This is a genomic window from Streptomyces sp. NPDC001515 (genome assembly GCF_053597115.1).
Window position 1 is genome coordinate 1 of record NZ_JBSFHN010000034.1, and the last position, 57,671, is coordinate 57,671.

At 73.5% G+C, this 57,671-nt stretch carries 45 protein-coding genes (1 of these 45 running past the window's edge); 25 read left to right on the top strand and 20 right to left on the bottom strand.

All coding sequences use genetic code 11. The features are described 5' to 3' along the window. Nucleotides 1-128: 128 nt before the first annotated feature. Nucleotides 129-1,025 carry a DUF4231 domain-containing protein gene (locus ACWCXC_RS29410; protein ID WP_450685463.1) on the bottom strand — a complete coding sequence of 299 codons (897 nt, stop codon included), beginning with the start codon at nucleotides 1,023-1,025 and terminating at the stop codon, nucleotides 129-131. A 256-nt stretch (nucleotides 1,026-1,281) separates the two neighbouring features. On the opposite strand from ACWCXC_RS29410, the gene fxsA reads away from it, so the two are divergent. From fxsA to fxsT, 4 genes are all read left to right on the top strand, one after another. Further along, nucleotides 1,282-1,449 carry an FxSxx-COOH cyclophane-containing RiPP peptide gene (fxsA, locus tag ACWCXC_RS29415; RefSeq protein WP_383649889.1) on the top strand — a complete coding sequence of 56 codons (168 nt, stop codon included), beginning with the start codon at nucleotides 1,282-1,284 and terminating at the stop codon, nucleotides 1,447-1,449. 76 nt (nucleotides 1,450-1,525) lie between these two features. Further along, nucleotides 1,526-3,769 (top strand): radical SAM/SPASM protein FxsBH, inactivated beta-hydroxylase extension form, encoded by a 2,244-nt coding sequence (fxsBH, locus tag ACWCXC_RS29420; RefSeq protein ID WP_450685462.1) that lies wholly within the window; start codon nucleotides 1,526-1,528, stop codon nucleotides 3,767-3,769. A 211-nt stretch (nucleotides 3,770-3,980) separates the two neighbouring features. Beyond that, nucleotides 3,981-5,339 carry an FxsC protein gene (gene fsxC, locus ACWCXC_RS29425; RefSeq protein WP_450685473.1) on the top strand — a complete coding sequence of 453 codons (1,359 nt, stop codon included), beginning with the start codon at nucleotides 3,981-3,983 and terminating at the stop codon, nucleotides 5,337-5,339. Next, complete coding sequence (gene fxsT / locus ACWCXC_RS29430; RefSeq protein ID WP_450685461.1) at nucleotides 5,323-9,258, top strand: FxSxx-COOH system tetratricopeptide repeat protein; 3,936 nt, start codon at nucleotides 5,323-5,325, stop codon at nucleotides 9,256-9,258. Before fsxC ends, fxsT begins: the two co-directional genes overlap by 17 nt. 45 nt (nucleotides 9,259-9,303) lie before the next feature. On the opposite strand, the gene ACWCXC_RS29435 is transcribed toward fxsT, so the two are convergent. After that, nucleotides 9,304-10,170: an alpha/beta fold hydrolase gene (locus ACWCXC_RS29435; protein ID WP_450683507.1), complete on the bottom strand. Its 867-nt coding sequence runs from the start codon at nucleotides 10,168-10,170 to the stop codon at nucleotides 9,304-9,306. A gap of 231 nt (nucleotides 10,171-10,401) precedes the next feature. Further along, on the bottom strand, nucleotides 10,402-11,457 hold the full coding sequence (locus ACWCXC_RS29440) for a DUF3533 domain-containing protein (RefSeq protein ID WP_450891024.1): 1,056 nt from the start codon (nucleotides 11,455-11,457) through the stop codon (nucleotides 10,402-10,404). Between the two features lie 157 nt (nucleotides 11,458-11,614). Between ACWCXC_RS29440 and ACWCXC_RS29445 the strand changes: the two genes are divergently transcribed. The 4 genes from ACWCXC_RS29445 (at nucleotide 11,615) to ACWCXC_RS29460 (ending at nucleotide 18,814) form a co-directional block, all read left to right on the top strand. Then, on the top strand, nucleotides 11,615-15,166 hold the full coding sequence (locus ACWCXC_RS29445) for a DNA polymerase III subunit alpha (RefSeq protein WP_450683505.1): 3,552 nt from the start codon (nucleotides 11,615-11,617) through the stop codon (nucleotides 15,164-15,166). Then, nucleotides 15,163-16,161, top strand: coding sequence for a DNA polymerase Y family protein (locus tag ACWCXC_RS29450; protein WP_450683504.1), 999 nt, complete (start codon nucleotides 15,163-15,165; stop codon nucleotides 16,159-16,161). The genes ACWCXC_RS29445 and ACWCXC_RS29450 overlap by 4 nt, the downstream gene beginning before the upstream one ends. A 211-nt stretch (nucleotides 16,162-16,372) precedes the next feature. Next, entirely contained in the window at nucleotides 16,373-17,245 is an 873-nt protein-coding gene (locus tag ACWCXC_RS29455; protein ID WP_450683503.1) for an esterase/lipase family protein, read from the top strand. A gap of 90 nt (nucleotides 17,246-17,335) precedes the next feature. After that, nucleotides 17,336-18,814, top strand: coding sequence for a methyltransferase domain-containing protein (locus ACWCXC_RS29460; RefSeq protein WP_450683502.1), 1,479 nt, complete (start codon nucleotides 17,336-17,338; stop codon nucleotides 18,812-18,814). Nucleotides 18,815-18,896: 82 nt separating this feature from the next. Here ACWCXC_RS29460 and ACWCXC_RS29465 read toward each other — a convergent pair whose 3' ends face one another. Together ACWCXC_RS29465 and ACWCXC_RS29470 are read right to left on the bottom strand one after the other, a co-directional pair. Next, the gene (locus tag ACWCXC_RS29465) at nucleotides 18,897-19,418 is read right to left on the bottom strand and encodes a DUF402 domain-containing protein (RefSeq protein ID WP_450683501.1); all 522 of its coding nucleotides are present in this window, start codon (nucleotides 19,416-19,418) and stop codon (nucleotides 18,897-18,899) included. Next, a complete protein-coding gene (locus ACWCXC_RS29470) occupies nucleotides 19,399-20,319 on the bottom strand; it encodes an N-acetyltransferase family protein (RefSeq protein ID WP_450891025.1) in 921 nt (306 codons plus the stop codon). The genes ACWCXC_RS29465 and ACWCXC_RS29470 overlap by 20 nt, the downstream gene beginning before the upstream one ends. 70 nt (nucleotides 20,320-20,389) lie before the next feature. Between ACWCXC_RS29470 and ACWCXC_RS29475 the strand changes: the two genes are divergently transcribed. Next, nucleotides 20,390-20,764, top strand: coding sequence for a GntR family transcriptional regulator (locus ACWCXC_RS29475; protein WP_450683499.1), 375 nt, complete (start codon nucleotides 20,390-20,392; stop codon nucleotides 20,762-20,764). Here the strand turns inward: ACWCXC_RS29475 and ACWCXC_RS29480 are convergent. From ACWCXC_RS29480 to ACWCXC_RS29510, 7 genes are all read right to left on the bottom strand, one after another. Further along, a complete protein-coding gene (locus tag ACWCXC_RS29480; protein WP_450683498.1) occupies nucleotides 20,752-21,249 on the bottom strand; it encodes a S24/S26 family peptidase in 498 nt (165 codons plus the stop codon). The genes ACWCXC_RS29475 and ACWCXC_RS29480 overlap by 13 nt on opposite strands. After that, entirely contained in the window at nucleotides 21,246-21,917 is a 672-nt protein-coding gene (locus tag ACWCXC_RS29485; RefSeq protein ID WP_450683497.1) for an ABC transporter ATP-binding protein, read from the bottom strand. The genes ACWCXC_RS29480 and ACWCXC_RS29485 overlap by 4 nt, the downstream gene beginning before the upstream one ends. Beyond that, nucleotides 21,914-23,785, bottom strand: a complete 1,872-nt coding sequence (locus ACWCXC_RS29490) for an ABC transporter ATP-binding protein (protein ID WP_450891026.1) — start codon at nucleotides 23,783-23,785, stop codon at nucleotides 21,914-21,916. Before ACWCXC_RS29490 ends, ACWCXC_RS29485 begins: the two co-directional genes overlap by 4 nt. Further along, on the bottom strand, nucleotides 23,782-24,321 hold the full coding sequence (locus tag ACWCXC_RS29495) for a peroxiredoxin family protein (protein WP_450683494.1): 540 nt from the start codon (nucleotides 24,319-24,321) through the stop codon (nucleotides 23,782-23,784). Before ACWCXC_RS29495 ends, ACWCXC_RS29490 begins: the two co-directional genes overlap by 4 nt. A gap of 13 nt (nucleotides 24,322-24,334) precedes the next feature. Then, on the bottom strand, nucleotides 24,335-24,868 hold the full coding sequence (locus ACWCXC_RS29500; protein WP_450683493.1) for a MauE/DoxX family redox-associated membrane protein: 534 nt from the start codon (nucleotides 24,866-24,868) through the stop codon (nucleotides 24,335-24,337). Nucleotides 24,869-24,873: 5 nt separating this feature from the next. Continuing rightward, entirely contained in the window at nucleotides 24,874-27,528 is a 2,655-nt protein-coding gene (locus ACWCXC_RS29505) for an FtsX-like permease family protein (RefSeq protein WP_450891027.1), read from the bottom strand. An 88-nt stretch (nucleotides 27,529-27,616) separates the two neighbouring features. Further along, the gene (locus tag ACWCXC_RS29510; protein WP_383649940.1) at nucleotides 27,617-27,841 is read right to left on the bottom strand and encodes a hypothetical protein; all 225 of its coding nucleotides are present in this window, start codon (nucleotides 27,839-27,841) and stop codon (nucleotides 27,617-27,619) included. 500 nt (nucleotides 27,842-28,341) lie between these two features. On the opposite strand from ACWCXC_RS29510, the gene ACWCXC_RS29515 reads away from it, so the two are divergent. The 3 genes from ACWCXC_RS29515 to ACWCXC_RS29525 all read left to right on the top strand — a co-directional run bounded on the left by ACWCXC_RS29515 (nucleotide 28,342) and on the right by ACWCXC_RS29525 (nucleotide 30,349). Further along, nucleotides 28,342-29,151, top strand: a complete 810-nt coding sequence (locus tag ACWCXC_RS29515; RefSeq protein ID WP_450891028.1) for an SGNH/GDSL hydrolase family protein — start codon at nucleotides 28,342-28,344, stop codon at nucleotides 29,149-29,151. Nucleotides 29,152-29,337: 186 nt separating this feature from the next. Continuing rightward, nucleotides 29,338-29,601: a hypothetical protein gene (locus ACWCXC_RS29520; RefSeq protein WP_450683490.1), complete on the top strand. Its 264-nt coding sequence runs from the start codon at nucleotides 29,338-29,340 to the stop codon at nucleotides 29,599-29,601. A 139-nt stretch (nucleotides 29,602-29,740) separates the two neighbouring features. After that, nucleotides 29,741-30,349 (top strand): TetR/AcrR family transcriptional regulator, encoded by a 609-nt coding sequence (locus ACWCXC_RS29525; protein ID WP_450683489.1) that lies wholly within the window; start codon nucleotides 29,741-29,743, stop codon nucleotides 30,347-30,349. A 610-nt stretch (nucleotides 30,350-30,959) separates the two neighbouring features. On the opposite strand, the gene ACWCXC_RS29530 is transcribed toward ACWCXC_RS29525, so the two are convergent. From ACWCXC_RS29530 to hmgA, 3 genes are all read right to left on the bottom strand, one after another. After that, entirely contained in the window at nucleotides 30,960-32,177 is a 1,218-nt protein-coding gene (locus tag ACWCXC_RS29530) for a type ISP restriction/modification enzyme (protein ID WP_450683488.1), read from the bottom strand. A gap of 107 nt (nucleotides 32,178-32,284) precedes the next feature. Then, a complete protein-coding gene (locus tag ACWCXC_RS29535; protein WP_450891029.1) occupies nucleotides 32,285-33,070 on the bottom strand; it encodes a GntR family transcriptional regulator in 786 nt (261 codons plus the stop codon). Between the two features lie 68 nt (nucleotides 33,071-33,138). Then, the gene (gene hmgA / locus ACWCXC_RS29540; protein ID WP_450683486.1) at nucleotides 33,139-34,458 is read right to left on the bottom strand and encodes a homogentisate 1,2-dioxygenase; all 1,320 of its coding nucleotides are present in this window, start codon (nucleotides 34,456-34,458) and stop codon (nucleotides 33,139-33,141) included. Nucleotides 34,459-34,608: 150 nt separating this feature from the next. Here hmgA and ACWCXC_RS29545 point away from each other — a divergent pair, with 150 nt between their 5' ends. The 6 genes from ACWCXC_RS29545 (at nucleotide 34,609) to ACWCXC_RS29570 (ending at nucleotide 43,567) form a co-directional block, all read left to right on the top strand. Then, nucleotides 34,609-36,882 (top strand): right-handed parallel beta-helix repeat-containing protein, encoded by a 2,274-nt coding sequence (locus ACWCXC_RS29545; protein ID WP_450683485.1) that lies wholly within the window; start codon nucleotides 34,609-34,611, stop codon nucleotides 36,880-36,882. Further along, a complete protein-coding gene (locus ACWCXC_RS29550; RefSeq protein ID WP_450891030.1) occupies nucleotides 36,879-37,709 on the top strand; it encodes a hypothetical protein in 831 nt (276 codons plus the stop codon). The genes ACWCXC_RS29545 and ACWCXC_RS29550 overlap by 4 nt, the downstream gene beginning before the upstream one ends. Continuing rightward, on the top strand, nucleotides 37,706-39,013 hold the full coding sequence (locus ACWCXC_RS29555) for a hypothetical protein (RefSeq protein ID WP_450891031.1): 1,308 nt from the start codon (nucleotides 37,706-37,708) through the stop codon (nucleotides 39,011-39,013). Before ACWCXC_RS29550 ends, ACWCXC_RS29555 begins: the two co-directional genes overlap by 4 nt. Before the next feature lie 41 nt (nucleotides 39,014-39,054). Next, nucleotides 39,055-39,675, top strand: coding sequence for a TetR family transcriptional regulator (locus ACWCXC_RS29560; RefSeq protein ID WP_450891032.1), 621 nt, complete (start codon nucleotides 39,055-39,057; stop codon nucleotides 39,673-39,675). A gap of 116 nt (nucleotides 39,676-39,791) precedes the next feature. Next, on the top strand, nucleotides 39,792-42,044 hold the full coding sequence (locus ACWCXC_RS29565) for a molybdopterin-dependent oxidoreductase (RefSeq protein ID WP_450891033.1): 2,253 nt from the start codon (nucleotides 39,792-39,794) through the stop codon (nucleotides 42,042-42,044). Between the two features lie 167 nt (nucleotides 42,045-42,211). Beyond that, entirely contained in the window at nucleotides 42,212-43,567 is a 1,356-nt protein-coding gene (locus ACWCXC_RS29570; RefSeq protein ID WP_450891034.1) for an ABC transporter ATP-binding protein, read from the top strand. 126 nt (nucleotides 43,568-43,693) lie between these two features. Here ACWCXC_RS29570 and ACWCXC_RS29575 read toward each other — a convergent pair whose 3' ends face one another. Beyond that, nucleotides 43,694-47,062 carry an ATP-binding protein gene (locus ACWCXC_RS29575; RefSeq protein ID WP_450891035.1) on the bottom strand — a complete coding sequence of 1,123 codons (3,369 nt, stop codon included), beginning with the start codon at nucleotides 47,060-47,062 and terminating at the stop codon, nucleotides 43,694-43,696. A gap of 363 nt (nucleotides 47,063-47,425) precedes the next feature. Between ACWCXC_RS29575 and ACWCXC_RS29580 the strand changes: the two genes are divergently transcribed. Together ACWCXC_RS29580 and ACWCXC_RS29585 are read left to right on the top strand one after the other, a co-directional pair. Further along, complete coding sequence (locus ACWCXC_RS29580) at nucleotides 47,426-48,820, top strand: aldehyde dehydrogenase family protein (protein ID WP_450891036.1); 1,395 nt, start codon at nucleotides 47,426-47,428, stop codon at nucleotides 48,818-48,820. Between the two features lie 44 nt (nucleotides 48,821-48,864). Further along, the gene (locus ACWCXC_RS29585; RefSeq protein ID WP_450683477.1) at nucleotides 48,865-49,944 is read left to right on the top strand and encodes a Zn-dependent alcohol dehydrogenase; all 1,080 of its coding nucleotides are present in this window, start codon (nucleotides 48,865-48,867) and stop codon (nucleotides 49,942-49,944) included. 9 nt (nucleotides 49,945-49,953) lie between these two features. Here the strand turns inward: ACWCXC_RS29585 and ppk2 are convergent, their stop codons facing one another. Both ppk2 and ACWCXC_RS29595 read right to left on the bottom strand, forming a co-directional pair. Next, nucleotides 49,954-50,838 (bottom strand): polyphosphate kinase 2, encoded by an 885-nt coding sequence (gene ppk2, locus ACWCXC_RS29590; protein WP_450683508.1) that lies wholly within the window; start codon nucleotides 50,836-50,838, stop codon nucleotides 49,954-49,956. Nucleotides 50,839-51,026: 188 nt separating this feature from the next. After that, the gene (locus ACWCXC_RS29595) at nucleotides 51,027-51,665 is read right to left on the bottom strand and encodes a TetR/AcrR family transcriptional regulator (protein WP_450683476.1); all 639 of its coding nucleotides are present in this window, start codon (nucleotides 51,663-51,665) and stop codon (nucleotides 51,027-51,029) included. Between the two features lie 64 nt (nucleotides 51,666-51,729). Here ACWCXC_RS29595 and ACWCXC_RS29600 point away from each other — a divergent pair, with 64 nt between their 5' ends. The 3 genes from ACWCXC_RS29600 to ACWCXC_RS29610 all read left to right on the top strand — a co-directional run bounded on the left by ACWCXC_RS29600 (nucleotide 51,730) and on the right by ACWCXC_RS29610 (nucleotide 53,971). Then, entirely contained in the window at nucleotides 51,730-52,881 is a 1,152-nt protein-coding gene (locus tag ACWCXC_RS29600) for an acyl-CoA dehydrogenase family protein (protein WP_385104347.1), read from the top strand. Between the two features lie 76 nt (nucleotides 52,882-52,957). Further along, nucleotides 52,958-53,248: a YiaA/YiaB family inner membrane protein gene (locus tag ACWCXC_RS29605; protein ID WP_383650001.1), complete on the top strand. Its 291-nt coding sequence runs from the start codon at nucleotides 52,958-52,960 to the stop codon at nucleotides 53,246-53,248. A gap of 102 nt (nucleotides 53,249-53,350) precedes the next feature. Further along, complete coding sequence (locus ACWCXC_RS29610; RefSeq protein ID WP_450683475.1) at nucleotides 53,351-53,971, top strand: TetR/AcrR family transcriptional regulator; 621 nt, start codon at nucleotides 53,351-53,353, stop codon at nucleotides 53,969-53,971. 69 nt (nucleotides 53,972-54,040) lie between these two features. On the opposite strand, the gene ACWCXC_RS29615 is transcribed toward ACWCXC_RS29610, so the two are convergent. Beyond that, entirely contained in the window at nucleotides 54,041-54,502 is a 462-nt protein-coding gene (locus ACWCXC_RS29615) for a MaoC family dehydratase (RefSeq protein ID WP_450683474.1), read from the bottom strand. A gap of 129 nt (nucleotides 54,503-54,631) precedes the next feature. Between ACWCXC_RS29615 and soxR the strand changes: the two genes are divergently transcribed. Beyond that, nucleotides 54,632-55,117 carry a redox-sensitive transcriptional activator SoxR gene (soxR, locus tag ACWCXC_RS29620; RefSeq protein ID WP_450683473.1) on the top strand — a complete coding sequence of 162 codons (486 nt, stop codon included), beginning with the start codon at nucleotides 54,632-54,634 and terminating at the stop codon, nucleotides 55,115-55,117. 18 nt (nucleotides 55,118-55,135) lie between these two features. Here soxR and ACWCXC_RS29625 read toward each other — a convergent pair whose 3' ends face one another. Then, nucleotides 55,136-55,747 (bottom strand): hypothetical protein, encoded by a 612-nt coding sequence (locus tag ACWCXC_RS29625; protein WP_450683472.1) that lies wholly within the window; start codon nucleotides 55,745-55,747, stop codon nucleotides 55,136-55,138. Nucleotides 55,748-55,968: 221 nt separating this feature from the next. Here ACWCXC_RS29625 and ACWCXC_RS29630 point away from each other — a divergent pair, with 221 nt between their 5' ends. Beyond that, nucleotides 55,969-57,671: the 5' portion of a penicillin acylase family protein gene (locus ACWCXC_RS29630; RefSeq protein ID WP_450891037.1), read on the top strand. It continues 1,144 nt past the right edge of the window; the window shows 1,703 of its 2,847 coding nt (coding positions 1-1,703); the start codon lies at nucleotides 55,969-55,971; its stop codon lies beyond the right edge, outside the window.

Below are 57,671 nucleotides of genomic sequence, written 5' to 3' on the forward strand. Positions count from 1 at the left end.
CGTCCACACAGCCCGCAAAACCGACACCGCCACGTCCCGGAACAAGAAGCCGACGACCCCACGACCTCGCCGCACAGGTTAAAGATCAAGCTAGAGCGTGTGGTGAGAGGAGCGCCGTCCGCCGCCCGTCACATCTGGTGGCGGGCCAGCCAGTCGGTGTGCTGCGGGGAGACGATGCGCTCGGTCTCGAAGACCGCGCGCGGCCACTGCCGTTCGGTGAGCGTCGTCTCCATCGCCACCTGCATGGACTCCAGGTCCTTCTCCACCAGCGAGTGGGCCGAGATCAGCGGGTGGTGGCGGCGCATCTCGACCCAGGCGAGACAGGAGGCCGCCGCGGCGGAGACCACCCCGGTCAGGGCGAAGGACTGGCCGGCCGAGAAGGCCCTGAACAGCGAGAGCAGCAGCGCGAGCGCCGTCAGCGCGGCGATCGTCGACGACCAGACGAGCGTGGCCCGCCGGGACACCTCCTGGCGCCTGCGGTACCACGTGCGCTGCTCGATGAGCCGGTCGCGCACATAGGTCTCCTTGCGCACCGTGAATGCCTTGTCCCGCAACGCGCGCATGGAATCGGTGATCAGTCCGCCGGAATCCGCCGTGAGATCCCGGGGATCGGCCCACCCCACCTTCCGCAGCTCCTGGAGCCCCTCCTCCAGCCGGTTGGCGAACACGGCCTCGGGGTGCTGGGTGCCCGTATCGAAAGGTGAGCCATGCACGGAGTAGCGCCAGCACATCGATTTGATGAACTCCGCCGCGGACCGATTCAGTTGCCAATGCGACTTTGCTTTCCGCCGCGACGCCAGATACGTCGTCACCAGCACCCCCGCGTACGCCAACACCGCCGCACAGTCCGTGAGTTGGAGCCCCCCTGCCACCTCCGCCCGCCACGGCAAGGCGGCCGGCACCGTGCCCGCGACCAGCAGAATCAACTGCCAACGGGTCGTATTCACCGCCTCCCGCTGACGCGAGACCGCAATGGCGTCCGTGTGGTGAAACAGCTCCGGCAGATCAGCGTTCCTGAAGACCATGCTCTGCAGTGGTCCGGGAATCGCCGTCATGTTCACTCCCGTCTGCGGTTATGTCGTCACCCAGATGGCGGAATCTTAAGTTCCACTTGATCGGGGCCGGTCCCGTGTGACGCTCTCGTTCCAAGTCGGCGTCCTCAGTTGCCAACCGAGGTCATGAGAGTAAAGTCGTGCCGCCGGACACGGCAATGGTGCAGGTACCAACGCTGGTTTCCTGTCCGGAACCATTCCATCGGAACGAATCCCCTCAAGGACGGCCGTGAAGACCATCGAATCCTCCCTCTCCTTCGCCGGTGCGAAGAAGAGCCGTGTGCCGCTCGCCGCGATCGACGCGCGTGGTGGCGAAGCCGCCAGGAAGCTCGGTCGGGTGCATGTCGCCTCCGCCGGCCGCCCCAGCCAGGCATCCACCTTCAACTCATCACTCTGACCACACCCGTATACGGAACACTCCACCCGTGCGGTCATCGTCCGGATCACCCTTCCGGGCTGGCTAGACTGGCGGAATGACAGGACCCCTGGTCCCTTTCCGTGAAGTGGTACTCAAGGTTCACAGCAGGTGCGATCTCGCCTGTGACCATTGCTATGTCTACGAACATGCAGATCAGAGCTGGCGAACCCGTCCGAAAACAATCTCTGACGAAGTCATCTGCAGGACTGCTCGGCGGCTGGCTGAGCACGCCAAGACACATGCACTGCCCTCCGTGTCAGTAATCCTGCACGGAGGGGAGCCTCTGCTGGCGGGCCCCGCCCGGCTGCGCACGGTGTGCGAGGAGCTGACCGCCGCCTTCGACGGCGTCGCCGCGCTGGATCTGCGGATCCACACCAACGGCCTGCAGCTCAGCCCGCGCTATCTCGATCTCTTCTGCGAGTACGACGTCAAGGTGGGGATCTCCCTCGACGGCGACCGCGCGGCCAATGACCGCCACCGGCGCTTCGCCGACGGGCGCAGCAGTCATCCGCTGGTCCTCAAGGCCGTCGAGCTGCTCCGGCAGGAGCGCTACCGCCATCTCTACCTCGGCCTGCTCTGCACGATCGACATCCGGAACGACCCGCACGCGGTGCTCGACGCGCTCACGGAGCTCGAACCACCGCTGATCGACTTCCTGCTTCCGCACGCCACCTGGGACGACCCGCCGCCGCGGCCGGACGGTTCGCCCACCGCCTACGCCGACTGGCTCCTCGCGGTGTACGACCGCTGGCAGGAGCGGGGGCGTCCGGTGCCGGTGCGGATCTTCTCCTCGGTCGCCTCGACGCTGAACGGCGGCCCCAGCCTGACCGAGTCGCTGGGCCTCGCCCCGACCGACCTCGTGGTGGTCGAGACCGACGGCCGGCTGGAGCAGGTGGACTCGCTGAAGAGCGCCTACGAGGGCGCGGCGGCGACCGGGTTCGACGTGTTCTCGCACCCCTTCGACGAGGTCGCCGCCCATCCCGGGGTGCGTGCCCGGCAGCTCGGTCTGGCGGGCGTCAGCGAGACGTGCCGCTCGTGCCCCGTCGTACGTTCGTGCGGGGGAGGGCTGTACACCCATCGGTACGCCTCCACGGAGGAGGGCGGCGGCTTCGACAACCCCTCGGTCTACTGCCAGGACCTCGCCGCCCTGGTGCGGGGAGTCGAGGCCCGCACACCGGTGTACGCGGTGGCCCCCGCCGTGACCGACCCCGCCGAACTGCTCGCGGCCCAGGAGGACCTGACCCGCACCCTGCTCGCCCGGCTCCACGCCGATCTGGACGGCAGGGGCGGCGAGCCCTGGGCGGCGGCCTGGGAGCTGGCGGGCGCGCTGGAAGGCACCCCCGAGGGCGCCGGGGCGCTGGACGCCGTGCTCGCCCACCCGTACGCGCGCACCCGGCTGCTCGACGCGCTGGACGCCCTGCACGAGGAGCGGCCGGACGCCGCGGCCGGGGCCGTGGACGGGGTGCGGGCCCTGCTGGCCGCCGCCGCCGTGCGCGCCGGTCTCGACGGCCTGCGGGTGCCGGTCTCCCTCCGCGACGGCGAGGTCGTCCTGCCCTCCGTCGGCCGGCTCGCGCTCGCCGGTCCGGACGGCGACGGCACCGTGCTGCTGCGCGCGGCCGGCGGCGGATTCCTGGCCGGCCCCGCCGTCGGCGGCCCCGAACGGCGGATCCGGCACACCGGGACGGCGGAGCCCGGCTGGCTGCCGGTGCGCGCGTTCGCCGCGCCCGGGGACCTTCCGGGCGGCGGCTTCGTGATCGACGACCTCGACCCGTACCGCGACTGCTTCGACGCACCCGCCGTCGCGCTCGACACGGCCTCCGCCGAGCGGCTGGGCGCCGCGCTCACGGCCGCCCGCGCCCTCGTCGAGGAGCGGGCCCCCGCCTTCGGCGCGGCCTGCGCCGACCTCCCGTTCGTCTTCACCCCGCTCGCCGGTACGCGGCCGGGCGAGCCCCGGATCGGCCGGCACGGATACGGCGCGCTGGGCATCGGCGCGGACGAGCGCGCGGACACCCTGGCACTCGCCCTGCTGCGCGGTGCCCGCCGGGCGCGGCTCCGCGCACTCGCGGACGTCACGGATCTTTACGCGGCGGACGGCTCCTGGGACCATCGAATGCCCTGGGGGGAGGAATTGGTTCCGTTTTCCCGGCTGTTGTCGGACACCTATGAGCGGATCGCGCTCGCCGCATTCGACGCGCACTACCGGGACGGGATCACCCAAGCGCTCGACACGTTGGAGGAGGCCGCCGAACTCACCATCGGGGGAAAGCATCTGCTGGCCCTGATGCGAAAAGAATTCTGAATCCTGCATTCCGGTTCGACGGGGGTGGCGCGGGGGAGGCGGACAACTGGGAGGAACGGCCGCAGACCCCTCGCGATACCGCGTGCGATGGCGGGCGTCGGGGAACGGATGACTGAAAAGTGGCGTTGAATGACCGAACGCCATGGGGGTGGAGCAAGGTCCGCTCCGGAATGATGAATTCGCTCGCATTCACTTCACTCCTCGGGTGCGGGTGCTCACACAGGACGGGGGTCGTGTGCACGGGACGACGCAGCAGCGAGCGGCGGACCATCGGCCGTACTTCTTCTTGAGTTACGCCCATACACCGGGGTACGGCGGTGGCACGGACCCCGACATGTGGGTCGAGCGGCTCTTCCAGGATCTCTGCGGCCATGTGATGGCCATGACCGATCTGCCGGCCGGCGCCCCCGCGGGTTTCATAGACCGCGAGATACGCTCCGGCGAGGGCTGGTCGGAACGGCTCGGAGAGGTGCTCGCCACCTGCCGGGTGTTCGTACCGCTGTTCTCGCCGCGTTACTTCGCCAGTGAGATGTGCGGCAAGGAGTGGTACGCGTTCGCCCAGCGTGCCATCCACCACCGGGCCCGCTCCAACCAGCCGGCCGAGGCGATCGTCCCGGCCCTCTGGGTGCCCGTGCCGCCCAGCCAACTTCCCGGACCCGCCGAACGATTACAGTTCAACCACCGTGATTTCGGGGACCGTTACGTCAGCGACGGCCTCTACGGACTGATCAAGCTCAAACTCTTCAACGAGGAGTACGAGCGCGCCGTCTACGAACTCGCCAAACGCATCGTCAGCGTCGCCGACACGGTACGGCTCGGCACGGGCCGGCCCGTCGACTACCGGCTCGCCCCCAGCGCCTTCGGCTCGGCCGGCAGCGGGGCGGGCGGCCCCCGCCCGATGCAGGTCACCATCGCCGCCGCCACCCGCCACGACCTGCCCGAGGGCCGCAACGCCGACTACTACGGCGACAACCCCCAGGACTGGAACCCCTACCACCCCGATGCCGCCCGGCCCCTGGCCTATGTCGCCGAGGACCTGGTGCGCTCCCTCAACTACCAGGCCACCATCGCCTCCTTCGACGAGGACCCCGGGCCGCCCGGCATCAAGCAGGGCCCCGCCACCCCGGAGATCCTGCTCGTCGACCGCTGGGCGCTCCGCGACGAGGAGCGGTGCCGCAGACTCGCCGCCTTCGACGCCGAGCACCGCCCCTGGGTGACGATGATCGTCCCCTGGAACCGCGACGACCACGAGAGCAGGGCGGCCGAGGCCGAACTGACCGCCAAGCTGGAGCGGACCATGCCCACCAAGATGCGCCAGGGCCGCGCCTACTGCCGGGCCGCCGCCAAAGGCGTACCGAGCATGGAGGCCTTCGGCCAGATCCTGCCGCAGGTGGTCGAGGTCGCCGCCCAGCAGTACCTCAGACACGCGGCCGTCTATCTGCCCGCCACCGGCGGCGGAGGCCCCAGCGAACGGACACGGCTGATGGGACCGATGGCGCAGACCCAGTACATCCCCGAGACACATGACGCTGCGACGGATGCGGAGGACACGGATGACGGCCGGTCGTGACGGGCGCATCGTCACCTTCTACTCGTACAAGGGCGGTACCGGGCGCACCATGGCCCTGGCCAACACCGCCTGGATCCTCGCCGCCAACGGCAAGCGGGTCCTGGCCGTCGACTGGGACCTGGAGGCGCCCGGACTCCACCGGTTCTTCCACCCGTTCCTCGACCCGTCGACGCTCGGCGCCACCACCGGCGTCATCGATCTGATCACCGAGTACGCCTGGGCCGCCACCAGCCCCGTGCAGCGCGCCGACGACTGGCACCGCGACTACGCGCGGATCCAGCCGCACGCCGTCTCGCTCACCCCCGAGGCGCTCGGCTGGGAGTTCCCCCAGGGCGGCACGCTCGACTTCGTCTCCGCCGGACGGCAGAACCGCGAGTACTCCGCGACCGTCTCCACCTTCGACTGGGACAACTTCTACGACCGGCTCGGCGGCGGCCACTTCTTCGACGCGCTGCGCGAGGACATGAAGGCCAACTACGACTACGTCCTCATCGACAGCCGTACCGGCCTCAGCGACATCGCCGACATCTGCACCGTCCACCTGCCCGACGTGCTGGTGGACTGCTTCACCCTCAGCGACCAGTCCATCGACGGCGCCGCCTCGGTCGCCCGGCAGATCTCCGAGCGGTACACCGGCCGCCCCATCTCCATCTTCCCCGTCCCGATGCGCATCGACGAGGGCGAGAAGGAGAAGGCGGACGCCGGCCGCGCGCTGGCCCGGCTGAAGTTCGACCGGCTGCCGCGCGATCTGTCGGGGGACGAACTCACCGCCTACTGGGGCGCGGTGGAGATTCCGTACCGCCCCTACTACGCCTACGAGGAGACCCTGGCCACCTTCGGGGACGAGGCCGGGCTCACCAACTCGCTGCTCTCCGCCTTCGAACGGCTCACCGCCGTCATCACCGACCAGCAGATCACGGCCATGCCGCAGGTCGGGGAAGAGGTGCGGCTGCGCATCCGCGACGCCTTCACCCGGCGCCGGCCCGCGCTGCCCGCCGACCTCTTCCTCAGCTATGTGGCGGAGAACCGGATGTGGGCCGACTGGATCGAGTCCGTCCTGACCCGGGCCGGATTCCGCGTCGTGCCCCGGGACGTCTCCGCCGACCGGGGGCCCGAGGACGCCTCGGCCCTCACCTCGGAGAACGCCGCCCGTACCGTGGTGCTGCTCTCCAGCGCCTACCTCAAGTCGCAGCGCGCGGTGAACCTCTGGGAGCGATCCGTCGCCGAGGACCCGGGCGGCGGGCGGCGCCATCTGCTGCCGCTCAGGGTCGGTGACGTCCGGCTCTCCGCGCCCTACATCGACCGCAACCCCGTCGATCTGTTCCGGCTCGACGAGGTGCACGCCACGGCCGCCCTGCTGCGCGCCCTGGACCGGCCGGTGCAGCTCACCGACGCCGTCTCGCCCGGACCGCGCTTCCCCGGCACCGTCCCCCGGATCTGGAACGCGCCGCCGCGCAACCCCGGCTTCACCGGCCGCTCCCTGGTCCTGGAGCGGATGCGCGACCAGCTCGGCGGCGGCATGGCCGTCGTGCTGCCGCAGCCGCAGACGCTGTACGGACTCGGCGGCGTCGGCAAGACCCAGGTCGCCCTGGAGTACGTCCACCGGTTCATGGCCGACTACGACCTGGTCTGGTGGATATCGTCCGAGCAGACCGACGACGTGGTCGCCGGTCTCGCCGAACTCGCCGTGCGGCTCGGCGCCCAGGGCGGCGACGACATGGCGGCCGCCTCCCAGGAGGCCGTCGACCTGCTGCGCCGAGGGGTCCCCTCGGACCGCTGGCTGCTGGTCTTCGACAACGCCGACGACCCCGAACGGCTCCGCCGCTACTTCCCGCAGGGCGGCTCCGGCCACATCCTGGTCACCTCCCGCAACCAGGCGTGGTCGCAGCACGGTGACGCGCTGCCGGTCGACGTCTTCCTGCGCGAGGAGTCCATCGAGCACCTCCAGCGCCGGGCGCCGGGGCTGAGCGACGAGGACGCCGCCCAGGTGGCCACCGCGGTGGGCGATCTGCCGCTCGCCGTCGAACAGGCCGCGGCGTGGATCGCGGAGACCGCCACGCCGATCGACACCTACCTGGAGATGCTGGCCCAGCAGGCCCCCGAGGTCCTGGCCCTCAACCAGCCGGCCGGCTACCCCGAGCCGGTCGCCGCGACCTGGAACATCTCCATCCAGCGCCTCAAGGAGCGTTCGCCCGCGGCGGTGCGGCTGCTCCAGCTCTGCGCCTTCTTCGCCCCCGAGCCGATCTCGGGGAACCTGCTGTACAGCAAGGAGATGATCGAGGCGCTGAAGCCGTACGACGCCTCGCTCCAGGAGAAGCTGGTGCTGGGCCGGGTCATCCGGGAGATCGGCCGGTTCGCCCTGGCCAAGGTCGACCAGGTCTCCAACTCCATCCAGGTGCACCGGCTGGTCCAGGCCGTCATCCGGGCCCAGCTCACCGAGGAGGAGCAGCGGGACGCCCGGCACGCGGTCCACCGGATCCTGGCGGGTGCCCGTCCCGATGACGACGAGCCGATCGACAACCCCGCCAACTGGCCGCAGTTCGCGACGATATGGCCGCACCTCGGCCCGTCCGACGCGCGCAACTGCAAGGAGCCCGAGGCCCGCAGGCTGCTGATCGACCGGGTGCGCTATCTGTGGAAGCGCGGTGACTTCAGGACGGCGAGCACGCTCTGCGAGGAACTGCGCGAGATCTGGCGCGAGACGCTGGGCGAGCGGGACATCCAGTACCTCTACCTCTGCTTCCACCTCTCCAACCTCTACCGCTCGCGAGGCCGGTACGTGGAGGCGAGGGATCTCGACGAGATCACCCTGGCCACCCAGCGCGACGTGCTCGGCCCGGAGCATCCGCACACGTACATGAGCACCAGCAGTCTGGCCACCGACCTCGGCACGCTCGGCGAGTACACCAGGGCGATCGAGCTGGCGACGGAGGCCACCGACGGGTTCAACCAGATCTTCCACGAGTCGCACCCCAGGGCGCTGGCCGCGGCGAACAACCTGGCCTTCACCCTGCGGTCCATCGGCCAGTACGCCAAGGCCCGCGAGATCGACCAGGACGTCTTCGACCGGCGGCGGGAGGTGCTGGGCGAGGAGCACCCGTACAGCCTCTCCTCGGCCATGAACCTCGCCCGCGACCTGCGGGACGTCGGCCGGTACGAGGACTCGGTCGGCATCCTCAGCCGGACCTACGACAGCTACAAGGCGACGCTCGGCCGGTCCTTCCCCGGCACGCTCAGCGCGGCCAAGAGCCTCGCGGTCTCCCTGCGCCGGGCCGGCCGGCTGGAGGACGCCCGCCGTCTGACGGTCGCGACCCGGGCCCGCTACCGGGCCAAGTACACCTCCGCCAACCCGGAGTCCCTGGCCTGCGACCTCAACCTGGCCGCGGACCTGTTCGCGGCGGGCGAGGCGGAGGAGGCGCGGGACACCGCGCAGGAGGTCGTCGACCAGTACATGAAGGTGCCGGGGGAGAAGCACCCGTACACCCTGGCGGCCCTGAACAATCTGGGGGTCTACCTTTCGGGCACCGGTGCGGCCGAGGAGTCGGAGATCGTGCTGACCCGGGTGGTCGCCTCGATGCGCGAGGTGTACGGACCGGAGCACCCCAACACGCTGTTCAGCGTGATGAACCTGGCCAACGCCACGGCGGAACGGGGAGATCTGGAACTGGTCCTGTCGACCGAGCGGCGGCTCACCACGCAGTTCCGGGACGCCCTGGGCGCGCACCACCCGGAGACGCTGGCCATGAAGTCGAACATGGCGGTCACGCTCGGCGCGATGGGGCGGGACGAGGAGGCGCTCCAGGTCAGGGCGGAGACGGTCGAGGAGCTGTCCCGGCAGCTCGGCGACGACCATCCGCTGACCCGGATCGCCCGGGACGACCGCAGGTTCCAGCGCGAACTGGAACCGCAGGCGGTATGAGGCGGGGAGCGCCCGGTACCGCCGGGCGCTCCCACGGCCGGGACCCTAGGTGTCCAGCAGCCAGGTGAGGATGCGGGGCAGGGCGTGCAGTGCGTCGAAGTGCGCGGCCGCCGGTTCCACCACGACCTTGGCGCCGGGAATGCGGCTCGCCAGCCAGCGGGTGTGCGAGACCGGTGAGAACACGTCCTTCTCGCCGTGCCACAGCAGCACCGGGCCGGTGATGGAGGCGGGGTCGAAGCCCCAGGGGTTGCTGAACGCGAGGGCGTCGTCGATCCATCCGTATGCCGAGGTCCGCAGCCCCTCGCTGTAGTTGCGCAGCAGCATCGTGCGCACCCCGGCGTCGTTGACCACCATCCGGTCGGAATCGGTCAGCTCCCGGCGCAGATCGTCGATCAGCCGCACCGGGTTGTGGCGGATCACCGCGGACCGTGAGATGAAGGACTGCGCGAGCCCGTCGGGGTCGGCGGTCGCCGCGGTGTAGGCCATCACATTGGAGGGGGCCATCCCCTCGAACCAGTCGAGCCCCTCGGCGTCCCGGGGTGCCAGCCCGACCAGGGCGGCGGTCCGGGTGACCCGGTCGGGCATCAGCGCCGCGCAGGCCAGGGCGTGCGAGGCCCCGCCCGACCGCCCCACCACCGCGAAGCGGTCGAGCCCGATGTGGTCGGCGATGGCGCGGACGTCCTGGACGGCGTCGGCCACGCAGCGTCCGGGCAATCGGTCGGAGTCGCCGTAGCCCGGCCGGTCGTAGGTGATCAGCTGTGTCTTGCGCTGGTAGAGCACCATGCCGCGCGGCGCCGGGCCGAGTCTGCTGCCGGGCATCCCGTGCAGCAGGAAGACCGGTCTGCCGCGGGGATCCCCCAGGCGCTCCACCACCAGTTGCCGTCCATCGGCCGCGCGCACGCGACTGCGCACTCCGTGCCTCCTCGCGAATCATGCGGACACGGCGCGTGTCCGGCTTTCCCCGCTCCACTAGATGATGACCCATCAAAGTCGTTACGGGGATGGCGCGTGGGGAGAAACCGGGAGGCCTTGAGGTAGTGCGTCGAGCCCGCGCGCGGGGTGTGCGGCGGGAATGTGCGCAGGGAATGTGGGGGGTGTGTATGCGGGGCGTGGCGGGGTTGTCCGGAGGGCGGTGCGGCGGCCTCAGGCCGCCGTGGATCCGCCGCCGAGCGTGCCCCCGGCCGCCCCCGTCGGCACCGGTGCGGGGGGCGGGTTTCTGCGCATGGCCGTCAGGAGGGTGACGAGTGTGCCGGCCACGGCCCATGCGGAGAGGACCAGGAGGGGGCCGGTGACGGCGTTGCCCTTGAAGTAGGCGATGGAGCGGGCTGTCCAGGTGCCGGCGCCCGGGGGGAGGGCGGGGCCGATGGCGCGCCAGAAGTCGGGGAGCATGGGGAGGGGGAAGGCGCCGCCGGCGCTCGGATTGCCCGCGATGACGACGATCAGGACGGCGAGGCCGATGCCGACGATGCCGGTGAGCGCTTCGAGGGCGAGGGTGATCATGCCGACGGCGAAAACGGTGAGCGCGCCCAGGCCGGAGAGGCCCCAGAAACTGCCCGGGAGGGCGCCGAGGATCGGGCCGATGATGAGCGCGCCGCCGATGCCGCCGGCGATCGCGTACAGCGCCATGACGCCGGTGCGGATGACCGCCCGCTGACGGTTGGCGGGGCGGGTGCCCGCGCTGATCGCCAGGATCGAGGCGCAGAGGTAGCCGCCCACGCACCAGCCCACGACGAGGTAGAAGGACGAGAGCCCGTCGAAGTCCTCGTTCGAGGCCGGGGCGACGTCCACGGTGCGCACGGTGCGGTGCTGGGAGAGTTCGGTCGCCTTGACGATCCTGTTCAGCGACTCGGCCAGTACCGTGCCGCCGCCGGAGGCGACCAGCAGGGTGTCGCGCGTGCCCCTGGGGTCGACGATCAGGGCGCCGTCGAGGTCGCGGTCGAGGATCTGCTGCCGGGCGGTGGCCGGGTCGGAGACCGTACGGGGGTCCAGGGGGCCGCCGGGGAGGTCCTTCAGCTCGGTGACGAGCTGGGCCGACGCCTGCGGGGGCGCCACGACGCCGAACGGGACGTCCGTGGGCTTCGGCTTGTGGAGCGCCCCGACGTACGAGGCGATGAACAGCAGCTGGAGCGCCAGTACGCCGATGACGAGCAGGGCGGCCCGGGGAGTGACGGCGTTCTTCACCTCGTCAGCGAAAGTCATGCCCCCACGGTCCGGGGTGCCCGGCGTTCCCGCAGGCGGGGCTGGGCCGAATGGCTGAGGTGGGGACGCCCGCTCCGGGTATCGTACGAATGTTCGAAACTTGGTTTATGGTGGAGAGCGAGGGGGTGGTGAGTACGGATTGGTTCAGGAGGTGCGGGTGCCCGGGTTCACGCATCTGCATACCGTTTCCGGGTTCTCCCCGCGCTACGGCGCCTCGCATCCGGGGCGGCTGGCGGAGCGCGCCGCCGAACGGGGGATGGACGCCCTCGCGCTGACCGACCGCGACACCCTGGCGGGCGCGGTCCGCTTCGCGAAGGCCTGCGAGCGGGAGGGGATCCGGCCGCTCTTCGGCGTGGAACTCGCGGTGGCACCGGACCCGCGCGTGAACGGCGGGGGAGCCCCGCGTGCGGTCGGCGGGCGACCGCCGGCCGCCGGGGGTGGAGCCGGCGGGCGGACGCCGCGACCGCGGACCCCGGCCCGCGGGGGTGCCTTTGTCGATGAATCGGCTCCCCGGGTCACCTTCCTCGCCCGTGACGGCGCCCTCGGCTGGGCCGAGCTGTGCCGGCTGGTCACCGCCGCCCACGCCGAGGTGCCCGACGGGGGCCGCCCCCTGCTCGACCGCTCCGCGCTGCCCGCCGTAGGGCTCACCGTGCTGCTCGGCCCCGCCTCCGAGGTGGGCCGGGCGCTGAGCGCCGGCCGCCCCGATCTGGCCGCCGCGCTGCTCGCCCCCTGGCGCGAGCTGTACGGCGACGCGCTGCGGCTGGAGGCCGTGCACCACGGCCGCGACGGCACCGGACCCGGTTCGCTGCGGCTCGCCGCCCGTACCGTCGGCTTCGCCGCCGAACACGGGGTGCGGGCCGTGCTGACCAACGCCGTCCGGTACGCCGACCCCGGGCAGGGCCCGGTCGCCGATGTGCTCGACTCCGCCCGCCGGCTGGTCCCGGTCGACCCGCGCCGCGCCCCGCTCGACAGCGGTGAGCGCTGGCTCAAGGACGCCCGCGCGATGGCGGAGACCGCCGAGCGGATCACCTCCGCCGCCGGTCTCGGTCCCGGTGCCGGGGCCGGGCTGATCGAGGAGACCCGGCGCACCGCCGACGCCTGTGCCGTCGACCCCCGGGCCGACCTCGGCATCGGCTCCGCCCACTTCCCCGAACCGCGCCTGGTCGGCGCGGACCGCCGTACCGCCCAGCGGGTCCTGGCCTCACGCGCCGCGGCGGGCATGGTGCTGCGCGGCTACGACCGCAGGCCCGCGTACTGGGAGCGGATGCACCACGAGCTGGACATCATCGCCCACCACGGGTTCGCCTCCTACTTCCTCACCGTCGCCCGGGTGGTCGACGACATCCGGGAGATGCGGGTGCGGGTGGCCGCCCGGGGCTCCGGGGCCGGTTCGCTGGTCAACCACCTCCTCGGCATCGCCCACGCCGACCCGGTCGAGCACGGACTGCTGATGGAGCGCTTCCTGTCCAAGCGCCGCTTCGTGCTCCCCGACATCGACATCGACGTCGAATCGGCCCGCCGCCTCGACGTCTACCGCGCGATCATCGGCCGCTTCGGCGCCGAGCGGGTCGCCACCGTCGCCATGCCCGAGACCTACCGGGTGCGCCACGCCATCCGGGACGTCGGCGCCGCGCTCTCCATGAACCCGGCCGAGACCGACCGGCTCGCCAAGGCGTTCCCGCACATCCGGGCCCGCGACGCCCTCGCGGCCATGGAGGAACTGCCCGAACTGCGCGAGGTGGCACGGGAGAAGGAGAAGTACGGACGGCTCTGGGAACTGGTGGAGGCGCTGGACGCGCTGCCGCGCGGGACCGCCATGCACCCGTGCGGGGTCCTGCTCTCGGACGCCTCGCTCCTGGCCCGCACCCCCGTCGTGCCCACCAGCGGCGAGGGCTTCCCCATGTCCCAGTTCGACAAGGAGGACGTGGAGGACCTCGGGCTGCTCAAGCTGGACGTGCTGGGCGTGCGGATGCAGTCCGCGATGGCGCACGCGGTCGCCGAGGTGAAACGGGTCTCGGGGCGCGAGGTGGACCTGGACGCCGTGGAACCGGGCGACCCCGAGACGTACCGGCTGATCAGGACCGCCGAGACGCTGGGCTGCTTCCAGATCGAGTCGCCCGGCCAGCGCGATCTGGTCGGCAGGCTCCAGCCCGCGGACTTCCACGACCTGGTCGTCGACATCTCGCTGTTCCGGCCGGGTCCGGTCGCCGCCGACATGGTGCGCCCGTTCATCGAGGCCCGGCACGGGCGGGCGCCGGTCCGCTACCCGCACCCGGACCTGGAGGGGCCGCTGCGCGAGACGTACGGAGTGGTGGTCTTCCACGAGCAGATCATCGAGATGGTCCACCTGATGACCGGCTGCGGCCGGGACGAGGCCGACCGGGTCAGGCGCGGGCTCTCCGACCCCGAGTCGCAGGGCCGGATCAGGGTCTGGTTCGCCCGGCACGCCGCGGCGCGGAAGTACAGCGCGGAGGTGATCGCCCGCGCCTGGGAGATCATCGAGGCGTTCGGCAGCTACGGCTTCTGCAAGGCGCACGCGGTCGCCTTCGCCGTACCGACGTACCAGTCGGCCTGGCTGAAGGCGCACCACCCGGCGGCCTTCTACGCCGGGCTGCTCACCCACGACCCCGGGATGTACCCGAAGCGGCTGCTGCTGGCGGACGCGCGGCGTCGCGGGGTGCCGGTGCTGCCGCTGGACGTGAACCGGTCGGCGGCCACTCATCGAATCGAACTGGTGTCTGATGAAGGGGGAGGGGAAGGGCGCTGGGGGCTGCGGCTCGCGCTCTCGGACGTCCACGGGATCAGTGCGGCCGAGGTCGCCCGGATCGAGGCCGGACAGCCGTACACCTCGCTGCTGGACTTCTGGCAGCGGGCCCGCCCCGGCCGCCCGGCCGCCGAACGGCTGGCCCAGGTCGGCGCGCTGGACGCGTTCGGCGCCAACCGCCGCGATCTGCTGCTGCACCTGTCCGAACTGCACCGCGCCCAGCGCGGGGCGGGCTCCGGCGCGCAGCTTCCGCTCGGCGGCGGCCACCGCACCGGCTCGCTCGGCCTGCCCGACCTCAACGAGGCGGAACGGCTCAGCGCCGAACTGGGCGTGCTGAGCATGGACGTCTCGCGCCATCTGATGGGCGATCACCGGGCGTTCCTGGAGGAGCTGGGCGTGGTCAGCGCCCAGCGGCTGCGCGAGGCGCGGCACGGGGAGACCGTGCTGGTCGCGGGCGCCAAGGCCGCCACCCAGACGCCGCCCGTCCGCTCCGGCCGCCGGGTCGTCTTCACCACCCTGGACGACGGTACGGGCCTGGTCGACCTGGCCTTCTTCGACGACAGCCACGCCGCCTGCGCCCACACCGTCTTCCACTCCTGGCTGCTGCTGGTGCGGGGCGTGGTGCAGCGGCGCGGGCCGCGCAGTCTGAGCGTGGTCGGCGCGGCCGCCTGGAATCTGGCGGAGCTGGCCGAACTGCGCCGCACCGGAGGGCTCGACGCGGTCGCGGACCGGCTGGCGCGGCCCTCCGGGACGGAGGGGGCCGGTGAGGAGGGGACCGGTGAGGAGGGGGCCGCCCAGGGGGAGCCGGCCGCCGACGGCGGCGGACGGCGGATCAGGATGCCCACCGGATACGAGATGAACCCCTGGGCCGACCTCCGGCCGGCCGGTGAGGGGGCGCCCACGGGAAGGAAGCTGTGGCACCAGAGTCCGGGGAGCGCGGGATGAGCGGGCCGGCCGGCATCCTCTGCCTGCGCTTCCGCACGGTCGACGGCGACCCGCCGGACGGCGCCGGTTACGCCGGGCTGCTCGCCCTGCTCGGTTCCTTCACCCCGCTCGTCGAGGCGGCGCCGCCGGACGGGGCGCTCGCCGATGTCACGGGCGCCCTGCGCTACTTCGGGCGCGATGTGACCGGGCTGGCCTCGGTGATCCGGGTCCGCGCCCTGGCCCTGCACGGGGTGGACTGCGCGATCGGGGCGGCCGGCAACCCCATGCTGGCCCGGATGGCGGCGCGCCGGGCCGTGCCCGGGGCGACCTTCGTGGTGCCGGCGGGGGAGGAGGCCGCCTTCCTCGCGGACCGGCCGGCCGCCGCGCTGGACGGGGTCGGCCCGGCGACGGCCCGCGCCCTGTGCGGCTACGGGCTCGACTCCGTCGGCCGGATCGCGGCCGCCCCGCTCGGCACCCTCCAGCGGATCACCGGGGTGCGGACCGGCCGCGAGCTGTGGGAGCGGGCGCGGGGCATCGACCGCAGCGCCGTCGTGCCGGACGCCGCGGCCCGTTCGCTCGGCGCCGACCGGACCTTCCCGCGCGACGAACTGGACCCCGAGCGGCAGCGGCGCGCGCTCCTGTCGCTCACCGAGGAGCTGGGGGCGCGTATGCGCGGCGCGGGACAGGTGTGCCGTTCGCTCGCGGTCTCCGTGCGCTACGCCGACCGGACCGGTTACGCGACGCTGACCCGCAGCCGTACGCTCCGGGAGCCCACCGCGCACTCCGCGGACCTCACCGCGCTCGCCTACCGGATCCATGACTCCTTCGGCCTGCAACGGGCCCGGGTCCGGGGGATCGCGCTGCGCGCCGAGGGGCTGGGCGACGCGGAGCGGGCCGCGCACCAGCTGACCTTCGATCCGGTGGACGAGCGGGCGCGGCGGATCGAGGCGGTCGCGGACCGGCTGCGGGAGCGGTTCGGGCCGAGTGCCGTGATGCCGGGGCGGCTCGCGGCCTGACCGGTGCGCCGGACTCCCCTGGAGGGCGGGGCGGGGTCGTGCGTCCGCGCCGTGGGATCGAACAGTTTTTACCGACGCGTAACTTCCCAGGGAACCCTACCCCTGCGTAATTTGGCATGAGCACGCCGAACCTCGCGTGCCGCAGAACCCGTGGTCCGGGCCGCAGGCGCACAGACATCGCACCTCTCTTGAGCCGCAAGGAGACCGCACGATGCCGTCCCGAACCCGCGCGCCGCGCACCCGTACCGTCCTCGCCGCACTGCTCCTCGCCGTCGCCGCCGCCGTCCCCGCGGCGACCACCGCGACGGCCGCCCCCGCCGCCACCTCACGCGGCTGGAACGACTACTCCTGCACCCCCTCGGCGGCCCACCCCCGCCCCGTCGTCCTCGTCCACGGAACCTTCGGGAACTCCCTCGACAACTGGCTGGTCCTCGCGCCCTACCTGGTCGAACGGGGCTACTGCGTCTACTCGCTCGACTACGGGCAACTGCCCGGGGTGCCGGTCTTCAACGGCCTCGGCCCCATCGAGCAGTCGGCCGGACAGCTCGCCGCCTTCGTCGACAAGGTCCTCGCCGCCACCGGCGCGGCGAAGGCGGATCTCGTCGGCCACTCCCAGGGCGGCATGATGCCGAACTACTACCTCAAGTTCCTCGGCGGAGCGGCCAGGGTCAACGCCCTCGTCGGACTCGCCCCCGACAACCACGGCACCACCCTCCTCGGCCTGACCAAGCTGCTGCCGTACTTCCCCGGCGCGGCGTACCTCCTCGAAGCGGGCACGCCCGGCCTCGCCGACCAGGTCGCCGGATCCCCCTTCGTCACCAAGCTCAACTCGGTCCCCGACACCGTCCCCGGCGTGCGCTACACCGTCATCTCCACCCGGTACGACGAGGTCGTGACGCCGTACCGGACCCAGTTCCTGGACGGGCCCGGCGTACGCAACGTCCTGCTCCAGGACCTGTGCCCGCTCGACGTGTCCGAGCACGTGGCCATCGGCACCGTCGACCGGATCGCCTTCCACGAGGTGGCGAACGCCCTCGACCCGGCGCACGCCACCCCCACCACCTGCGCCTCGGCCGTCGGCTGAGCCCCGGTCACCCCGCGTCCGGGCGGGCGGCGGTGGCCGGATCCCGCCCGGACCGGCACCGCTGTCAGTGACGGATGGCACGATCGTTGCATGACGACGATCGACTGGGACTCGGCCGCCGGATCCTTCGACGAGGAACCGGACCACGGACTGCTCGACCCCGTGGTGCGGCACGCCTGGGCGCGGCGGCTGGAGAGCTGGCTGCCGAACGGGCGGGGCGACGTGCTGGACCTGGGCTGCGGCACCGGAAGCCTCGCGCTCCTGGTGGCCGGCCAGGGCCACCGGGTCACGGCCGTGGACCGGTCCCCGCGCATGGTCGAGCGGGCCCGCGCCAAGCTGCGGGGCACCGGCACCGAGGTGCTCACGGGGGACGCCGCGGCACCACCGGTCGGCACACAGCGCTTCGACGTGGTCCTCGCCCGCCATGTCGTCTGGCTGCTCCCCGACCCCGAGGCCGTGCTGCGGCACTGGTTCGGACTGCTGAAACCCGGCGGCCGGCTGGTCCTGGTGGAAGGCGTGTGGAACGGGGTCGGGCTCTCCGCCGCCCGGCTCACCGCCCTGCTCTCGCCCTTCACCGAACGGATCCACCACGAACCGCTCTCCGGCGACCGCGACCTGTGGGGCAAGGAGGTCCACGACGAGCGCTACGCCCTGGTCGCCCGTGCCGAGCCGCCCCGCCGCCACACCGAGGTCGTCGACGTCCATCTCCTCCTGCGCCGGGGCCCCGACGTGCTGCTCGCCCGCCGCTCCGGCACGGGATACGCGGACGGCCTGCTGCACGCCCCCTCGGGCCATGTGGAGGACGGCGAGGACGTCCGCGAGGCGATGATCCGCGAGGCGGCCGAGGAGATCGGCGTCGCGCTCGCTCCGGAGGACCTGCGGGTGGCCCTGGTCATGCAGCACCGGGGGCCCGGCGGGCATCCCCGCACCGGCTGGTTCTTCGAGGCGGCGTACGATCCGGACCGCCCGCCGTCCAACCGGGAGCCCGACAAGTGCTCCGAGCTGGGCTGGTTCCCGCTGGACGCCCTCCCGGACGACATGGTCGCCTACTGCCGGGCCGGTCTCGACGGATACCGGGCGGGGGAGCGCTTCCTGATCCACTGGCACGAGGACGGCGACCCCGTCGCGTACGCGCCCTCCGCCGCCCGCCGGGCCGTCGCGCTGCCGACGGGCGGGACGCGCACCGGGCGGCTCCACCACATCGAGCTGTGGGTGCCCGATCTGGCGGCGGCAGCGCCCGGCTGGGGCTGGCTCCTGGGCGAGCTGGGCCATGTTCCGTACCAGCGGTGGGAGCACGGGCGGAGCTGGCGCCGGGGCGACAGCTATGTGGTGATCGAGCAGTCGCCCGAGCTGGCCCCCGGGGCGCACGAGCGCCGCCGCCCCGGCCTCAACCACCTGGCCTTCCACGTCGAGGACCGGGCCGCCCTCGACGCGCTGGTGGCCCGCGCCCCCGGCCACGGCTGGCGGCTGCTCTTCGCGGACCGCCATCCCCACGCGGGCGGCGACGAGCACGTGGCCGCGTATCTGGAGGACGCGGCGGGATACGAGGTGGAGCTGGTGGTGGGCTGAGCGGGGGCGGCCGGGGCGCGCCGGGGCCTGGTGGCGGCGCCCGGCGCGCGGCCCGGCAGCTCTCGCGCGGCGCCCGACGGGGTCAGTCCAGCAGGGCGGCGAGTCCCCGGTCCGTGCGCGCGAGCCGTTCCAGTTCGTCCAGGGCCGCCACCGCGGCCCGGGCCGCGTCCGGATCGCGCGCCGCCAGCCCGCTCTCCTCGAACTCGTCCTCGTCCAGCCGCAGGACGGCGGACCGGTCCGCCGACACCCACAGATCCAGGTCCAGGTCCTCGACCAGCAGCTCACCGTCCCGCAGCACGGCAGGGCGGGTCACATCGCAGTACCAGCCCTTGAGTTCGCCCGCACCGGACCGGACCTCCTTCACCGCGAACCAGGCGTCGCGCCAGTAGTGCTCGGTGAAGACGTCGCCCGGTTCGAACCGGACGAAGCCGAAATCGCGGACCCCCGGCGCGGCCCAGGGCGCGCGGACCGTCACCCGGACCCCGTCGTCGGAGACCAGGTCGGCGGGATAGCGGATCTTGGTCCGCCCCGCCTTGACCAGGGCGACGGTCAGGGACGTGCCGTCCGCTCCCGTGGCCGGGGCGTCAGCCGAGGGCGCGGACATGACGCACCTCCGTGGCGCAGTGGGTGTAGCCGAACCAGCGGTTGACCGCCAGCATCGGGGCGTTGTCGGCGTCGTTGCCGGTGTAGGCGTCGGTGTACCCGGCGGCGCGCGCCCGGTGCAGCGAGTCGTTCTTCGCGAGCTTCGCGAACCCGCGGCCGCGGTGGACCCGCCGGGTGCCGGTCATCCCCGACCAGTAGCGGTCCACGCCGTCGGTCTGCGCCACGCTGAACGCCGCCACCTCTCCGCTGGCCACCACGACCGAGGTCAGCGCGTGGTCGAGGCAGGGGCTGTTCCAGGTCTCCGCGAGCCACTCCTCGTAGTCCGCGAGCTGGGTCGGGATGTCGCCCGGCTCGTCCTCGGTGGTCTCGGCGTCCGCCTCGAACAGCGGGCGCGGATCGTCGGCGAAATCTGCGGCGGTACGCAGTTCGACCCCGGCCGGGAGCTCCTGACGCGGCGGCAGCGTGCCGCCCGCCAGGTCGAGATGGAGGAAGTGCGCCGGGCGGCTCGGGGCGTAGCCGCGCTTCTCGGCGAAGGCCCGGTTGCCCGGGGTGTCCAGCACCCAGGTGTAGAGCGTGGTCGCGCCGGCCAGGGCCAGATGTTCCTCGGCCGTGCGCAGCAGCAGCGAGCCTGCCCCGCGCCCGGTCCGCTCCGGATGGGTGTACGGGTTGCAGAACGCCTGCCCCGGCTCGGGGCTGTCGTGCGCCAGGCCGACCTGCGCCGTCGCGATCAGCTCGCCGTCCTCCTCCGCGACCAGCAGCCGGTAGTGCTTGCCGGGGGCGGCGCTCTCCAGATCGAAGACGACCTGCTCCGGGGTGGTGACCATGTACGGGAGCGCCGCGCGCCGCACCCGTACCCAGTCCTCGGCGTCGGAGGGGCGGAAATCGCGCACGATGACAGTCATGCGCCGGACGCTACCCACCGGTCCGGCCCGCCCGCCTCCGAATTTCCGGCGGTGCGGCACAATCGGGGCCGTGACTCCCAAGATCTCCGTCGACCCGGACGCGGACGCCGCCCCGTACGAGCAACTGCGCACCCAGATCTCCGAACTGGCCCGTTCCGGCGCACTGCCGGTCGGCCACCGGCTGCCGACCGTACGCGGCTTCGCCGAGGAACTGGGCCTCGCCGCGAACACCGTCGCCAAGGCCTACCGGGCGCTGGAGGCGGACGGGGTGATCGAGACCCGGGGCCGCAACGGGACCTTCGTCGCCGCCGCCGGGGACGCCGCCGAACGCCGCGCGGGCACCGCGGCCCGCACCTACGCCGAGGACGCCCACCGGCTGGGCCTGTCGAGGGAACGCGCCCTGGAACTCGCCCGGGACGCGATCCGGGCCGTCTACCCGGAGTGACGGCCCGCCGGCTCCCCGGGCTCCTCGGCCGTGCCCCGGACCGCCGCCGGCGGGCCGCCCAGGGTGCGCACCACCGAACCGAGGACCTGGTCCAGCGGGCAGGGCCCGTACCGCCGGGAGTCCTCGCTGTGCGGGCTGTCCCCGACCACCGCCAGGAAGCCGGGAGGCACCGGGGCGCCGGCGAACGGCTCGCCCGCCAGCGCGACCGCCCGTTTGATGTACCACTCGGTCGCCGCCAGGTCCCGGCCGACCGGCGCCTTCCCCCGCCACGCGGTGTCCGGCTCGGGGCAGGCGACCACGACGATGCCGTCCCTGCGCACACCGCGCGTCCCGCGCCGGATCAGCACCCGGGTGCCCGGCCGCAGCGTCGGCATCATGCTGTGGCCGCGCACCGTCACGGCGACGTACGCGTACCGCACCCACCAGGCGGCCAGCCCCGCCGCGAGCAGGCAGCCGGCCACCCCGCCCAGGACCGCCGCGGTCACGAGACCCGGCCGTCCCGCACCCGGACCACCCGGTCGCAGCGCTCCACGACGTGGGCGTCGTGGGTGGCCAGCACCACCGTGACGCCCGTCCGCTCCCGCAGACCGGTCAGCAGGTCCAGCACCTCCTCGCCGGACCGCGAGTCCAGATTGCCCGTCGGCTCGTCCGCGAGGATCAGCCGGGGACCGCCGATCAGCGCACGGGCGACGGCCACCCGCTGCTGCTGACCGCCCGACAGCTTCGAGGGCAGCGCCTGCTCCCGGCCCTCCAGCCCCACCGATGCCAGCAGCTCACGGGCGCGGGCCCGCCGGTCGAAGTCCACCCGGAAGGGCAGGACCGGAGCGATGACGTTGTCCAGGGCGGTCAGCGCGGGCAGCAGATGGAAGCGCTGGAAGACGAACCCCACCCGGCGCCGGTAGGCCGCCAGTTCCGCCCGGTTCATCGAGGTGACGCGCTCCCCGTCGACGTCGATCGTCCCCGCGTCGGGCCGGTCGAGCGCGCCCAGCAGATACAGCAGCGTCGACTTGCCCGACCCCGAGGGCCCGGTGAGCGCGACGAACTCGCCCCGGCCGATCTCCAGGTCCACCCCGTCGCAGGCGCGGACCGGGCTGCCCGTGCCGGCCCCGTACGTCTTGTGCAGGGAGTCCACCTCGATCATCGCGGTGCTCACACCTCCACCTCCCTGTCCTCCCGCGCGTATCCGGACGCCTGAAGGGTGAAGAGTCTCGCGTACTCGCCCTTCAGGTCCATCAGTTCGTCATGGCTGCCGCACTCCCGTATCCGGCCGTCCTCCAGGACCACGATGCGGTCGGCGCGGCGCACGGTGCCCAGCCGGTGCGAGATCAGCAGACTCGTCGTCCCCGCGCGGTGGGCGCGCAGCCGCTCGTGCAGCCGCTGCTCGGCCGCCGCGTCGAGTCCGGCGCTCGGTTCGTCCAGGACGAGCAGGTCGCGGCCCTCCCGGAGCATGGCCCGCGCCAGCGCGAGGCGCTGCCACTGACCGCCCGACAGCGTGACGCCCACCGCGTCCGGATCCTCCTCGTCGGCGTCCGGGAAGATCCGGGACAGCATCGTGTCGTAGCCGCGCGGCAGCCGGGAGACGAAGTCGTGCGCGTCCGCCCGGCGCGCGGCCCCGGCGATGCGCTCCGCGTCGTCGAGATGGCGCAGATCGCCCATCGCGATGTTGTCCCTCACCGACAGGTCGTACGCCACCCGGTCCTGGAACACCGCGCTGATCCGCTCCCTGAGCAGGGCCGGGTCCATGGCGCGGATGTCCGTGCCGTCCCAGCGGACCGCGCCCCGCGTCGGGTCGTACAGCCGGCACAACAGCTTGACCAGGGTGCTCTTGCCCGCGCCGTTGAGCCCCACCAGCGCGACCGACTCGCCGCGTCGCAGCGTCAGGCTCACCCCGCGCAGCACCCACGGCCCGTCCTCCCCGTACCGGAACCAGACGTCGTCCAGTTCGATGCGGTCGCGCAGCGGCGCCACGGGCAGCGGCTCGGGCGGGACCGGGAGGTCGGTGGGCAGCCGCCGTATGTCGACATAGTGACGGAAGGTCAGCAGGGCCTGGTAGCCGCTGGTGACATGGAGGATCGAGGAGTTCAGCACCCCCTGGACCCCGGCGGAGGCGCCGAGGAAGGCCGAGACGTCACCGGCCCCGAACCGCCCGGACTGCGCCCCGTGGATCATCCAGGCGAGCCCGCAGGCGGCGATGACCGCGCCCAGCGCGGTGGTCGGCGTCTGGAAGGCCAGGACCCGGCGGTCGAGCCGCTCCTCCGCCGCGTTGATGTCCCGGGTCTCCGCGTTCATCCGGCCGAGGAGGAAGCCCCCGGCGCCGAACAGCCGGATCTCCTTCACGGCGGCCAGGTCCAGCATCATGCTCTGGTAGAAGAGCTGGCGGCGGTTGCGGGGGCTGATCGTCCACATCATCCGGGCCTGCCGCCGGCTGAGCGACACCTGCACGAACAGGGCCGGGAGCGCCGCCGCCACGGTGAACACCGTCAGCCAGGGCGAGATCGCGGAGAGCACCACGGCGAGCCCCGTCACGGCCGTGGCCTGCTGCACCAGCCCGAACAGGGCGGTGGTGATCTGGTCGGGCGCGCCGGTCGCCGAGTCCTGGGCCAGCCGCAGCCGGTCCAGGAACTCCGGGTCCTCGAAGCGGGACAGCCCGACGAACCCCTCCACCTTCCCGTACAGCTCCTTCTGCGCCCGGTAGGCGATCCCGCGGCGCAGCCGGGACTTGGCGTAGTCCGAGGCGTACGGGAGGACCGCCAGCAGGGTGCCGCACAGGCCGAGCCCCGCCACCAGGGTCATCGGCGCGGCGCCGCCGGGCGTCCGGCCGTACTGCACGGAGTCGAAGAGCCACTTGGTGAGCAGGGTGACCCCGGCGGGCAGCAGCCCCTGCACCACCGTCAGCAGGACCTGGCAGACGAAGGCGGCCGGCCCCGCCCGCCAGGTCAGGGCCAGCGCCGCGCCCGCTCCGGTGACCAGTCCGCGCGGACCGCCCAGCCGGTGGACGGCGGACTCCTGGCCCGCGCTCACGCCGGGAGGCCTTCCAGCACCGGGTTGGTGCCGGCCTGGGCGTAGGTGACCGTGCCGTCGGGGTCGGTCAGCACGGTGGTCGGCGTCGCCTCGATCGAGTACAGCGTGGAGAGCGGGCCCGCGGTCTCCTCGACGACCACGGTCGCGATCCCGGCCAGCGGCTCGGCCATGCGGTGCGCGTCCTCCGCGTCCCCGGCGATCACCACGACCATCTGCGTGGCGTCCATGCCGGTGCGCCGGGCGAACTCGGGCAGGTCGGCCACCGCCATGGTGCAGGCGGAGCAGTCCGTGGAGAGGAAGGTCAGCGCCCCCTGGCGGCCCTTCAGGGACGCCGCGGTGACCGTCCCGCCCGCGACCGTGGCGGCCGTGAAGTCCGGGAGGGCCGCCCCGGTCTCGGGGCCGGAGTCGATCGTGCCGAAGGGCTGCCGCCGCTCGGTTTCCTGGCGGCGCAGCCGCCGGACGACCGCGAGGGTCAGCAGCAGGTTGAGTACGGTGACGGCTCCCACGAGCACGAGTGCGGCGGTCAGATAGATCATGCCCATTCCTCTTTCATGAGATCTTCAGCAGATCGACGATGTCGTCGTAGAAGGCGGTCACCGCCGTGACGACCACGGCGGCCGTCGCGCAGATGACGAGCGCCGGTACGGCCGCCGGGGCGAGCCCGGCCGCGTCCGGGCCCCAGCAGCCCAGGCAGGCCAGGGCCAGCAGGAAGCCGTTGCGCACCACATGGCGCCGGCCGAGCCGGGCCGTGGGCCGGCCGAAGCAGGCGCAGCGCACCTCGGTGCGCGCCGCCGTCGCCAGGACGGCGAGGGCGGTGAAGCCCGCGGTGAGGACGGCGGCGGCGACGAGACCGGGGCCGGCGGTCTGCCGGGGGCCCAGCAGCGCGAGACCGGTGGCGGCCTCGACGGCGACCAGCAGCAGCGCGGCGGGCCGGGCGCACCGCCGCGCGAGGGGCCGGCCCGCCCGTGCCAGGAGCCGGCGCACCATCTCCAGGGTGTCCGGGAAGGCCCGTGCCTTGGCGAGGGCGGAGACCAGGAGGACCCCCGCGAGCGCCCAGCACACCGTCAGTACCGCGTAGTCCATCGCGTTCACTCCTCCGCCAGCAGCCGGGCGGTGGGGTGCCGCCGCTGGATCAGTACGGGGACGAGGCCGGCGGCGGCGGAGAGCAGGGTGCCCGCGGCGACCACGGCGCAGGCCGCGGGGACGAGGTCCGTCCAGCCGCCGGGCGACAGCCGGAGCGCCGCGGCCCCGCCGAGCAGCACCCCGCCGAGCGCGCCCGCCAGCCCGATGAGCGTGCCCTCCAGCAGCACCAGCCGGGTGACGGCCGCGTCGCCCCAGCCGACCGCCCGCAGCAGGGCGAATTCGGCGGCCCGTTCCTGGACGCCCAGATACATCACGTCGCCCACGGCCACGACGGACAGCACCGCCATCGTCACCACCGCGGCCACATCGGTCGCCCGGACCTGCACGGAGATGGTCTCGCCGAGCAGCGAACCGGCGAGCGTCCCCTCGAAGGCGTAGGCCGCCGCCAGCAGGACCAGCGCCGCCCCCGACGCCGTCGCCACGGCGGCGGCCCCCAGCAGACTCCGCCCCCTGGCCCGGACCGCGCCCGCGAGGGCGAGTCCGGTCACCCCGGCGGAGATCCGGGGCCGGCCGCCGGTGGCGAGCGCCGGGCGCAGCGCGGTGGCGGGCGGCACCCGGGAGGCCAGCCAGGCCGGGACCGCGCCGGCGGCGGCCGCGACGGCCAGCGCCACGGGAACGGCGGCCAGCAGGTGTCCGGCCGGGGCGTCCACCCCGAGGGCGCGCGAGGCGCCCCAGGCCACGGCCGCCCCGAGCACCCCGGCCGCCGTGCCGAGCAGCAGCAGTTCGCCCAGGACCAGGCCGAACAGATGGCGCCGCCGCCACCCCACGGCCGCGAGCAGGCCCAGTTCGGACCGGCGGGACCGGACCGAGGAGGCCGCCGCGTTCCCGACGAAGAGCACACAGACCACCAGCACCAGCGCGAGCAGGACCAGCGACTTGGTGTCGGAGGCCCGGATGATCCGCTCGGCCACGTTCTTCCTGCTCCACCACTCGGTGAGCGCCAGCGCGGGCCGGCCGTTGGTGCCGGCGGGCAGGGCGACGGTGAGCGGGGTCGGGGACGAGCCGAGCGTGATGTCCACCCGCAGCCCGGTGATCCGCCCGATGGACTCGGCGGCCTGCCGCACGCGCTCCCGGGAGACCGCGTCCGCGCCGGTCACCCCGGCCACCTTGACCCGGATCGCCGAGACGGGCGCGGCCGCCTGTCCGGACGTCAGATAGCCGTGGTCGCCGAGCCAGCGCGCGGCCGCCGTCGAGGTCAGCAGCATCGGCGGCTGCTGGATGTACGAGGTGGGGGAGGAGGCGGGACGCAGGGGCTGACCGCCGAGCAGTTCCCGGGACCGGGCGTCGGCCCCGGTGAGCGCGGGCTGCGCGTAGGTGCCGAGCGGCAGCCGGCTCCCGGCGTCGAACTCCGGCAGCCGTTCGGGGTCGAACGTTCCGACCACCTCCGGCAGCGCCGAGGGGCGCTCGCCCTGTTCGCCCTGCGGCACCAGCGAGCGGAACCAGACGTCCTGCCCGTCCAGCGGCAGCAGGGTGGCCGCCTTGTCGGGGTGGGGCACCGACCGGGGCCGTACGGTGCCGTCCGGCCCGGCGTCGTAGGAGACGGGCCCGGTGGCCCGGAGCGAGCCGAGTCCGACGGCGAGCTGTTCGCCGGAGCGTTGCTCGCGCTGCCGGGACGCGGCGTCGAACCGCTTGTCCAGCAGCGGGCGCTTCGCGCCCTCGCGGGTGAGGGTGACCTCCACCTCCAGGTCCCCGGCGGTACGGGAGGACCGCAGGACGGGCAGGACCGCCCCGGGCACCTCGTCCGGTCCGGCGGGCACGGTCCGGGGCGCGGCGGAGGGCAGATAGCGGCCCTCGGTCACCGCCCCGGCCAGCCCGAAGAGCGCGGACTCGGCCTCCGGGTCGACGCCCGCGACGAGGTAGGTGACGGGGAAGGCGAAGACGACCCGGGTGCGGGGGCCGGAGTCGCCGGGCGGGGGCCGCTCGCCGCGTGCGGTCACCCCGGACCAGGACAGACAGGTGACGGCGGCGCTGAGCCCGGTGGACTGCTCCTCGGCGCGGAGCCCGCCCTCGCACACCTCGCGGCGCCTCCCGGAGGGCAGCACCTCGAAGTAGCGGTCCGTCAGGTACTGGGCCTTGCCGTCCGCCTCCTGCCGGGACACCGGAGGGCCGGGCACGGTCTCCAGCGGGTACGGCGTGATGAACACGGTGTGCGGCCGCTGCACGAGGGCGGACAGACCGCGGTCGTAGTGCCAGGTCCGGCCGAGCCGGAAGACGCCGCGGGTGCCCCGGGGCACCAGACCGGCCAGGTCGACGGCGACCGCGCCCGGTTCGGTGGCGTAGCCGAGCACCTCCAGCGGGGCGGCGACCTCGACGCCCGGCACCCGGCGCACGGCGGCGAGCTGGGCGAGCGTGATGCCGCCGTAGACGTCGGAGAGCGAGTTGGGGCGGATCAGCCCCTGGGCGTTCTCCAGTTCCTGCGCCGCGCCGGGCGGCCGGATCAGCAGGTCGTACGCGCCCCGGCTCTTGGCCACGGTGCCGGTGACGGTGAGCCGGGCGGAGCGCGTGGTGGCGGACAGCACGGCGAACGAGGAGACGGCCACCAGGATCCCGACGAGCAGCGCGAGCGAGCGCGCCCAGTGGCTCAGCAGACGGTGCCGCATCAGCCGGAGCACAGGCCCTCCTCGTCGGGATCCATGGGGACGGGGCGCGGCGGATCAGCGGTCGGCCGCGCCGGTCAGTCGGCGTACGTCAGCAGGAGATGCCGCAGTACTTCCAGGCGCCGCAGTACGGCGCGGTGCAGGAGCTGCCGTTGGCCATGTAGCAGCACCGCGCGAACTGCCGGATGCCCTGCTCGCACTTGTACTGCTTGTAGGAGGAACAGCCGGTGCCGCAGGTGACACAGGCGGCCTGCGCCTCGGCTTCGGGCGCCAGCTTGCTGAGCAGGGTGTCGCCGAGTGCCGTAAGGAACTTCACGGGATTCGCCTCTTCTCGTCGGTGCGCCTCGGTCGGAGAACAGCGGCCCGGCACGGTGGCTCGGGCCGCGGCGAGGCCGTCGGGCCCAGGGGGCGCGCACGGGTCGCCGCGATGCGCCGGGAGCCGCAGGAAAGAACTCCTGTCCGCCGGGCATTGGCATAGACCAATGGAGTAGACCATCCGCCCGGAGGGGCTGCAACCCTTGGTGTCCCATGTGACGCACGGCACATTGTGAGGGTGGGGTGACTCAAGTGGCCGCTGTGACAGCCAGGTTGACGTCACATCGGGTGCAACTCGACTCGTGAGGAGAGGGGTTCGGCCGATCCGGGCGTGCGGATTCCGTCGCCGTGCGGTCGGATCCGGATATGACGCGATCTCAGAAGGGCGTCGACAGAACATCATTCGATGGACTTGGCATGGACACTACCGAAGGGGGCTTCGCTGCTGCTACCACTGGGTAGGCAGAGATCCTGCTGGTCGGTCCCAGGGAGGTTCCCCCCATGAAATTGTCCAGACTCGTGGCCTTCTCGTCCTCGCTGTTCCTCGGTGCCGTCGTCGCGCTCACCGGGGCCGCCACCGCCGAGGCGGCGACCACCGTGCAGGGGGTCGACTACGTCGCCCTGGGCGACTCCTACTCCTCCGGCGTCGGCTCCGGCAGCTACACCAGCGAGAGCGGCAGCTGCAAGCGCAGCACCAAGGCATACCCCTCGCTCTGGGCCGCGGCCCACGCGCCCTCCTCCTTCGCGTTCACCGCCTGCTCCGGGGCGGTCACCGGTGATGTGACCGCCAAGCAGCTCGGCCCGCTCACCTCCTCGACCGACCTCGTCTCGATCTCCATCGGCGGCAACGACGCGGGCTTCGCCGATGTCATGACGACCTGTGTCCTCCAGTCGGAGTCCACCTGTCTCAACCGGATCGCCACCGCCCGGAGCTTCGTGGACTCCACGCTGCCCGGCCGGCTGAACACGGTGTACTCCGCGATCCGCGCCAAGGCCCCGAACGCGCACGTCGTCGTCCTCGGCTACCCACGCTTCTACAAGATCGGCGGCAGCTGTGTCGTCGGTCTGAGTGACAAGGTGCGCTCCGCCATCAACGGCGCCGCCGACTACCTCAACGCCGCCACCGCCAAGCGGGCCGCCGACCACGGCTTCACCTTCGGCGACGTGACCTCGACGTTCACAGGACACGAGATCTGCTCCGGAGACGCCTGGCTGCACAGCCTCAACTGGCTCAACATCGGTGAGTCCTACCACCCCTTCGCCTCCGGCCAGTCCGGCGGCTACCTCCCCGTGCTGAACGCGCTGGACTGACCGGTCCGGCTCCGGGCCGGACCCGACGGACCGTCCTGATCCGCCCCCGACCGGGCGGCTGTGCGGACGGTCCGTCAACCTCCGTATCCGGATGCGTAATCCTTCGCCCGGGATACACGGGTGTCGGTGCGGGACGATAGGGTTAACCTGCCCGGACCGGGTGCCCTCGTACGGGTGGGGAGTGACATGGAACAGATAACGGTGCGGAGCAGGCCACGGGTGCCTGCGATCACATGCGGGAGCGGTGCGACCAGTTCGCGCCTGGACCGTCATCTCGCGGTGCTGGGCGGCCCCGTCGTCCCGCAGCGAGAGTCCGCGGAGGCGACCATGCTCATGCGTGAGCTGACCTCGCGCGACGCCGCGCACAGCCGTCGGAGCAGGAGCGCGCGCGTCTCGCTCTTCGCGCCGCTGCGGCGACTGCGTCGCTCGCTCTTCGGCAGCCGCCACTGACCCGACGCCACCGGTCCCGGCATCGCGCCGCTGCCCGTTCTTCCGTCATCCCCGGAGCGAGCAGTGGCGCGCAGCCATGTCCGGGTACGCTCCGGGGTGCCGAAATAATTCGGTGCCGAAGTACTTCTACACTGTGCGCATGTCCGAGAAGCGAGCCGCGCGCCTGAGCCCCGACGAGCGTAAGGCGCAGCTGGTGGGGATTGGCGTGGACATGCTCGCCGCATGCTCGCTGGACGAACTCTCCACGGACGAGGTGGCGCGCCGCGCCGGCATATCGCGCGGGCTGCTCTTCCACTACTTCGACTCCAAGCGGGACTTCTACCGCGCCGTCGTGCGGCGCGCGTGCGACGACTTCGCCGCGGCCACGGAGCCGGACGCGTCGCTCGAACCGGTCGCCTGGCTGCGCGCCTTCATCGCCGGCTTCGCCGCGTACGTCAAGGAGCACCGCCGGGTCTACCTCACGCTGGTGCGCGGCGCCGCCGGCAGCCGCCCGGCCGTCGAGGACATCGTCGAGTCCACCCGCACGGCGCTGGCCCGGCGGGTGGAGGAGGGGCAGCGGCGGCTCGGCATGCCGGACTCGCCCCGGCTGGCCGTCGCCAGCCGGGCCTGGCTGGCCTTCGCCGAGGAGGCGGTCACCATCTGGCCGTCCGAGGGGCCGGCCGCCCTCGGTGAACTCGGCGCCTTCCTGGAGTCGAGCTTCGTCTCCCTGCTCGGCGCCCTGGACCGCCCGGCCGCGCTGACCGGCTGAACCCCGGCGGACGGCTCCAGGTGCGGGGGCGCGGGGTGTTACGCGTCGCCGCGTGCGTACCGGCGCACCGCGAGGGGCACCGCGACCGCGAGCAGGACCGCCGACCAGAGCAGCGCCCCCGCCACCGGGTGGCGACCGGCCAGGCGGCGCCGGACGCCGGGGCCGCGTTGCCGCAGAGATCGCGGACGGCCGCGGCGAGCGCGCTGATCGTGTTCCCCTCCGCGAGGGTGCGCGGCCAGGCCGTCCGCGACCGGGGTGTTCGGGGCGACGGCGGCCGGTGCGGCCCGGCCGGCGGTGAGGGGTGCGCCGGGGCTCGTGCCGCCGCCTCCTCGCCCGGTGCGGCGCGGCCGGCCAGCCGCAGGAACATCTCGTCCAGGGTGGGGGCCGCAGACTGACGTCGACGACCGCCGCCCCCGCCGTGTCCAGCGCGCGGACGATCCCGGGGAGGCTGCGTGGCGAGCAGCACGGTGGTGCCCCGGCCCGCCGGCTCCCGGACCGCCGACCGGATCCGGTTGAGGCTGTGCGGATCGAGTCCGGTGGTCGGCTCGTCCGGGAACAGGACCGGGGGGCCGGGCCGGCAGGCAGGCCGCCAGGTCCAGCCGGCGGCGCATCACAGCAGCGCGAACTGCCCGTCCGGGCCCTCCTCGTGGTGGTCGAGCACCGACGCGGGGCGCCGGGCCGCCGCCGGCACCGGCAGGACGCCCGCTGCGCGCAGCTCCCGCACCCCGATCTCCGGCCCCTCGGCCAGCGCCTCCTGCCGGGGACGCAGTTCGGCGAGGAGTGCGAGCAGGGTGATCAGCTCCAGCAGTTCCGAGGTCCACTCCTGCGGCCAGCTCCTCGGGCGCAGGGCGGCCAGCCCGGCCGCCGCCTCCGGTGCCGCGCGGCGGCCGAACCACAGCTCCAGCATCCGCACCCCGCCCACCCGGAACTCCCAGGCCCCGGCGGGCACCGGGGCGATCCGTCCGGTGCCCACGGAGAGGGTCTGCTCCTCGGCGTCGTACACCAGACCGTCCGGAACCGGCGGCAGCGCCGCCCGGACGTAGGGGCGCCGGCCGCCCGGCAGCCGGGGCCGCTCCCCGCCGCGCGCCCCGCGCAGCTGGAGCCGGCGCAGCTCCCGCCCCAGCTCCACGCCCGCCCACCAGCGCTCGGAGTCCTTCGGCAGCGGTACGGCACAGCCGTCCGGCGCGGGGCGCGCGGCGGCGAGGATCCAGGCATGGAGGGCCTCGGCGGTGACCGCCTCCCCGTGGTGGCCGCGCACCACGGCGAGCAGCCCCGGGGCGAGATTGGGCTCGATGCCGCCGGGGCGCCGGTACAGCGGGCGGATCCGGCCGGGGCGGCCCGCCGGTGAGTGGCCGTCCGGCAGCAGGGCGGTCACGGAGACCGCGGGGCCTGTGTCCCGGGGGACCCGGCCGTGCTCCACCAGGAACAGCTGATGGCCGTCGGCGACCCGCCACAGCTCGGGGCGCGCCTCGTCGATCAGCCGGTGGTCGGGGAGCAGCCACTGCTCGTCGAACGGGCCGTGCAGGATGCGCACCGGATCGGGGCACGGGCCCGGCTCGCGGGCGAAGGGGCCGGTCCCGGTGGAATGGCCGGGCAGCGCGGCCACCGGCGTCCGGGGCGTCCGCGCGCGGGTGGGCGCGAACAGTTCCTCGCGCTCGGCCTCCGGCGCGGTGACCAGCCGCTCCCAGCGGGCGCGGAGCGACGCCGCGTCCGGGGCGGTCACCCAGGAGCGCCCGGTCCGCAGCGGACGCACGGACCAGGGCATCAGATCGTCGAGCAGCGGGCCGCGCGGAGCCCGGCCGGGACCGGCCGCTGCCGGAACTGCCACCGTGTCGCCTCCCCGTCGCCCCGTGCGCCGCCTTCCCCGGCATCGTAACGGCGCGTCCGGGGCTCGCGGCAGGGCGCCCGAGGACGGTGTGCGCCCGGGAGCCGGCTTCAGTGGGCGTCGACGGTCACCGAGAAGGAGAAGCGGTCGCCCCGGTAGCGGATCTGCGCCACGTCGACCACCCGGCCGCCCTCGTCGTACGTCACGCCCGTGTAGTACAGGATCGGGCTGAGCAGCGGGACCCGGAGGAGTTCGGCGGTGACGGGGTCGGCGAGCCGGGCCTCGACCGTGTCGGTGATCCGGGAGATGGGCACGCCGACGCGGTCGCGCAGCACCTTCGTCATCGGCCAGCGGTCGAGGTCGGCGGGGTCGAGCCCGGCCGCCGTCCGGGGAGGCAGCCAGTTCTGCGCCCAGTTGGTGGGCTCGCCGGTCTCCTCGTCGCACCGCAGCCTGCGGTAGCCGACGACCTCCGGGCAGCCGGGGAAGTACTCCGCCAGCTCGCCCGGCACGGGGGAGGGGCCGTGGTCGAGCAGGGTGGTCCGCTCGCCCGACTGCTGGGCCACGATCGCGTCGATCGAACCGAGCAGCCGGACCGGTGAGATGCGCCGGGCGCGTGGCTCGATGAAGGTGCCGCGCCGCCGGTGGCGGCTGATCAGCCCCTCCTCCTCCAGCTCCTTGAGCGCCTGGCGCATGGTCAGGACGCTGACCCCGTAGTGCGCGGCCAGTTGCTCCTCGGTGGGCAGCCGCAGCGTGGCGTCCGCGGTGCGGCCGAGTATCGAGGCGCGCAGCGACTGCGAGACCTGGTACCAGAGCGGCAGCTTGCGGTTGAGCACCAGGGAGTCGGGGGCGAACGCGGCCCCCTGGGGCGCGGGGGGTGTGAGAGGGGGCTGCGTCACCTGGGTCACCTGCGTTTCGTCGTCGTGCCGGACGGTGCCCGGAGCGGTCCGGGCACCGCCGGCGCCGGTCAGGGACGGAAGTTGCGGCTCAGACCCTGCCACACGTCGTCGTACCCCTGCTGAAGATGGCCGGCCGTCGCCGCCCGTTCCGTGGTGACGATCGGCCAGCGCGTCTCGAACATGAAGGCCAGGCCGTCGTCGATCTTCTGCGGCTTGAGCTCGGCCGCGCTCGCCCGCTCGAAGGTCTCCCGGTCCGGGCCGTGCGCCGACATCATGGTGTGCAGCGAGCCGCCGCCGGGGACGAAGCCGCCGCTCTTCGCGTCGTACGCGCCCTCGATCAGGCCCATGTACTCGCTCATGACGTTGCGGTGGAAGTACGGCGGGCGGAAGGTGTCCTCGCCCACCAGCCAGCGCGGCGCGAACACCACGAAGTCGACGCCGGCCAGCCCCGGGGTGTCCGAGGGCGAGGTCAGCACCGTGAAGATCGACGGGTCCGGGTGGTCGTAGCTGATCGACCCGATGACGTTGAAGCGGCGCAGGTCGTAGACGTACGGGGTGTGGTTGCCGTGCCAGGCGACGACGTCCAGCGGCGAGTGGTCGTACGTCGCCGACCAGAGGTTGCCGCAGTACTTGTTGATCACCTCGACCGGGCCCTCCACGTCCTCGTACGCCGCGACCGGGGCGCGGAAGTCGCGGGCGTTGGCCAGGCCGTTGGCGCCGATCGGGCCGAGGTCCGGCAGGACGAAGGGGCTGCCGTAGTTCTCGCAGACATAGCCGCGCGCGGTGGCGTCCAGCAGCTCCACCCGGAAGCGGACCCCGCGCGGGATCAGCGCCACCTCGCCCGGAGCGGCGCTCAGCAGGCCCAGTTCGGTGCGGATCAGCAGACCGCCCTGTTCGGGCACGATCAGCAGCTCGCCGTCGCTGTCGCCGAAGACCCGGTCGGTCATCGAGGTGTCGGCCGCGTACAGGTGCACGGCCATGCCGGAGCGCTGGGCGGCGTCGCCGTTGCCCCCGAGCGTCCACAGGCCGGCGACGAAGTCCGTACCGGGCGCGGGCTGCGGGAGCGGGTCCCAGCGCAGCCGGTTGGGGTCGGGGACGGTCTCGGTGAACGGGGCGGTGCGCAGCGCGCCGTTGTCGGTCCGGGTGTACGCCGGGTGGGCGGCCGAGGGGCGGATCCGGTAGAGCCAGGAGCGGCGGTTGCGGGCCCGGGGCTCGGTGAACGCCGATCCGCTCAGCTGCTCCGCGTAGAGCCCGAGGGGGGCGCGCTGCGGGGCGTTGCGGCCGTGGGGCAGCGCCCCCGGGACCGCCTCCGAGCTGTGCTCGTTGCCGAAGCCGGAGGAGTAGGCGAGCCCTTCCGCCGTCTTCCTGGCCTGCTCGTTGCCGCCCATGTGCGCTCCCGTGTCCGAGGAAAACCATCAATCCTATGGTCAACCGTAGGAATGGATGCCCCGCACGTCAACGCCATTCGCGGTGCGCGGACGTCATTCGTCGTGCGCAGGGGGGTCTCAAAACATGAACATTGCTCTACTCTCCCGCACATGTCGTGGACACGAAGACTTCTGGTGGCCCTGGCGGCCCTCGCCGCCGCCCTCCTCGCGGCCCCGGCCGCCCAGGCGCACGAGGAACGGCCGGTCACCCTGCCCGACGGGACCGGCAGCGTCCCCGTGTACCGCACCGGCGAGCCCGATCTCCTGGTCTGCAAGACCGACCGGGCCGACTTCGAACGCCGGATCTCCGGCTTCCCCGCCGAGCTGCGGGCCAGGAACCTGGCGCTCTTCGCCCGCTGCCGGACGTCCGGCTACCGCCACCTCCAGCAGGCCGTCGACGCCGTCGACCGGCCCGGCATGAACATCGCGGTCCTGCCCGGCCTCTACGAGGAGGAGCCCTCGCTGCCGGAGCCCACCGGGGAGTGCGCCCGGCTGAAGGCCCCCAACTCGCAGCTCGGCTACCAGATCCTGAGCTACGCCCAGCAGGCGAAGTGCCCGCACAACCAGAACCTGGTGGCGATCCTCGGCAAGAAGGACCTCCAGATCGAGGGCACCGGGGCCGCGCGCACGGACGTCGTCATCGACGCCAAGTACCGCAAGCTCAACGCGATCCGCTCGGACAAGTCCGACGGCGTCTACTTCAAGAACTTCACCGCTCAGCGCACCACGTTCAACTCGCTGTACGTGCTGGCCCAGGACGGCTTCGTCATCGACGACGTCCTGACCCGGTGGAACGACGAGTACGGCTTCCTCACCTTCGCCAGCGACCACGGCCTCTACAAGAACTGCGAGTCGTACGGCAACGGCGACTCCGGCATCTACCCGGGCAGCGCCTCGAACATCAACGACGGCTACGGCTACGACGTCCCGCGCTACTCGATCGAGATCACCGGCTGCCGCAGCCACCACAGCATGGTCGGCTACTCCGGCACCGCCGGCGACTCCGTCTACGTCCACGACAACGAGTTCGACCACAACATGGGCGGCGCCTCGATGGACAGCGCCTTCCCCGGCCACCCGGGCCTGCCCCAGAACCACGCCCGCTTCGAGCGCAACCTCATCCACGACAACAACGCCGACTACTACCCGTATGTCGCCGACGGCACCTGCGCCAAGCCGCCCGTCGAACGCGGTTACGAGGACGGTGTCGTCTGCCCGCAGATCTCGATGCCGCCCGGCACCGGCATCATCACCGCGGGCGGCAACTGGAACCTCTACGAGGACAACTGGATCTACGGCCAGAAGCGGGCCGCCTTCTTCCTGAGCGCCGTTCCCGCCTTCATCCGCGGCGAGAGCGCCCTCGGCAAGCAGACCGACACCTCGCACCACAACCGCTACGCGAACAACCACCTGGGCACGGACAAGCAGGGCCGCTCCCGCCCCAACGGCTCGGACGTCTGGTGGGACGGCCAGGGCGACGGCAACTGCTGGCAGTCCGACACCGGCGACTCCACCCCGCGCTCCCTGCCCACCTGCGGCAGCGCCCGGGGCTCCGTCACCGGCTCCACCGACCGGCTCGTGGGCGAACCCGTCAAACTGGCCCAGCTGCTGGTCTGCGCCGACTACAACGTGCAGGCGCGACGGCTGCCGGCCGGCTGCGACTGGTACGGGGCGCGCGGCATCGAACGCATCGAGGTCCAGGCGGCCCTGGGCATCGCGGTGGTGCTGGTGCTCGTCGGCGGGGTGCTGTGGTGGCGCCGGATGCGCACCAGCCGGCTCGCCGCCGCCGCGAGCCTCCTCGGCCTCGTCGGCCTCGGACTGGACGTCGCCGGATCGACCATGGGGCTCGCCGCGACCTATGTGCCCGCCCTCGCCCTGCTCCTGACCGGGCTCTGGTGGACCGGCATCGGCCTGGTGCTGCGCCGGGACCGGCCCGGCCTGGGCTGGACCACCGTGGCGCTCGGCGGCCTCACGCTGCTGGACGCCCTGGACAAGGGCGTGTTCATGATCCCGTGGATCCCGCTCAGCCCGGCCTGGGTGCGCGGGCTCCTCGGACTCGTCTGGGTCGTCTGGGCCGTGATCGCCGCCGCCCGCCACGGGGAGCGCGGGACCCGGGAGACGGCCGGCCGGGACGGAGACGGCGGCGGTGACGGGTGCGGTGGTGACGGCGACGGGCGTGACGCGGACGGTGCGCTCGTCCCGGCAGCGACGGCGCCGGCCGCCGAGCGGACGGCGGCCGAGAAGCCGGTGCCCGATAAGGGGGCGCCCGAGAAGTCGGCCGGCGGGCCGGGTGTCCACGGATCGGCCACCGATGGGCCGGCCGCCGATGGGCGAGGTGCCGACGGTCCGGCCGCCGACGGAGCGTCCGAAGGGAACCCTTCATGAAGGCCCGCCGGCCCGCCCGCGCCGTCCTCGTCCTGGTCACCGCCACCGCCCTCGCTCTCGGCGCGGGGGCGTGCGGGGGCCGGGCCACCACCCACCACAAACCCGGCACCAGCCACGCGGAGGACACCGGCAGCAACGGCCGGCTGCTGACCGCCGAGGACGGCGACGGTCACCGGCTGCGCCGGATCGGCGCGGACGGCGCGCCCGAGGTGGGCGTCACCGTACGGCCCGACTCGGAGGACGGCTGGAACGTCCGCCTGACGGTGCGCAACTTCCGCTTCACCCCCGACAGCGTGGGCGGCGCCGCACTCGCCGGTCGCGGCCACGCCCGGCTCTTCCTCGACGGACACCCGCTCGCCCGGGTATACGGCGCCTGGTTCCACCTCCCGGCCTCGCTCGTCCGCGCGGCGGGCGGCGGCACCCGGCTCACCGCCGGGCTGTACGCCGACGACCACACCGCCTGGGCCGTCGGCTCCACCCCGGTCCGGGCGTCCGCCACCCTCGGCGGGGGAGACCCCGCCGAGGGCACCCCGTCCGGCGCGCCCGACGACGCCGTGCCCGAGGGCACCGTCACCGTCGACCTCGCCGTCCGCGACGGCAGGGCGAGCCCCGCCCCCGGCCGCACCGAGGTCGAGAAGGGCCGCACCGTGCGCCTTCGCGTCCGCAGCGACCGGGACGACACCCTGCACGTCCACGGCTACGACAAGGAGGCGCGCCTGCCCGCGGGGCGGACCGTCACGGTCACCTTCACCGCCGACCGCACCGGACTCTTCGAGGTCGAGACCCATGAGTCCGATCTGCTGCTGACCCAGCTCGTCGTCCGGTGACGGGCACCCCCGCGCCCGGTGCCGTGAGCGTCCTCGCCCACGGCATCGGCGCCCAGCACGATCTGCCGCTCTCGCCCTTCTACGCCTTCGCGGGCGCCTTCGCCGCGCTCTTCGTCTCCTTCCTCGCCCTCGGTCTGCTCTGGTCCGACTCCCGCTTCCGCGGCGACCGGGCCGGCCGCCCCCTGCCCGACGCCCTGCGGCGCGCGGCCGACGCCCCCGCCACCCGGACCGCGCTGCGCGCCCTCGGTCTGGCGGCGGCCCTCGCCGTCCTGCTCTGCCTGCTCCTCGGCCCCGACGACCCGGACCGCAATCCGGCACCCGGCGCCGTCTACGTACTCCTCTGGGTCGGACTCGTCCCCGCCTCCCTGCTGTGCGGACCCGCCTGGGCGCTGCTCAACCCGCTGCGCACCCTGCACCTCGCCCTCTGCCGGGCCCTCGGGCGCGCCCCCGCCGCCGGCCGGCCGCTGCCCCCGTGGCTGGGCATGTGGCCCGCAGCCGCCGGGCTCTTCGCCTTCACCTGGCTCGAACTCGTCGCCCCCGACCCCGCGTCCACGACCGCGCTGCTCTCCTTCCTCGTCACGTACGCCGCACTCCACCTCGCCGGCGCCGTCCGGTACGGCGCCGGCTGGTTCGACCACGCCGATGCCTTCGAGGTCTACTCCCGCCTCCTCGGCCGGCTCTCCCCCCTCGGCCGCCGGGCCGACCGGAGCCTCGTCTTCCGCTCCCCGTTCAACGGACTGGACGCCACCCCCCGCCTCCCCGGACTCGTCGCCACCGTCTGCGTGATGCTCGGCTCCACCGCCTACGACGGCTTCTCCGATGCCCCCTCCTGGATCACCACCGTCCAGACCTCGGCGCTCGGCCGGACCACCACCGCCACCCTCGGACTCCTCGCCGCCGTCGCCCTCGTCGCGACCCTCTACGCCCTGTGCGCCGGCGCCACCCGGCTGATCTCCGGCCGCTTCGACCACCCCCTCACGGCCTTCGCGCACTCCCTGGTCCCGATCTCCCTCGGCTATCTGATCGCCCACTACTTCACACTCTTCGTCATCGAAACCCCACGCACCGTCATGATGGCACTCGGCACCGACAACCCCGCCCCGCCCGAACCGCCCCTCGGGCCGGGCGGGGTCGCCACCCTCCAGGTCCTCGCGATCGTCACCGGCCATGTGCTCGGCGTCGTCGCCGCGCACGACCGTTCCGTGCGGCTCTTCCCGCCCGGCCGCGCCGTCGCGGGCCAACTCCCGCTCCTGGTCCTGATGGTGGCGTACACCTGCGGCGGCCTCGCCCTGCTCATCGCCTGAGGCCGCACACCCCCCGACCGGGAGAGGGAGCCCACGGCATCATGGAACCCGTGCCCCATGCCAATGCGAACCTCCGTCGTGCCCCCGTGCAGCAGCGCAGCGCCGAGCGCCTGGTCCGGATACTCGACGCCTGTGCCGAACTCCTCGACGAGACCGGCTACGAACAGCTCTCCACCCGGGCCGTCGCCGCCCGCGCCGGTGTGCCCATCGGCTCCGTGTACCGCTTCTTCTCCAACAAGCGCGCCCTCGCCGATGCCCTCGCCCTGCGCAACCTGGACAGCTACGCCGAACGGATCGCCGCCCGGCTCGCGGACGTCCCGGCCGACGACTGGCGCGGCGCCATCGACGCCGTGCTCGACGAGTACCTCGCCATGAAGCGCACCGTCCCGGGCTTCGCCCTCATCGACTTCGGTGCCCCCGCGCCCGACGAGGACCCGGCCGGCGACGCCAACCAGCGGGTCGCCGCCCGGCTCGCCGATCTGCTCTCCGGCCACCTCGGCCGCCCCGCCGACGAGGATCTGCTCCGCTCCGTGCTGATCTGCGTGGAGGCCGCCGACGCCCTGCTCAAGCTCGCCTTCCGCACCGACTCCGAGGGCGACGCGGCGATCGTCGCCGAGACCCGCGTCCTGATCCACGCCTATCTCGCCCGCGTCCTGGACTGAACACACCCCCCAGGGGCGGCGGCGGGACGGATCGCCGGGAGGGCTCCCCGACATGCGTACCGGTCGGTATGCTCGACCCCGCCCGGCCGTGTCCGCCGCAGCCCCGGGGAGGGCCCATGTCGCACGACCCCAGCAACTCCCGCACCGCCCTGCGCGTCTGCCCGCTCTGCGAGGCCACCTGCGGGCTCGTCCTCACCATCGAGGGGCGGACGGTCACCGGCGCCCGGGGCGACCGCGAGGACGTGTTCAGCAAGGGCTTCATCTGCCCCAAGGGCGCCGCCCTCGGCGGACTCGACGCCGACCCGGACCGGCTGCGCACCCCGCTCGTCCGCAAGGACGGTGTCCTGACCGAGGCGAGCTGGGCCGAGGCGTTCGACGCCGTCGCCCGCGCCGTCCCCGAGATCCTCCGGGACCACGGCCCCGACTCCGTCGGCGTCGTCCTCGGCAACCCCAACGTGCACACCGTGGCAGGCGCCCTCTACCCGCCCGCCCTGCTCGCGGCGCTGCGGACCAAGGCCCTGTTCACCGCCAGCACCCTCGACCAGATGCCCAAGCACGTCTCCAGCGGACTGCTCTTCGGAGACCCCCACAGCATCCCCGTACCGGACCTGGACCGCACGGACCATCTGCTGCTCCTGGGCGCCAACCCCCTGGAGTCCAACGGCAGTCTCTGCACCGCCCCCGACTTCCCCGGCCGGCTCAAGGCCCTGCGCCGGCGCGGCGGCACCCTCACCGTCGTCGATCCGCGCCGCACCCGCACCGCGCGCCTCGCCGACCGCCACGTCGCCGTCCGCCCCGGCACCGACGCCCTGCTGCTCGCCGCCCTGGTCCACGTCCTGTTCGAGGAGAAGCTGACCGACCCCGGCACCCTCGCCCCGCACCTCCAGGGCATCGACGAACTCGCGGAAGCCGTACGGGACTTCTCTCCCGAGGCGGTCGCCGGGGCCTGCGACGTGGACGCCGCGACCCTGCGCACCCTCGCCCGCGACCTCGCCGCCGCCCCCACCGCCGCCGTGTACGGCCGCATCGGCAGCTGCACCGTCGATCACGGGACGCTCGCCAGCTGGCTCGTCGACGTCCTCAACATCCTCACCGGCAACCTGGACCGGCCCGGCGGCGCCCTCTTCCCGCTCTCCGCCACCGCCCGCGCCCCGCGACCCGCCGCCCCCGGCAAGGGTTTCGCCCTCGGCCGCTGGAGGAGCCGGGTCTCCGGCCACCCCGAGGCCAAGGGCGAACTGCCCGTCGCCGCCCTGGCCGAGGAGATCGCGACCCCCGGACCCGGGCGGATCCGCGCCCTGTTCGTCCTCGCCGCCAACCCCGTGCTCTCCGCCCCCGACGGCGACCGGCTCGACGCGGCCCTGGCCGGCCGGCTCGACTTCATGGTGAGCGTCGACCCCTACCTCAACGAGACCTCGCGCCACGCGGACGTGGTGCTGCCCCCGCCGCCGCCCGCGCAGAGCGCCCACTTCGACTTCGCCTTCAACTCCCTCGCGGTCCGCAACCAGGTCCGCTACACCCGCCCCGCCGTCCCCCTCGACCCCGACCGGATGGACGAGGGCGAGATCCTCGCCCGGCTCGTCCTCGCCGTCTCCGGAGCCCATGGCGCCGACCCCGCCACCGTGGACGCCCGGATCATCGACGGCATCCTCGGCAAGGCCGTGGCCGACCCGCTCTCACCCGTGCACGGCCGCGCCCCGGCCGGCCTCGCCGCCGCGCTCAGCGGCCGCACCGGCGCCGAACGCCGGCTGGACCTGATGCTGCGGCTGGGCCCGTACGGCGAGGGCTTCGGCGCCGACCCCGAGGGCCTGAGCCTGGACCGGCTCCTCGACCACCCGCACGGCATCGACCTCGGGCCCCTCGCCCCGCGCGTCCCGGAGATCCTGCGCACCCGCAGCGGACGCGTCGAACTGCTCCCCGGACCGATCGCCGCCGATCTGCCCCGGCTGCGCAGGGCCCTGGACGAGCGTCGCGACCCCGACGCCCTCGTCCTCGTCGGCCGCCGCCATCTGCGGTCCAACAACAGCTGGCTCCACAACATCGAGGCGCTGCGCGGCGGCACCAACGTGTGCACCCTGCACATCCACCCCGAGGACGCGGCACGCCTCGGGCTGGCCGACGGAGGACAGGCCGTGGTCGGGGCCGAGGCCGGCACGCTCACGGTCCCGGTCGAGGTCACCGACACCGTACGGACGGGCGTGGTGAGCCTGCCGCACGGCTGGGGCCACCACCGCCCCGGCACCCGGACGACGGTCGCCGCCCGGGAGCCCGGGGTCAACGTGAACCAGCTCATCGACGGCAGCCGCCTGGACCCGCTCTCGGGTACCGCCGTGCTCAACGGGATCCCCGTGACGGTCGCCCCCGCGCCCTGAACGAACCGGAAACGAACCGGAATTCCGCCTGATACTTCCGGCCCGGGGGTTCCCGTACGCCCCAACCTTTGCGCGAGTCATTCCCTCACCCTGCGTCATGGGTTAATTTCGGCCCACTGCTGCCGCTCCCCACCGCTCCACCATCACCCTCCCGGGCGGAACCCACCATGACTCGCGCCATCACTCTGAACAACGTCAGCAAGGCATACGGACGGTCCTCGCGTGCCGTCGACCATCTCTCCCTCTCCGTCGAGCCGGGCGAGTTCGTCGTCCTGCTGGGCCCCTCCGGCTGCGGCAAATCGACCGTGCTCCGCATGATCGCCGGACTGGAGGACATCACCGAGGGCGAGATCCTCCTCGACGGCGAACCCGCCAACCACCTGACCCCCCGCGAACGCGGCATGTCCATGGTCTTCCAGAACTTCGCGCTCTACCCGACCATGACCAACCGCGCCAACATCGGCTTCCCGCTGAAGCTGGAGAACCCGCGCCAGGACCACAACGAGCGCATCGAGAACACCGCGCGGATGCTCGGCATCGAGAACGTCCTGGACCGCCTGCCGGGTCAGCTCTCCGGCGGGGAGCGCCAGCGGGTCGCCATGGGGCGGGCGATTTCGCGCCAACCGTCGGCCTTCCTGATGGACGAACCGCTCTCCAACCTGGACGCCAAGCTCCGCAACCATCTGCGGGCCGAGATATCCCAGCTCACCAAGGAACTCGGCGTCACCACCGTCTACGTGACCCACGACCAGGCCGAGGCCATGTCGCTCGGCCACCGGGTCGCGGTGATGCGCGGCGGAGTGCTGCAGCAGGTCGCCACCCCGCGCGAGGTCTACGGACTGCCGGAGAACGTGTTCGTCGCCGCCTTCATCGGCACCCCCCGGATCAATCTGCTCCAGGCCGTCGTCCACGCGCCGCTGGAGGGCCGGATGTCGATCGACCTGGGCCGCCAGCGGCTAGCGCTCCCCGAACCGCTCAGCCCCGACCACCAGCTGCTCCGCATCCAGCAGGGCCGGCGCATCATCGTCGGACTGCGTTCCGAGGCCGTCCGGATCGCCCCGCCCAGCCAGGCCCGCCCCGGCGAGGTCGCGCTCAGCGGGATCGTGGAGCACGTCGAGTACCAGGGGCACGAGGCGCTGGTCCACCTCAACACCGGCTCGCAGCCCGCCCTGGTGCCGGACCTGGAGTCGGCCCGCCAGGACCGCTCCACCGCCCGCGGCAGGCGCCGGAGCCAGGGCGGCATGGGCGTGCTGGAACGGCTCAAGGAACGGGCCACCGGCCACACCGGCGGCTCGGTCGCCGTCCTGGACGCCCCGGACGACACCCTGCCGCCCGGGGTGCGCAGTCCCGACCGGCCCGCGATCACCTCCAGCGACCTGGTCGTCCGCACCGGCCCCGACATGCGGCTGCGCACCGGGGGCCAGGTCCCGCTCCTGGTCGACCTCGCCCATCTGTACGTCTTCGACCACCAGGGCCGCCGGATCTGCCCGCTGCCGAAGGTCGTTCCCGGACTGGAGGTCTGAGCCCCCGGAGGAACCGCCGGAGAAACCGCCGGGGTACGGCCCCCGCGCGGCCGGCCCGCACCGGACCGGGCGCCGGGCGGGGCGCGAGGGGCGCGGGCCGGGGGGGGGTGCCGGGCCGGCGGGCCCTCAGTCCTGGGGGTCCGTGAGCGGTCCCGCGGCCTGCCTGGCCTGCCGCACCCGGTGCGCCCCCGCCGGGTAGGGGAGCCCGGCGGCGAGCGCCGCGGCCCGGCCGAACTCCTCCTGGGCCGCCGCCCGCCGCCCGCAGGCGGCCAGCGCCGCCCCGAGCACCGTGCGCGCCTCGGTCTCGGTGAGCCGTTCGCCGACCCGCTCCGCCCGCTCCGTCTCCTCGGCGGCACGGCGGACGGCCGCCTGCGGATCGCCGGAGCGCAGCTCGGCCCAGGCCAGCAGATGCGCGGTGCCGGGGCCGTGGTCCCGGCCCAGCAGGGCGACCGCCTCGGCCGGACGCCCCTCGTGGACCAGGAGTTCGGCCCGCGCCGTACGGACCTCGTGCAGGGCCTGCCGGTCGGCCTGCGCCTCGGCGGCGCGCCCGGCCCGCTCCAGCAGTTCGTCCGCGCCCGTCCCGCCGGTCAGCAGCCGGACCCGGGCCAGGGCGGCGAGGGCGTACGGAGTGCACCAGCTCCGCTCCGGGCCGCCGTCCCGCACGGCGGCCGTCGCGTGTTCCTCGGCCTCATCGAACTCCCTCAGCAGCAGATGGAGTTCGGCGAGATTGGCGCGTTCGAAGGCGACCGCCGTCGGATCACCGGTGTGCTCGGCGAGCTTCATCGCGCGCCGGCCGATGGACACGGCCTCACCGAGCCGGCCGGACCGGCGGGCGTGCTCGCGGAAGACCGAGAGCGTGGTGACCAGCACGTCCTGGTCCCCGTACGCCTCCGCGTGCGGCAGCGCCCCTTCGGCGGCGGGCCGGGCCAGGTCGAAACGGCCCGCGAGCGCCAGCGAGGTCGCCTGCATGCCCAGGGCGCGGGCGAGCAGCCCCCGCCGCTCACCGCCCGGGACGGAGTGCGCGGCGGCCTGGGCCAGCCGGGCCGAGATGTGCGCGTCCTCGTACCGGCCCGAGACGAACCGCAGCCCGCCGGCGGCCAGATGGTGCGTCGCCACGGTGAGCGCCGGGGTGTGCGGTCCGGGGCGGTGGAGCCGCAGCAGTTCCTCGCCCTCCTCGGCCCCGCGCATCTTCATCAGGACCTCGCTCAGCCGGGCGGCGGCCAGCACCTGTCCGTCCTCGTCGCCCCGCCGCACCATGTCGTCGAGCGCCTCGCGCAGCACCGTGACCGCCTCCGGGTAGCGGGCCATCCGGCGCAGCACCGCCCCCCGGTCGATCCGGGCCCGCGCCGCCTCGGCGGCCGACGCGTCGAGCCGGGCGGTCAGCTCGGCGTAGTAGCGGTCGGCGGTGTCGTTGGCGCAGAGCGCGGCGGCGCGTTCGGCGGCCTGCCGCAGATAGCCGGTGGCGCGCGGGTCGTCGGCCCGGGTGAGCTGCGTGGCGAGGGTGTCGACGGCGTCCGGGCGGTGGCGCAGCACCGCTTCCGCGTACGCCGAGTGCAGTTGCCGGCGGCGGGCGGCGGACAGGCCGTCGTAGCAGGTCAGCCGCACCAGCGGATGGCGGAAGGCGAGTCCGGGCAGCGAACGGCCGCCCACCACCACGGGCCGTTCGGTGACGACCGAGGCCGTCACCGCCGCGTCCACGGCGTCGGTCGCCTCGGCCGGCGAGAGCGGCGGGTGCAGCCCCTGGCCGGCCACGTCGAGAATCTCCGCGAGGGCCGCGCCGCCCCCGGTCACCGAGATCGCCTCGACCACCCGCCGGGCCGCCGGGCCCAGCCGGGCCAGCCGCGCGGCGACCAGCCGGCGCACGCCCTCCGGTGCTCCCGGGGCGTCCCCGGCCGTGTCGTCCCCGCCCTCGTGGACCGTACGGGCCAGCTCCAGGGCGAAGAGCGGGTTTCCCAGGGAGAGTTCCCACACCCGGTCCAGGCCGGTCTCGGCCCCCGCGTCCCGGGCGATGGCCAGGCACTCGTCCCGGTCCAGCCTCCCCAGCTCGACCTGTTCGGCGAGCCGCCCGTGCACCAGGGCCTCCAGGGCCGTGCGGCGCGGGTCGTCGGCGTCGAGCTCCTCCGCGCGGTAGGTGACCAGGAAGCGCAGCCCCGCCCCGGTCGTCGCCGCGCGCCGGGCCAGCCGGCTCAGCAGCTGGTACGAACCGGCGTCGGCCGCGTGCAGATCGTCCAGGACCACCAGCACCGGCGCGCCCGCCGCGAGATCACCGAGCAGCCCCGCCGTGGCGCGGAAGAAGCGGTCCCGCTCCTCCTCGGGACTGCGCTCCCGCCCGGCCCCGATCTGGCCGAGGGAGGGCAGCAGGGCGGCGAGTTCCGGGTACTCGCCGCCGATCCGCGCCCGCTCCACCGGCGGCCGGTCCGCGAGCCAGGCGTCCAGCGCCTCCACGAAGACGCCGTACGGCGTGTGGCCCTCGGCGTCGTGGCCGGCCCCCCAGAGCACGGTGGTGCTGGCCCCGGCGGCGGCCCGCGCCACCTCCGTGGTCAGCCGGGTCTTGCCCACCCCGGCCTCGCCGCCGATCAGCCGGACCGGTGGCCCCTCGGCGGACAGCAGCGCGCGCAGCGCCGCGTCCCGCCCGCGCAGCGGGGGGCCGGCCGGGGCGCGGATCGCCGCGGGCAGCACCGGGGACGCCTCGCCGGTCAGGACGGACGTGGTGGCGTCCAGCGCCAGCAGGTGCAGCCGCTCGGTGCCGGGCCCCGGCCGTATCCCCAGCTCGCTGTCGAGCGCCTGCCGGCACAGGTGGTACTGGCGCACCGCCTGCCGTCGCAGCCCCTGGCGCAGATACGCCTCGATGAGGACCCGGTGGGCCCGCTCCTCGGCCGGAGCGGCGGCCAGCGTGCGCAGCGCCACCTCGGTCGCCCGCTCGTTCTCGCCGTCCGCGAGGTGGGCCTCGGCCAGGGCGAGCCGGACCCGGTCGCGCAGCGCGTCGAGCAGGGTGCGCCGGGCCTCGGCCCAGGGGGCGTAGCGGTCCTCGGGCAGCAGCTCCCCGGTGAACGCGGCGAGCGCGGCGGCGAGCGAGGCGGTGGCGCCGTCGGCGAGCGCCTGTTCGGCCAGGACCTCCGCCTCGTCCGCGTCGATGACCACCGTCCGCGGATCGAGCCGCAGCAGGGTGCCCTCGGCGGTGAGATACGACGAGGAGGCGCGGGGCGCGAGCTCCGGCTCGATGGCGCGACGGGCCGCGTGCAGGGCGACCCGCAGGCTGCCCAGCGCGGCCTGCGGGTCCGCGTCCGGCCAGCAGATCTCCATGGCCTGTTCGCGGTGGAGGCGGTGGCCGGGGGAGACGGCGAGGAGTTTGACGAGGGCGCGGGCGCTGGGGCGGGGCCACCGTTCGGCCAGGGCCGGACCGCTGTCACGAGTCACCCGGAAGCCGCCGAAAAGGTGCAGGCGGAGGAGGGGTGGAGCGGTGTCCGTGCCGTGGTTCGTCGCCTCTGTGCCCATCAGGGCGCCACTTTAACCCGTCAATCCGGACACGCCGAAGTCCCCCGGACGGGTGACCGGGGGGCTTCGGCGACCGCACCTCGGCGGTCCCGCCGCCGGCCCGGAGCGTGCCGGCGACGGCCGGAGCGCGGCGTGGCCGGTCCGGAGCCGGGGCGGTGTGAGCGGCCCCCGCCCCCTCCGCGATCGGCGTACGGAAGGGGCGGTCCCGGTCGGGACGCTACGGGGGGACCATTACTGGCGCGTTACCCGTCGCGGGGCGGGCCGGTCGGCGGGGCGTGACCGGCGTCTCTGGCGCCCGAAAACTAACAGCGCTAGTTTGGGGCGCGGACGACCCCGTCCGCCCCGCGCCCGGAAGGAACAGCCATGAAGGCCCATGACGGTATGTACATCGGCGGTGCGTGGCGGCCCGCCGCCGGAACGGACACCATCGCCGTGGTGAACCCGGCGGACGAGCAGGTCATCGCCCACGTTCCGGCCGGCACGGCGGCGGACGTCGACGCGGCGGTCCGCGCCGCGCGCACCGCCTTCCCCGGCTGGGCCGCCACCCCGCCCGCCGAGCGCGCCGCCCTGATCGGCGCCCTGCGCGACGTACTGGCCGCCCGCGCCGAGGAGATCGCCGCGACGGTCACCGCCGAACTGGGCGCCCCGCCGCAGCTGGCCCGCTCCGTGCACGCGGGCCTGCCCGTGATGGTCGCCGGCACGTACGCCGAACTGGCCGCCACGTACGCCTTCGAGGAGCGCCACGGCAACTCCACCGTCCTGCTGGAGCCGGTCGGCGTCGTCGGCGCGATCACCCCGTGGAACTACCCGCTGCACCAGATCGTCGCCAAGGTCGCCCCCGCGCTCGCCGCGGGCTGCACGGTCGTCCTCAAGCCCGCCGAGGACACCCCGCTCACCGCCCAGGCGTTCGCCGACGCCACGGCGGAGGCCGGGCTGCCCGCCGGGGTCTTCAACCTGGTCACCGGCCTCGGCCCGGTCGCCGGACAGGCGCTCGCCGAGCACCCGGACGTCGACCTCGTCTCGTTCACCGGCTCCACCGCCGTCGGCCGGGCCATCGGCGCGGTGGCGGGCGGCGCCGTCAAGCGCGTCGCCCTGGAGCTGGGCGGCAAGTCCGCCAACGTCGTCCTGCCCGGGGCCGACCTGGCCAGGGCCGTCAACGTCGGCATCGCCAACGTCATGTCCAACTCCGGCCAGACGTGCAGCGCCTGGACCCGGATGCTCGTGGACGCCGAGCGGTACGAGGAGGCCGTGGCCCTCGCCGCCGAGGCCGTCGCCAAGTACGTGCCCGGCGAGCGCGTGGGTCCGCTCGTCAACGCCAAGCAGCGGGAGCGGGTGCGCGGCTACATCGAGAAGGGCGTGGCCGAGGGCGCCCGCCTCGTCGCCGGCGGCCCCGAGGCCCCGCTGCCCACCGGCTACTACGTCAGCCCCACCGTCTTCGCCGACGTCACCCCGGAGATGGCCATCGCGCAGGAGGAGATCTTCGGCCCGGTGCTCTCGATCCTCCGGTACGAGGACGAGGAGGACGCCCTGCGGATCGCCAACGGCACCGTGTACGGCCTGGCCGGCGCGGTCTGGGCGGCCGACGACGAACGGGCCGTGGCCTTCGCCCGCCGGATGGAGACCGGCCAGGTCGACATCAACGGCGGCCGCTTCAACCCGCTCGCGCCGTTCGGCGGCTACAAGCAGTCCGGCGTCGGCCGCGAGCTCGGCGCGCACGGACTGGCCGAGTACCTCCAGACCAAGTCCTTCCAGTTCTGAGCCCGTTCCCCGCACCCGCACCCCGAACAGCAAGGAGTCAGTCCGTGGTCCGCGCCGCCGTACTGTCCGCCGTCGGAGCTCCGCTGGAGATCGCCGACATCACGCTCCCGGAGCCCGGCCCCGGCCGGGTGCGGGTCCGCCTCGCCGCCGCCGGGGTCTGCCACTCCGACCTCTCGCTGTCCAACGGCACCATGCGGCTCCCCGTCCCCGCCGTCCTCGGCCACGAGGGCGCGGGCACGGTCGTCTCCGTCGGCGAGGGCGTCGACCACGTCGCCCCCGGCGACGGCGTCGTCCTCAACTGGGCGCCGTCCTGCGGCGCGTGCCACCACTGCGGCATCGGTGAGGTCTGGCTCTGCGCCGACGCCCTGGCCGGCGCGGCGAACGTCCACGCCCATGCCGCCGACGGCACCGCACTCCACCCCGGGCTCAACGTCGCCGCCTTCGCGGAGGAGACCGTCGTCGCCGCCAATTGCGTGCTGCCCGCCCCCGAGGGCATCCCGCTCACCGACGCCGCCCTGCTCGGCTGCGCGGTGCTCACCGGCTACGGCGCGGTCCACCACAGCGCCCGGGTCCGCGCCGGCGAGTCCGTCGTCGTCCTCGGCATCGGCGGCGTCGGCCTCGCCGTGCTCCAGTCCGCCCGGCTCGCCGGCGCCTCCCGGATCATCGCGGTGGACGTCTCCCCGGAGAAGGAGGAGCTGGCCCGCCGGGCGGGCGCCACCGACTACGTCACCGCCTCGGACACCACCCCCCGCGAGATCCGCAAGCTCACCGGCGGCCAGGGCGCGGACGTGGCCGTCGAGTGCGTGGGCCGGGCCGCCACGATCCGCGCCGCCTGGGAATCCACCCGCCGTGGCGGCCGCACCACGGTCGTCGGCATCGGCGGCAAGGACCAGCAGGTCACCTTCAACGCCCTGGAGATCTTCCACTGGGGCCGCTCGCTGACCGGCTGCGTCTACGGCAACAGCGACCCCGCCCGCGATCTCCCGGTCCTGGCCGCCCACATCCGCGAGGGCCGCTTCGACCTCTCCATGATGGTCACCGACCGGATCGCGCTGGACGGCATCCCGGAGGCCTTCGACCACATGATCGCGGGCAAGGGCGGCCGGGCGCTGGTGGTCTTCTAGGGCGGTCGTTCAGACGATGTCCGACCGCCCCGGTGTGAGCAGCCGGGAGGCCATCTCGCCCTTCTCGAAGAGCTGGGAGGCCGGGCCCACGATCAGCGGGTCCGGCTCCCGGGCCACCTCCGGGTCCTTGCCGGGGTAGTCGAAGCGGTGCAGGACGTGGCGCATCGCCTCCAGCCGGGCCCGCTTCTTGTCGTTGCTCTTCACCACGGTCCACGGGGCGTCCGCCGTGTCCGTGTGGAAGAGCATCAGCTCCTTGGCCTCGGTGTACGCGTCCCACTTGTCGAGGGAGGCGAGGTCGACCGGGCTGAGCTTCCACCGGCGCACCGGGTCGATCTGCCGGATCATGAAGCGGTTGCGCTGCTCGTTGCGCGACACGGAGAACCAGAACTTCACCAGGTGGATGCCGTCGCGGGCGAGCATGCGCTCGAAGCCGGGGGCCTGGTGCATGAACTCCAGGTACTCCCGGGTCGTGCAGAACCCCATCACCCGCTCCACGCCCGCCCGGTTGTACCAGGAGCGGTCGAACAGCACGATCTCGCCGGCCGTCGGCAGATGGGCCACGTACCGCTGGAAGTACCACTGCGAGCGTTCGCGCTCGGTCGGCTTCTCCAGTGCCACCACGCGCGCGCCGCGCGGGTTGAGGTGCTCGGTGAACCGCTTGATCGTGCCGCCCTTGCCGGCGGCGTCACGCCCCTCGAAGAGGACGACGAGCCGTTCGTCGTGGTCCTTGACCCAGTGCTGGAGCTTGAGCAGTTCGATCTGGAGGGCCCGCTTGGACTTCTCGTACGCCTTGCGGCCGAGTTTCCGGGCGTACGGGTAGTCCTCGCGCCAGGCGTCCCGGGCCCGGCCCTCCGGCGTCACCAGGACCGGATCGTCGTCGCCGCGGTCGAGCACGTCGAAGTCCTTCAGCGCGGGGCCGCCGTGCCGGGCCGCGTCGGCGAGGGCTTCGTCGTCCTTCGCGCGGCCGTCGCGCCGTTCGGTGCTCCTCGCCATGACGGGTCCTCCCAACGGCGGCGCCGGACGCGTCCGCGTCGCACCAGTCTGCGGACGCGACCGGCCGGCCGCCACCCCGGGCCGTACGGTCAGGGGCGCGGCGCGTACTGGAGCGCGAGCCCGTCGATCAGGGCCCGCAGCCCCGTCTCGAAGGCGCCCTCGTCGACCTTCCGGTCGTGTTCCGCGAGCAGATGGGCCTGGCCCAGGTGCGGATAGTCGGCGGGGTCGTACGCCGTCGCGTCGTCCACGAAGCCCCGGGCGAAGGAGCCGAGGGCCGAGCCGGTGACGAAGTAGCGCATCAGGGCGCCGATGTACGTCGCCTGGGCCGGCGGCCAGCCCGCCCGGACCATCGCCCCGAACACCGCGTCGGCGACCCGCAGCCCGGCCGGACGGCGTCCGGGCCCCTGGGCGAGCACCGGCACGATGTGCGGATGCGCGGCCAGCGCCGCACGGTAGGAGACGGCCCAGTCGTGCAGCGCGGCGCGCCAGTCGCGCCCGTCGGAGGGGTCGAACATCGACAGGTCGACCTGGGCGGAGACGGCGTCGGCCACCGCGTCCAGGATCTCGTCCTTGTTGCGGAAGTGGTTGTAGAGCGAGGGCCCGCTGACCCCGAGTTCGGCCGCCAGCCGGCGCGTGGAGACGGCGTCGAGCCCCTCGGCGTCCACGAGGGCGCTCGCCGCATCCACGATGCGGTCTCTGCTGAGGAGGGGCTTGCGCGGGCGGGCCATGCGGCACATAGTAGGCCCTGCGCCAAGAAAACTAGCAGTGCTAATTAACCTGGAGGGCCGAGCGGTGGACCTGGAGCTCAGCGAGGAGCAGGCGGCCGTCCGGCAGCTCGCCGAGGACTTCGTCGCGCGGGAGGTGACCCCGCACGTCGTCGCGTGGGACCGGAGCGAGAACGTCGACAAGTCGATCGTGAAGAAGCTGGGCGCCCTCGGCTTCCTGGGGCTGACCGTCCCCGAGGAGTACGGCGGCTCGGGCGGCGACCATCTCGCGTACTGCCTGGTGACCGAGGAGCTGGGCCGCGGCGACTCCTCCGTGCGGGGCATCGTCTCGGTCTCCCTGGGGCTCGTGGCCAAGACGATCGCGGCCTGGGGCGACGAGGAGCAGAAGCGGCAGTGGCTGCCGAGGCTGACCTCCGGGGACGCGGTCGGCTGCTTCGGCCTCACCGAACCGGGCACCGGCTCCGACGCGGGCAACCTCGCCACCCGGGCCGTGCGCGACGGCGGCGACTACGTCATCAACGGCACCAAGATGTTCATCACCAACGGCACCTGGGCCGATGTGGTGCTCCTCTTCGCCCGCACCAACGACACCCCCGGCCACCGGGGCGTCTCCGCCTTCCTGGTTCCCGCCGACACCCCCGGCCTCACCCGCCGCACCATCCACGGCAAGCTGGGCCTGCGCGGCCAGGCGACCGCCGAACTGGTGCTGGAGGACGTCCGCGTCCCCGCATCCGCCCTGATGGGCCCCGAGGGCAAGGGCTTCTCCCTCGCCATGTCCGCCCTGGCCAAGGGGCGGATGTCGGTCGCCGCCGGATGCGTGGGCATCGCCCAGGCCGCCCTGGACGCCGCCGTGCGCTACGCCGGGGAGCGCGAGCAGTTCGGCACCCCGATCGCCGGCCACCAGCTCGTCCAGGAGCTCATCAGCGACATCTCCGTGGACGTCGAGGCGGCCCGCCTGCTGACCTGGCGGGTGGCCGACCTGATCGACCGGGGCCAGGACTTCGCCACCGCCGCCTCCCGGGCCAAGCTCTTCGCCTCCGAGGCCGCCGTCCGCGCCGCCAACAACGCCCTCCAGGTCTTCGGCGGCTACGGCTACATCGACGAGTACCCGGTCGGCAAGCTGCTGCGCGACGCCCGGGTGATGACCCTGTACGAGGGCACCAGCCAGATCCAGAAGCTCATCATCGGCCGCGCCCTGACCGGTGTCTCCGCCTTCTGATCCGCCCCGGGCGCTGAGTACCGCCTGAGTACCCGTACGGATGTGGGGTCCGCCACAGCGGCGGATGCTGGGCCGCATGAGTGACACGACATCGGTCAAGCAGCAGAACACCGCGGCCTTCTACGGCCAGGCCGTCGCGTCCTTCGGGGTCGCGATCGGCGCCGTCGCCGTCGGCATCTACTCCCTGGACGCGGACGCCTGGGTGCGCGGCTTCCTCGCCATCGGCGTGCTCTACCTGGTCACCTCCGCCTTCACCCTGGCCAAGGTGATCCGGGACCGTCAGGAGGCCGGCCAGCTGGTCAGCCGGGTCGACCAGGCCCGGCTGGACAAGATCCTCGCCGAGCACGACCCGTTCCAGAAGCTCTGAGCCGGGGGCGTCTCACCCACCGAACCCCTCCCGGCCGGCTCTAAGCGCTTGCTCAGGATCGGGGTATGGTGTTCGTCCTGCTGACGGAGAGGGGCGAGGGCGATGAGCACGGCCGAGGAGACCGGCGGCGAGACGCCGTGGGAGGAAGTGACGCCGGAGGCCGCCCGGCGGCTTCTCGTCGCGGCCGTCGACGCCTTCGCCGAGCGCGGGTACCACGCCACCACCACCCGTGACATCGCGGGCCGGGCCGGCATGAGCCCGGCCGCGCTCTACATCCACTACAAGACCAAGGAAGAGCTGCTCCACCGGATCAGCCGGATCGGCCACGACCGGGCGCTCACCCTCCTGGAGACCGCCGCGTCGGGCGGCGGCACGGCCGCCGAGCGGCTCGCCGAGGCGGTGCGCTCCTTCTGCCGCTGGCACGCCGAGCGCCACACCACCGCGCGCGTCGTCCAGTACGAACTCGACGCGCTGGCCGAGGAGCACCGCGCGGAGATCGTCGAACTGCGCCGCCGCAGCGACGCGGTGGTCCGGCGGATCATCGACGAGGGCGTGGCCGCCGGGGAGTTCGACGTCGCGGACGTGCCGGGCACCACGCTCGCCGTGCTCTCGCTCTGCATCGACGTGGCCCGCTGGTTCAACACCCGCGGCAGCCGCACCCCCGACGAGGTGGGCGAGCTGTACGCCGGGCTGGTGCTGCGCATGGTCGCGGCCCGGGACTGACCGCACGGCCCACGAGGGCGCCGGCTCCCCACGGGGAACCGGCGCCCTCGCCGTGCGCGTACCGCCCGCTCAGAAGTAGTAGCGCGACACCGACTCGGCGACGCAGGCCGGCTTCTCGCCGCCCTCGCGCTCGACCGTGACGACGGCGGTGACCTGGACGCCGCCGCCCGCCTCCTCGACGCTCTTCAGGACGGCGGTCGCCCGCAGCCGCGAGCCCACCGGGACCGTGGAGGGGAAGCGGACCTTGTTGGTCCCGTAGTTGATGCCCATCTTCATGCCCTCGACGCGCATCACCTGCGGTACGAGCGCCGGGAGCAGCGAGAGCGTGAGGTAGCCGTGCGCGATCGTGGTGCCGAACGGGCCGTCCGCGGCGCGCTCCGGGTCCACGTGGATCCACTGGTGGTCCCCGGTCGCCTCGGCGAAGAGGTCGATGCGCTTCTGCTCGATCTCCAGCCAGTCGCTGTACCCCAGCTGCTCGCCCACGCCGTCCCGCAGCTCCTGCGCGGATGTGAAGATCCTCGGCTCCGCCATGTCCCTGGTCCCTGCCTTCCGTTCCGCCGTCCGTTCGCGGCGCTGTCTAAGCGCTTGCTCAGCATCGTGGGCGGGCCGGTTCCTGTCAACGGCCGATGGGCCCCGACCGGGCCACGTAGGGTTCGATGGGTGCCCCAGATCCCACAGACGCTCCATGAACTCACGGTCGGTCAGCTCTCCGCGCGCAGCGGGGCGGCCGTGTCGGCCCTGCACTTCTACGAGGCCAAGGGCCTGATCAGCAGCCGCCGGACCAGCGGCAACCAGCGGCGCTACGCCAGGGACGCGCTGCGTCGGGTCGCCTTCGTCCGCGCCGCCCAGCGCGTCGGCATCCCGCTGGCCACCATCCGCGAGGCGCTGGCCGAACTGCCGGAGGAGCGCACGCCCACCCGCGAGGACTGGGCCCGTCTCTCGGCGGCCTGGCGCTCGGAGCTGGACGAGCGCATCCGGCAGCTGGGCAGGCTGCGGGACCACCTCACCGACTGCATCGGCTGCGGCTGCCTCTCGCTGGAGACCTGTGTGCTCTCCAACCCGGACGACATCTCCGGTGAGCGCATGAGCGGTTCACGGCTGATGCCGGAGCGCGGGAGGGCGGCGCGCCCGGCCCGGGAGGGGTGAGCGCGGGCCGGGCGGTGCTCAGCCGACCCGGGCCAGCCGGTCCGCCGGAATCCGGCGGGCCCTGGCCAGGGCCTCCGGCGTGAGCACCGGCTGCGGGACGACGATCCCGCAGTCCGCGCAGACCGGGCCGGACCACGGCTCGCCGTCCAGGTCCCGGCGCCACACGACGCGGTGCCCCGCGCACACCGGGCAGCCGCTGCCCGGACCCGCCTCCAGGGCCGAGATCAGCCGGACCAGCACCTCCGCGAGCGGCGCCGTCGGGTGGACGGCCGGATCGTCGCAGCGGGCGACCCCGTTCCCGCCCCAGGTGCGCAGGTGCCAGTCGTCGAACGCGGCGGGCCGGCGCAGGCCGTCGTGCTTCTCGCGCCTTCGCCGCGCGGCGAACCCCGCCTCGTAGCTCAGCCAGACGGCCCGCGCGGTCTCCAGCTCCTCCAGGGCGCGCACCAGGCGCGCCGGGTCGGGGGCCCGGTCCTCGGGGCCGATTCCGTGCCTCCGGCACAGATGGTCCCAGGTCGCCCGGTGACCGTAGGGGGCGAAGCGCTCCAGGCATTTGCGCAGCGAATACCGCCGCAGTGCCAGGTCGCTCCGCGGGTCGCGGACCTGTCTCGCCAGACTCCGGAAACCGGCCATGGCGTCGCCACCTCCGTCGCTCGTGATCCGTCGCCCGTTCTTCGGCGTCACTGAATGGACGAACGGGAGCCCGGATCGGCTCCCGATCCCGTCCGCCGAATGAGATGACGGGTCGTCATCCGGCCGGATGTGGTGATTCGGAAAAGGTGACCGATGTTCACCTTACCGACCGGTCATACCGTCGGTAACCTCCGGCGCACCCGCCTCTCCGAGGAGCACGCATGCCCCCACGCCTCCGCATGTCCCTACACACCGGCAGGACCCGGGCCGTCACCGTCGCGGCCGTCCTCGCCCTCGGCTCGTCCCTGCTGGCCTCCGCACCCGGTGCGGGCGCCGCCGAGGCGGACCCCGCACCCGTCGACTACTGCCAGGGGCAGTGCGACGACATCCTGCCGCCCGGCGAGAACGGCAACGCCACCCTCGTCGAGATCCTCGGCAACAAGACGGTCGGGACCCACCCGGCCCACAGCGACGACCAGCTCGACCGGTACAACGCCCTGGTCGACGGGCACACCGCCCTGACCGACCAGAAGCTCACCGACTTCTTCAACGACGCCTCCTTCGGCGTCCCGCAGGACCGGGTCGAGTCCGTGACCTCGCCCCGCGACGACGTCACCATCACCCGGGACAAGGCCACCGGCGTCCCGCACATCAAGGGGACCACCCGCTACGGCACCGAGTTCGGCGCCGGATACGCCGCCGGGCAGGACCGGCTCTGGCTGATGGACCTCTTCCGCCACATCGGGCGCGGCGAGCTGACCTCGTTCGCCGGCGGGGCGCTGGCCAACCAGGGCCTGGAGCAGCAGTTCTGGCCGCAGGCCCCGTACACCGAGGCGGACCTGGAGGCGCAGGTCGAGTACATCAGGACCCATGAGGGCGCCCGGGGCGAGCAGGCCATGGCGGACGCCCAGGCCTATGTGGACGGCATCAACGCCTACCGCAAGAAGTCCAAGGACGGCCGCTACTTCCCCGGTGAGTACGTCCTCACCGGCAAGATCGACGCCATCACCAACATCGGCGAGATCCAGCCCTTCAAGCTGACCGACCTGATATCCATCGCCTCGGTCGTCGGCGGCCAGTTCGGCGGCGGGGGCGGGGGAGAGGTACAGGCCGCGCTGTCGCTGCTGTCCGCGCAGCAGAAGTACGGCGTCGCCGAGGGCACGAAGGTCTGGGAGTCCTTCCGCCAGCGCAACGACCCGGAGGCCGTGCTCACCGTCCACGACGGCACCGCCTTCCCGTACGCGGGCAAGCCCGACAAGGCCGTCGGCACCGCGCTCCCGGACGCCGGGTCCGTCACCGCCGAGCCCCTGATATACGACCGGACCGGCTCGGCCGGCACGGGGGTGAAGGCCCCCGTCAAGGCCCCGGCCGCGCTCAGGAAGGTCCAGGGCGTCTACGACGACGGCGTCATCCCGGAGGGCTCGCTGCCCGGCTCCGGCTCCGGCGCCCAGAAGCGCGGCATGTCCAACGCCCTGCTGGTCTCCGGCGCGCACACCGCGAGCGGGAATCCGATCGCCGTGTTCGGCCCGCAGACCGGCTACTTCGCCCCTCAGCTGATGATGCTCCAGGAGATCCAGGGCCCCGGCATCAGCGCGCGCGGCGTCTCCTTCGCCGGTGTCGGCATGTACATCCAGATGGGACGCGGCCAGGACTACGCCTGGAGCGCCACCTCGGCCGGCCAGGACATCACCGACACCTACGCCGTCGAGCTGTGCGAACCCGACGGCTCGGCGCCCGGCAGGGACTCCGCGCACTACCTCTACCGGGGCGCCTGCACCGCGATGGAGAAGATGGAGAAGACCAACTCCTGGAAGCCCACCGTCGCCGACTCCACCGCCAAGGGCTCCTACCGGATGCAGGTGTGGCGCACGAACTACGGCGTCGTCACCCACCGCGCCACGGTGGCAGGCAAGCCCGTCGCATA

Coding starts and splice junctions, on each gene's coding strand:
- ACWCXC_RS29410 (WP_450685463.1), bottom strand. CDS start 1,025: ATGGTCTTCAGGAACGCTGATCTGCCGGAGCTGTTTCACCACACGGAC.
- fxsBH (WP_450685462.1), top strand. CDS start 1,526: ATGACAGGACCCCTGGTCCCTTTCCGTGAAGTGGTACTCAAGGTTCAC.
- fxsT (WP_450685461.1), top strand. CDS start 5,323: ATGACGGCCGGTCGTGACGGGCGCATCGTCACCTTCTACTCGTACAAG.
- ACWCXC_RS29440 (WP_450891024.1), bottom strand. CDS start 11,457: ATGACTTTCGCTGACGAGGTGAAGAACGCCGTCACTCCCCGGGCCGCC.
- ACWCXC_RS29450 (WP_450683504.1), top strand. CDS start 15,163: ATGAGCGGGCCGGCCGGCATCCTCTGCCTGCGCTTCCGCACGGTCGAC.
- ACWCXC_RS29455 (WP_450683503.1), top strand. CDS start 16,373: ATGCCGTCCCGAACCCGCGCGCCGCGCACCCGTACCGTCCTCGCCGCA.
- ACWCXC_RS29460 (WP_450683502.1), top strand. CDS start 17,336: ATGACGACGATCGACTGGGACTCGGCCGCCGGATCCTTCGACGAGGAA.
- ACWCXC_RS29465 (WP_450683501.1), bottom strand. CDS start 19,418: ATGTCCGCGCCCTCGGCTGACGCCCCGGCCACGGGAGCGGACGGCACG.
- ACWCXC_RS29470 (WP_450891025.1), bottom strand. CDS start 20,319: ATGACTGTCATCGTGCGCGATTTCCGCCCCTCCGACGCCGAGGACTGG.
- ACWCXC_RS29495 (WP_450683494.1), bottom strand. CDS start 24,321: ATGATCTATCTGACCGCCGCACTCGTGCTCGTGGGAGCCGTCACCGTA.
- ACWCXC_RS29500 (WP_450683493.1), bottom strand. CDS start 24,868: ATGGACTACGCGGTACTGACGGTGTGCTGGGCGCTCGCGGGGGTCCTC.
- ACWCXC_RS29505 (WP_450891027.1), bottom strand. CDS start 27,528: ATGCGGCACCGTCTGCTGAGCCACTGGGCGCGCTCGCTCGCGCTGCTC.
- ACWCXC_RS29515 (WP_450891028.1), top strand. CDS start 28,342: ATGAAATTGTCCAGACTCGTGGCCTTCTCGTCCTCGCTGTTCCTCGGT.
- ACWCXC_RS29520 (WP_450683490.1), top strand. CDS start 29,338: ATGGAACAGATAACGGTGCGGAGCAGGCCACGGGTGCCTGCGATCACA.
- ACWCXC_RS29525 (WP_450683489.1), top strand. CDS start 29,741: ATGTCCGAGAAGCGAGCCGCGCGCCTGAGCCCCGACGAGCGTAAGGCG.
- hmgA (WP_450683486.1), bottom strand. CDS start 34,458: ATGGGCGGCAACGAGCAGGCCAGGAAGACGGCGGAAGGGCTCGCCTAC.
- ACWCXC_RS29545 (WP_450683485.1), top strand. CDS start 34,609: ATGTCGTGGACACGAAGACTTCTGGTGGCCCTGGCGGCCCTCGCCGCC.
- ACWCXC_RS29550 (WP_450891030.1), top strand. CDS start 36,879: ATGAAGGCCCGCCGGCCCGCCCGCGCCGTCCTCGTCCTGGTCACCGCC.
- ACWCXC_RS29560 (WP_450891032.1), top strand. CDS start 39,055: ATGGAACCCGTGCCCCATGCCAATGCGAACCTCCGTCGTGCCCCCGTG.
- ACWCXC_RS29565 (WP_450891033.1), top strand. CDS start 39,792: ATGTCGCACGACCCCAGCAACTCCCGCACCGCCCTGCGCGTCTGCCCG.
- ACWCXC_RS29570 (WP_450891034.1), top strand. CDS start 42,212: ATGACTCGCGCCATCACTCTGAACAACGTCAGCAAGGCATACGGACGG.
- ACWCXC_RS29575 (WP_450891035.1), bottom strand. CDS start 47,062: ATGGGCACAGAGGCGACGAACCACGGCACGGACACCGCTCCACCCCTC.
- ACWCXC_RS29580 (WP_450891036.1), top strand. CDS start 47,426: ATGAAGGCCCATGACGGTATGTACATCGGCGGTGCGTGGCGGCCCGCC.
- ACWCXC_RS29595 (WP_450683476.1), bottom strand. CDS start 51,665: ATGGCCCGCCCGCGCAAGCCCCTCCTCAGCAGAGACCGCATCGTGGAT.
- ACWCXC_RS29605 (WP_383650001.1), top strand. CDS start 52,958: ATGAGTGACACGACATCGGTCAAGCAGCAGAACACCGCGGCCTTCTAC.
- ACWCXC_RS29610 (WP_450683475.1), top strand. CDS start 53,351: ATGAGCACGGCCGAGGAGACCGGCGGCGAGACGCCGTGGGAGGAAGTG.
- ACWCXC_RS29615 (WP_450683474.1), bottom strand. CDS start 54,502: ATGGCGGAGCCGAGGATCTTCACATCCGCGCAGGAGCTGCGGGACGGC.
- ACWCXC_RS29625 (WP_450683472.1), bottom strand. CDS start 55,747: ATGGCCGGTTTCCGGAGTCTGGCGAGACAGGTCCGCGACCCGCGGAGC.